54 protein-coding genes and 1 rRNA gene (1 of these 55 running past the window's edge) are annotated in these 57,671 nt (G+C 37.9%); 23 read left to right on the top strand and 32 right to left on the bottom strand.

Annotation, left to right across the window (positions count from 1 at the left end; all coding sequences use genetic code 11):
- From H4J75_RS14535 to H4J75_RS14525, 3 genes are all read right to left on the bottom strand, one after another.
- Positions 1–140, bottom strand: partial view of a hypothetical protein gene (locus H4J75_RS14535; protein WP_182222530.1) — the 5' end (the start) only. The gene continues 2,170 nt to the left of window position 1, outside the view; only the first 140 of its 2,310 coding nucleotides appear in the window; the start codon lies at positions 138–140; its stop codon lies off the left edge, out of view.
- 90 nt (positions 141–230) lie between these two features.
- Positions 231–386: a hypothetical protein gene (locus H4J75_RS14530; RefSeq protein ID WP_182214746.1), complete on the bottom strand. Its 156-nt coding sequence runs from the start codon at positions 384–386 to the stop codon at positions 231–233.
- A gap of 283 nt (positions 387–669) precedes the next feature.
- Positions 670–1,470, bottom strand: coding sequence for an enoyl-CoA hydratase-related protein (locus H4J75_RS14525; protein WP_182222529.1), 801 nt, complete (start codon positions 1,468–1,470; stop codon positions 670–672).
- A 284-nt stretch (positions 1,471–1,754) separates the two neighbouring features.
- Between H4J75_RS14525 and zur the strand changes: the two genes are divergently transcribed.
- The 4 genes from zur to H4J75_RS14505 all read left to right on the top strand — a co-directional run bounded on the left by zur (position 1,755) and on the right by H4J75_RS14505 (position 5,760).
- Positions 1,755–2,192 carry a zinc uptake transcriptional repressor Zur gene (zur, locus tag H4J75_RS14520; protein WP_070374992.1) on the top strand — a complete coding sequence of 146 codons (438 nt, stop codon included), beginning with the start codon at positions 1,755–1,757 and terminating at the stop codon, positions 2,190–2,192.
- 161 nt (positions 2,193–2,353) lie between these two features.
- Positions 2,354–4,705 carry a M1 family metallopeptidase gene (locus H4J75_RS14515; RefSeq protein WP_070374993.1) on the top strand — a complete coding sequence of 784 codons (2,352 nt, stop codon included), beginning with the start codon at positions 2,354–2,356 and terminating at the stop codon, positions 4,703–4,705.
- Complete coding sequence (locus H4J75_RS14510) at positions 4,705–5,220, top strand: DUF6702 family protein (RefSeq protein WP_182222528.1); 516 nt, start codon at positions 4,705–4,707, stop codon at positions 5,218–5,220. The genes H4J75_RS14515 and H4J75_RS14510 overlap by 1 nt, the downstream gene beginning before the upstream one ends.
- Before the next feature lie 75 nt (positions 5,221–5,295).
- Positions 5,296–5,760: a chemotaxis protein CheX gene (locus tag H4J75_RS14505; protein ID WP_070374995.1), complete on the top strand. Its 465-nt coding sequence runs from the start codon at positions 5,296–5,298 to the stop codon at positions 5,758–5,760.
- A 210-nt stretch (positions 5,761–5,970) separates the two neighbouring features.
- Here H4J75_RS14505 and alr read toward each other — a convergent pair whose 3' ends face one another.
- The 6 genes from alr to rpmE form a co-directional block, all read right to left on the bottom strand.
- A complete protein-coding gene (gene alr / locus H4J75_RS14500) occupies positions 5,971–7,149 on the bottom strand; it encodes an alanine racemase (protein WP_182222527.1) in 1,179 nt (392 codons plus the stop codon).
- Positions 7,149–8,567 carry a replicative DNA helicase gene (dnaB, locus tag H4J75_RS14495; RefSeq protein ID WP_070374997.1) on the bottom strand — a complete coding sequence of 473 codons (1,419 nt, stop codon included), beginning with the start codon at positions 8,565–8,567 and terminating at the stop codon, positions 7,149–7,151. Before dnaB ends, alr begins: the two co-directional genes overlap by 1 nt.
- Before the next feature lie 138 nt (positions 8,568–8,705).
- A complete protein-coding gene (locus tag H4J75_RS14490; RefSeq protein ID WP_182222526.1) occupies positions 8,706–9,656 on the bottom strand; it encodes a DUF4097 family beta strand repeat-containing protein in 951 nt (316 codons plus the stop codon).
- A 24-nt stretch (positions 9,657–9,680) separates the two neighbouring features.
- The gene (locus H4J75_RS14485; RefSeq protein WP_182222525.1) at positions 9,681–10,217 is read right to left on the bottom strand and encodes a hypothetical protein; all 537 of its coding nucleotides are present in this window, start codon (positions 10,215–10,217) and stop codon (positions 9,681–9,683) included.
- A complete protein-coding gene (locus tag H4J75_RS14480) occupies positions 10,214–10,750 on the bottom strand; it encodes an RNA polymerase sigma factor (protein WP_182222548.1) in 537 nt (178 codons plus the stop codon). Before H4J75_RS14480 ends, H4J75_RS14485 begins: the two co-directional genes overlap by 4 nt.
- Before the next feature lie 241 nt (positions 10,751–10,991).
- On the bottom strand, positions 10,992–11,204 hold the full coding sequence (gene rpmE, locus H4J75_RS14475; RefSeq protein ID WP_070374999.1) for a 50S ribosomal protein L31: 213 nt from the start codon (positions 11,202–11,204) through the stop codon (positions 10,992–10,994).
- A gap of 255 nt (positions 11,205–11,459) precedes the next feature.
- Here rpmE and priA point away from each other — a divergent pair, with 255 nt between their 5' ends.
- The 5 genes from priA to H4J75_RS14450 all read left to right on the top strand — a co-directional run bounded on the left by priA (position 11,460) and on the right by H4J75_RS14450 (position 16,801).
- Complete coding sequence (gene priA, locus H4J75_RS14470) at positions 11,460–13,676, top strand: primosomal protein N' (RefSeq protein ID WP_182222524.1); 2,217 nt, start codon at positions 11,460–11,462, stop codon at positions 13,674–13,676.
- Positions 13,677–13,779: 103 nt separating this feature from the next.
- Complete coding sequence (locus H4J75_RS14465; protein WP_182214758.1) at positions 13,780–14,334, top strand: SPOR domain-containing protein; 555 nt, start codon at positions 13,780–13,782, stop codon at positions 14,332–14,334.
- 133 nt (positions 14,335–14,467) lie between these two features.
- A complete protein-coding gene (gene hslV, locus H4J75_RS14460) occupies positions 14,468–14,986 on the top strand; it encodes an ATP-dependent protease subunit HslV (protein ID WP_070375002.1) in 519 nt (172 codons plus the stop codon).
- 61 nt (positions 14,987–15,047) lie between these two features.
- Entirely contained in the window at positions 15,048–16,376 is a 1,329-nt protein-coding gene (hslU, locus tag H4J75_RS14455) for an HslU--HslV peptidase ATPase subunit (RefSeq protein WP_070375003.1), read from the top strand.
- Between the two features lie 59 nt (positions 16,377–16,435).
- Positions 16,436–16,801, top strand: coding sequence for a gamma-butyrobetaine hydroxylase-like domain-containing protein (locus tag H4J75_RS14450; protein WP_182222523.1), 366 nt, complete (start codon positions 16,436–16,438; stop codon positions 16,799–16,801).
- A gap of 124 nt (positions 16,802–16,925) precedes the next feature.
- Here the strand turns inward: H4J75_RS14450 and H4J75_RS14445 are convergent, their stop codons facing one another.
- Together H4J75_RS14445 and H4J75_RS14440 are read right to left on the bottom strand one after the other, a co-directional pair.
- A complete protein-coding gene (locus H4J75_RS14445) occupies positions 16,926–18,785 on the bottom strand; it encodes a methyl-accepting chemotaxis protein (RefSeq protein WP_182222522.1) in 1,860 nt (619 codons plus the stop codon).
- A gap of 107 nt (positions 18,786–18,892) precedes the next feature.
- Positions 18,893–20,893, bottom strand: a complete 2,001-nt coding sequence (locus H4J75_RS14440) for a bifunctional diguanylate cyclase/phosphodiesterase (RefSeq protein WP_182222521.1) — start codon at positions 20,891–20,893, stop codon at positions 18,893–18,895.
- Positions 20,894–21,142: 249 nt separating this feature from the next.
- On the opposite strand from H4J75_RS14440, the gene rraA reads away from it, so the two are divergent.
- Positions 21,143–21,628 (top strand): ribonuclease E activity regulator RraA, encoded by a 486-nt coding sequence (gene rraA / locus H4J75_RS14435; RefSeq protein ID WP_070375007.1) that lies wholly within the window; start codon positions 21,143–21,145, stop codon positions 21,626–21,628.
- Positions 21,629–21,679: 51 nt separating this feature from the next.
- Here rraA and H4J75_RS14430 read toward each other — a convergent pair whose 3' ends face one another.
- Positions 21,680–23,779, bottom strand: a complete 2,100-nt coding sequence (locus H4J75_RS14430) for an EAL domain-containing protein (RefSeq protein WP_182222520.1) — start codon at positions 23,777–23,779, stop codon at positions 21,680–21,682.
- Between the two features lie 240 nt (positions 23,780–24,019).
- A complete protein-coding gene (gene hutI, locus H4J75_RS14425; RefSeq protein ID WP_182214764.1) occupies positions 24,020–25,252 on the bottom strand; it encodes an imidazolonepropionase in 1,233 nt (410 codons plus the stop codon).
- Between the two features lie 236 nt (positions 25,253–25,488).
- On the opposite strand from hutI, the gene hutC reads away from it, so the two are divergent.
- The 6 genes from hutC to H4J75_RS14395 all read left to right on the top strand — a co-directional run bounded on the left by hutC (position 25,489) and on the right by H4J75_RS14395 (position 32,344).
- Complete coding sequence (hutC, locus tag H4J75_RS14420) at positions 25,489–26,211, top strand: histidine utilization repressor (protein WP_182214766.1); 723 nt, start codon at positions 25,489–25,491, stop codon at positions 26,209–26,211.
- A 43-nt stretch (positions 26,212–26,254) separates the two neighbouring features.
- The gene (gene hutU, locus H4J75_RS14415) at positions 26,255–27,958 is read left to right on the top strand and encodes a urocanate hydratase (RefSeq protein WP_182222519.1); all 1,704 of its coding nucleotides are present in this window, start codon (positions 26,255–26,257) and stop codon (positions 27,956–27,958) included.
- Positions 27,959–28,046: 88 nt separating this feature from the next.
- Positions 28,047–29,591, top strand: a complete 1,545-nt coding sequence (gene hutH, locus H4J75_RS14410; protein WP_182214769.1) for a histidine ammonia-lyase — start codon at positions 28,047–28,049, stop codon at positions 29,589–29,591.
- Positions 29,592–29,985: 394 nt separating this feature from the next.
- Positions 29,986–30,438 (top strand): NfeD family protein, encoded by a 453-nt coding sequence (locus tag H4J75_RS14405; RefSeq protein WP_182214770.1) that lies wholly within the window; start codon positions 29,986–29,988, stop codon positions 30,436–30,438.
- A 44-nt stretch (positions 30,439–30,482) separates the two neighbouring features.
- Positions 30,483–31,400, top strand: a complete 918-nt coding sequence (locus H4J75_RS14400) for a slipin family protein (RefSeq protein ID WP_070375014.1) — start codon at positions 30,483–30,485, stop codon at positions 31,398–31,400.
- Complete coding sequence (locus H4J75_RS14395; protein WP_259366409.1) at positions 31,400–32,344, top strand: SPFH domain-containing protein; 945 nt, start codon at positions 31,400–31,402, stop codon at positions 32,342–32,344. The genes H4J75_RS14400 and H4J75_RS14395 overlap by 1 nt, the downstream gene beginning before the upstream one ends.
- Before the next feature lie 87 nt (positions 32,345–32,431).
- Here the strand turns inward: H4J75_RS14395 and H4J75_RS14390 are convergent, their stop codons facing one another.
- From H4J75_RS14390 to H4J75_RS14375, 4 genes are read right to left on the bottom strand one after another with little or no spacing between them, the layout of a single operon-like run.
- Positions 32,432–32,740 carry a hypothetical protein gene (locus H4J75_RS14390; protein ID WP_182222518.1) on the bottom strand — a complete coding sequence of 103 codons (309 nt, stop codon included), beginning with the start codon at positions 32,738–32,740 and terminating at the stop codon, positions 32,432–32,434.
- Between the two features lies 1 nt (position 32,741).
- Complete coding sequence (locus tag H4J75_RS14385; RefSeq protein WP_182222517.1) at positions 32,742–33,575, bottom strand: SDR family oxidoreductase; 834 nt, start codon at positions 33,573–33,575, stop codon at positions 32,742–32,744.
- A 17-nt stretch (positions 33,576–33,592) separates the two neighbouring features.
- Positions 33,593–34,078, bottom strand: a complete 486-nt coding sequence (locus H4J75_RS14380) for a nuclear transport factor 2 family protein (RefSeq protein WP_182222516.1) — start codon at positions 34,076–34,078, stop codon at positions 33,593–33,595.
- A gap of 22 nt (positions 34,079–34,100) precedes the next feature.
- A complete protein-coding gene (locus tag H4J75_RS14375; protein ID WP_182222515.1) occupies positions 34,101–34,991 on the bottom strand; it encodes a bifunctional GNAT family N-acetyltransferase/hotdog fold thioesterase in 891 nt (296 codons plus the stop codon).
- Positions 34,992–35,041: 50 nt separating this feature from the next.
- Here H4J75_RS14375 and H4J75_RS14370 point away from each other — a divergent pair, with 50 nt between their 5' ends.
- Positions 35,042–35,794, top strand: coding sequence for a spermidine synthase (locus tag H4J75_RS14370; protein WP_182222514.1), 753 nt, complete (start codon positions 35,042–35,044; stop codon positions 35,792–35,794).
- A 10-nt stretch (positions 35,795–35,804) separates the two neighbouring features.
- Here the strand turns inward: H4J75_RS14370 and dtd are convergent, their stop codons facing one another.
- The 3 genes from dtd to H4J75_RS14355 all read right to left on the bottom strand — a co-directional run bounded on the left by dtd (position 35,805) and on the right by H4J75_RS14355 (position 38,172).
- Positions 35,805–36,242, bottom strand: coding sequence for a D-aminoacyl-tRNA deacylase (gene dtd, locus H4J75_RS14365; protein ID WP_182222513.1), 438 nt, complete (start codon positions 36,240–36,242; stop codon positions 35,805–35,807).
- A 1-nt stretch (position 36,243) separates the two neighbouring features.
- The gene (pip, locus tag H4J75_RS14360) at positions 36,244–37,206 is read right to left on the bottom strand and encodes a prolyl aminopeptidase (RefSeq protein ID WP_182222512.1); all 963 of its coding nucleotides are present in this window, start codon (positions 37,204–37,206) and stop codon (positions 36,244–36,246) included.
- A gap of 84 nt (positions 37,207–37,290) precedes the next feature.
- Positions 37,291–38,172: a virulence factor BrkB family protein gene (locus tag H4J75_RS14355; protein ID WP_182214782.1), complete on the bottom strand. Its 882-nt coding sequence runs from the start codon at positions 38,170–38,172 to the stop codon at positions 37,291–37,293.
- A gap of 100 nt (positions 38,173–38,272) precedes the next feature.
- On the opposite strand from H4J75_RS14355, the gene H4J75_RS14350 reads away from it, so the two are divergent.
- Together H4J75_RS14350 and H4J75_RS14345 are read left to right on the top strand one after the other, a co-directional pair.
- A complete protein-coding gene (locus tag H4J75_RS14350; protein WP_182222546.1) occupies positions 38,273–38,506 on the top strand; it encodes a hypothetical protein in 234 nt (77 codons plus the stop codon).
- The gene (locus H4J75_RS14345; protein WP_182222511.1) at positions 38,506–39,156 is read left to right on the top strand and encodes a DUF2959 domain-containing protein; all 651 of its coding nucleotides are present in this window, start codon (positions 38,506–38,508) and stop codon (positions 39,154–39,156) included. The genes H4J75_RS14350 and H4J75_RS14345 overlap by 1 nt, the downstream gene beginning before the upstream one ends.
- 157 nt (positions 39,157–39,313) lie before the next feature.
- Here the strand turns inward: H4J75_RS14345 and H4J75_RS14340 are convergent, their stop codons facing one another.
- The 3 genes from H4J75_RS14340 to typA form a co-directional block, all read right to left on the bottom strand.
- Complete coding sequence (locus tag H4J75_RS14340) at positions 39,314–39,499, bottom strand: hypothetical protein (RefSeq protein WP_182222510.1); 186 nt, start codon at positions 39,497–39,499, stop codon at positions 39,314–39,316.
- 49 nt (positions 39,500–39,548) lie between these two features.
- The gene (locus tag H4J75_RS14335; RefSeq protein ID WP_182214783.1) at positions 39,549–39,728 is read right to left on the bottom strand and encodes a hypothetical protein; all 180 of its coding nucleotides are present in this window, start codon (positions 39,726–39,728) and stop codon (positions 39,549–39,551) included.
- Positions 39,729–40,040: 312 nt separating this feature from the next.
- Positions 40,041–41,855, bottom strand: coding sequence for a translational GTPase TypA (gene typA, locus H4J75_RS14330; RefSeq protein ID WP_070375026.1), 1,815 nt, complete (start codon positions 41,853–41,855; stop codon positions 40,041–40,043).
- Between the two features lie 342 nt (positions 41,856–42,197).
- Here typA and glnA point away from each other — a divergent pair, with 342 nt between their 5' ends.
- The 4 genes from glnA to glnG all read left to right on the top strand — a co-directional run bounded on the left by glnA (position 42,198) and on the right by glnG (position 46,805).
- On the top strand, positions 42,198–43,604 hold the full coding sequence (glnA, locus tag H4J75_RS14325) for a glutamate--ammonia ligase (RefSeq protein WP_070375027.1): 1,407 nt from the start codon (positions 42,198–42,200) through the stop codon (positions 43,602–43,604).
- 112 nt (positions 43,605–43,716) lie between these two features.
- Positions 43,717–44,238, top strand: a complete 522-nt coding sequence (locus tag H4J75_RS14320; protein ID WP_182214785.1) for a DUF4124 domain-containing protein — start codon at positions 43,717–43,719, stop codon at positions 44,236–44,238.
- Between the two features lie 76 nt (positions 44,239–44,314).
- Complete coding sequence (gene glnL / locus H4J75_RS14315; RefSeq protein ID WP_182222509.1) at positions 44,315–45,409, top strand: nitrogen regulation protein NR(II); 1,095 nt, start codon at positions 44,315–44,317, stop codon at positions 45,407–45,409.
- Positions 45,399–46,805 carry a nitrogen regulation protein NR(I) gene (gene glnG / locus H4J75_RS14310; RefSeq protein ID WP_182222508.1) on the top strand — a complete coding sequence of 469 codons (1,407 nt, stop codon included), beginning with the start codon at positions 45,399–45,401 and terminating at the stop codon, positions 46,803–46,805. Before glnL ends, glnG begins: the two co-directional genes overlap by 11 nt.
- Before the next feature lie 22 nt (positions 46,806–46,827).
- Here glnG and H4J75_RS14305 read toward each other — a convergent pair whose 3' ends face one another.
- The 9 genes from H4J75_RS14305 to rrf all read right to left on the bottom strand — a co-directional run.
- Entirely contained in the window at positions 46,828–47,211 is a 384-nt protein-coding gene (locus tag H4J75_RS14305) for a MerC domain-containing protein (protein ID WP_182222507.1), read from the bottom strand.
- Positions 47,212–47,290: 79 nt separating this feature from the next.
- Entirely contained in the window at positions 47,291–48,250 is a 960-nt protein-coding gene (epmA, locus tag H4J75_RS14300) for an elongation factor P--(R)-beta-lysine ligase (protein ID WP_182222506.1), read from the bottom strand.
- A 257-nt stretch (positions 48,251–48,507) separates the two neighbouring features.
- Positions 48,508–49,209, bottom strand: coding sequence for an ABC transporter ATP-binding protein (locus H4J75_RS14295; RefSeq protein WP_182214793.1), 702 nt, complete (start codon positions 49,207–49,209; stop codon positions 48,508–48,510).
- A 273-nt stretch (positions 49,210–49,482) separates the two neighbouring features.
- Positions 49,483–51,936, bottom strand: coding sequence for an ABC transporter permease (locus H4J75_RS14290; protein WP_182222505.1), 2,454 nt, complete (start codon positions 51,934–51,936; stop codon positions 49,483–49,485).
- Positions 51,933–52,637, bottom strand: a complete 705-nt coding sequence (locus H4J75_RS14285; protein ID WP_182214797.1) for an ABC transporter ATP-binding protein — start codon at positions 52,635–52,637, stop codon at positions 51,933–51,935. The genes H4J75_RS14290 and H4J75_RS14285 overlap by 4 nt, the downstream gene beginning before the upstream one ends.
- Positions 52,638–52,706: 69 nt before the next feature.
- Positions 52,707–53,960 carry an HlyD family secretion protein gene (locus H4J75_RS14280; RefSeq protein WP_182222504.1) on the bottom strand — a complete coding sequence of 418 codons (1,254 nt, stop codon included), beginning with the start codon at positions 53,958–53,960 and terminating at the stop codon, positions 52,707–52,709.
- 250 nt (positions 53,961–54,210) lie between these two features.
- The gene (locus H4J75_RS14275; protein ID WP_182222503.1) at positions 54,211–55,536 is read right to left on the bottom strand and encodes a PAS domain-containing sensor histidine kinase; all 1,326 of its coding nucleotides are present in this window, start codon (positions 55,534–55,536) and stop codon (positions 54,211–54,213) included.
- A 56-nt stretch (positions 55,537–55,592) separates the two neighbouring features.
- The gene (locus tag H4J75_RS14270) at positions 55,593–56,945 is read right to left on the bottom strand and encodes a sigma-54 dependent transcriptional regulator (RefSeq protein ID WP_182222502.1); all 1,353 of its coding nucleotides are present in this window, start codon (positions 56,943–56,945) and stop codon (positions 55,593–55,595) included.
- A 621-nt stretch (positions 56,946–57,566) separates the two neighbouring features.
- Positions 57,567–57,671, bottom strand: a 5S ribosomal RNA gene (gene rrf, locus H4J75_RS14265); the annotation flags it as partial.

The following is a 57,671-nucleotide window of genomic DNA, read 5'->3' as shown; positions in this document are numbered from 1 at the left end:
ATCGCGTCGACAACAGGTGGTGTTGGAACAGTAGGCTGCGGTGTCGTTATTTTTTCTGAACGTTCACCACTGCCTCCACCACAAGAAGCTAAAAGAGCCAGTGATATTAAGCTCACAAAAAGAGAAGCAGTATAATTCATTCAAAAACATCCATTTGTTATAATTCATCCTAAATAGGCGAGACATTTATACCTAAAGATCAATATATTTACAATTGAAACGTCTATTCTTTATTGGGGTAAATCAATAACTAAATTGAATTTTTCAGAGCTTTTCCATAGGTTAAGTAATACAGTAAATTCTGCTATTTCATGGACAGATGCGGTTGAGCTGAGGATTTTTTCAGAGAGGGTATTCATTCGATCAAATTCATTGACATTCATCATTAACATTCCTTGTTATATGTCAATGAATTATGACTTAAATAATGAAAAAGGTATAGCTTTTAATGAGTTAGTTTATGAATCTTTGATGACAAACGTTACTGAGAATATCGCTTAATTAACGATTATTTTCCCAAAGTCTCTTCTCGGGCCTTCCTGAGCAAGTGCAGGTGCCCGACGCACACTCTTTAGTAAAATATAAAGATTAACTCTATAGCGCTAAAGCCAACAAATATTTATTGAGGAGAACGTTTAAATAATTTCACTGAAATGACTTAATTTTATATCACTTTTTCAGTTTTCGTTTGAGCTCTTCCATTGTCAACATTGCTTGTGGAGACTGCAGTAATTCTGCGTTTAAGTCGGCAACTGCACTTAAGCCATTAGCCACAATAGTATCGGTATTTACATTTAAACTGCGTTTTGTCGCTTTTACGGCATAATTAGGTAATAAAGCAATGCGTTTGGCTAAACTGAAAGCAGCTTTCATTAAACGCTTACGTGTTAAATAGGTATCATTAATCATGCCCCATTTTTTTGCCTGACGTCCTGAGAAAATAGCCGAAGTGTATGCTAATTCTCGTAATCGGCCATCGGGTAAATTAAAATGCAAGCGTTGCAATGTTCCCATATCTGCAGGTATACCTAATTGCGTTTCCAAAATGCTAAAGTAAGACCGCATCGACGCTAAACGAATATCGCATGCCGAAATTAAATCAACCGCCCCCCCGATACATACACCATGGACCGCTGCGATTGTTGGAATAGAACAATCAACAATCGCTGAAAATGCTTGTTGCATATTAATGATTTCAGCCCTCAAGTGCGCTGTTTTATCATTTTGGCAATCTTGTGTTGACGCCATAACGTCTAATAAAAAGTTGATATCGGCGCCCGATGAAAATTGTTTCCCCTTGCCACTCAATACCACGACATGAATATCGTTTTGGTTATTTATCCAACGATAAGCGTCACCAATTTCAAACCACATTTTTTTATTCATTGCGTTCGCCTTATTCGGGCGTGCAAGTTGTAAATGTAAGACATTATTTTGGAGCGTTAAATCTAAATATTCAAATTCAGGCATGTTCAGTCCATAGTAAAAAATTTATTCTTATTGATTAAAGATGACACGTAGGTATCGATGAGGGCAAGATAAAATTGCTAAACCAGTAAAGTGAATTTATCTTGGTACTTAGCTGTTAGCCAACTATCAAATATTACATTACATTTTCGTAAACGTTGAGAGTACCAACAACACGCTTTTAATTTAAAGGGTTAAGTAATTAACCTTTCAAGCATATTACATCATCAAAATCTCTGTGTTAAACTGCTAAAAAATAACCCAATAATGCAAGTACCTAACTCATAATGAATGCAGAAGAATTATTAATACAAGCAAAAGAGTCTTGCAAGAAGCGTGGTGCACGATTTACTTTGGCTCGCGAACAAGTATTTAAACTATTAACCGGACATAGCGGTGCTATTGGTGCTTATGATTTGCTTGACGAATTAAAGCTAATTGACCCAGCAGCAAAACCAGCAACCATCTATCGTGCTTTAGATTTCCTTGGTAAACAGGGCTTTGTTCATAAGATTGAGTCTATAAATGCTTTTGTGATGTGCCATCATTTCAGTGAATGTAATCATCCCGTGCAATTACTTATTTGTGACCGTTGCGGACATGTTGAAGAAATTCAATCGTCTAATTTAGATTTAGCTTTACGCTCGATGGCAGATGCAACCGGCTTTACCATTAGTCATCAAATTGTTGAAGCGCATGGTGCTTGTCAAAGCTGTAGTAAATAGCGTTATTATTCAGGAGTAATAATAACTTTAACACCCCCATTAAACTCATATTTAGAGCTATTGGTCGCATAAGAAGTACCCTCCCCCTTAACTCAGTGAACTTATTTATGCTATAAGTACACGGTTAAACATGCCCATATTATAAAATATTCAGGAAGCCTATGAAATATTCAATCAAGTCAGCGTTAATTTGCTTATTTGTTGTTGCCAGTGGTAGCGCAATAGCGAAAAACACCATTAGTAGCGATAAATTTCGTCAATTAGAAGAATCTTTACCAACACCCAACACTTACAGAACTGCATCAGGCGCACCAGGTCACCAGTATTGGCAACAACAAGTTGATTATAAAATTAATATTCAACTTGATGATAAAACGCAAACCTTAACGGGTAGCGAAACAATGAGTTATACCAATAATTCACCTGACACTTTACGCTACTTGTGGATACAGCTAGATCAAAACCGCTTAAAACGTGACTCTGATAATCGCTTAACAGCGACAGCTCCTAGTAAAAAAATAACTTATAGCGGATTGCGTGGCGCTATCGAGTCAACTGAATTTGATGGTGGTAATACAATTACTGCAGTTACAGCATCAAACGGTAGTGCTCTTGACTATGTAATTAACGGCACAATGATGCGCGTTATCTTACCTAAGGCATTAAAATCCGGCGATGATGTTGAATTAAATATTAAGTGGAACTATAAGCTTCATGAACAAAAAGTGTTAGGTGGCCGTTCGGGTTACGAATACTTTAAAGAAGACGATAACTATTTGTATGAGCTTGCTGGCTGGTTTCCTCGCGCAGCAGCATACTATGACGTTATGGGCTGGCAAAACAAGCAGTTTTTAGGTAACGGCGAATTCACTTTAGAATTTGGTGATTACGACGTTAAGATCACCGTTCCTGCTGATCATATTGTTGCCGCTACCGGTGAGTTACAAAATGAAAGCAAGGTCTTAACAAAAACACAGCGTAAACGTTTAGAACAAGCTAAAAACGCAAAGAAACCTGTGCTTATCGTTACCGTTGATGAAGCACTTGAAAACGAAAAATCTCGATCAACAAAAACGAAAACCTGGCATTTTAAAGCTAAAAATGTTCGTGATTTTGCTTTCGCATCAAGCCGTAAATTTATTTGGGACGCTCAAGGTTATAAAGAAGGCGGTACCGATACCATGGCGATGTCTTTTTACCCTAATGAAGGTAATCCATTATGGGAAAAGTACTCAACTGAAGCTATTATCCATACCATGCAACAGTATAATAAATACACCTTTGCTTACCCATACCCAGTATCAATTTCAGTCAATGGACCCGTTGGTGGCATGGAATATCCGATGATCACTTTTAATGGTCCTCGCCCAACACTTGACAAAGAAACAGGTGAAAAAACCTATTCTCGTGGTACTAAATACGGCTTAGTTGGAGTAATTATTCACGAAGTGGGTCATAACTACTTTCCAATGATCGTTAACTCTGATGAACGTCAATGGACTTGGATGGATGAAGGTTTAAACACTTTCCTACAGTTTTTAGCACAACAAGCATGGGAAGAAGGTTATCCTTCACGCCGTGGTCATGCTGCTGACATTACTAATTACATGAAAAGTACTAACCAGGTACCTATTATGACCAACTCTGAATCAATTCTTCAGTTTGGTAATAATGCCTATGGTAAGCCAGCAACAGCATTAAATATTTTACGTGAAACCGTTATGGGCCGTGAATTATTTGATTTTGCCTTTAAGGAATATGCACAACGTTGGATGTTTAAACGCCCAACACCTTCAGACTTTTTCCGCACCATGGAAGATGCATCAGCCGTTGATTTAGATTGGTTCTGGCGTGGTTGGTTCTACACAACAGATCATGTTGATATCGCTTTAGGTAATATTCATTTATATCGTCCTGATAGCCAAAACCCTGATACAGAAGCCGCTTGGAATCGTGCCTTAGAGAGTGAAAAGCCAACATTTATTAGTGACCTTCGTGATAAAGGTCAATGGCTTAGAACAACTGACAAGCCTGAATTGTTAGACTTTTACAATGAGCATGATAAATTTACGGCAACCAATAAAGCACGTAATACCTATAACAGCGCAAATAAAAAGTTAGAACAATGGCAAAAAGATCTCCTTGTTGATGAAAGAAATTTCTACATCGTTGATTTTGAAAATAAGGGTGGCTTGGTCATGCCTATTATTGTGCAATTAACTTTTGCAGATAAAACAACAGAACAAGTACATATTCCTGCAGAAATCTGGCGTAAAAACAGTAAAAATGTTTCTAAATTATTTATTACTGACAAAGAGATTACCGCTATCGCTATTGATCCAAACTGGGAAACAGCCGATGTAGATGTTAACAATAACTACTGGCCAGCACGCCCTATTAAATCAAGCTTTGAATTATACAAACGTAAGAAAAAAGACATGATGCGTGACTATAATGTTAAATTAAAGTCAGCTGATGACGAAAAAGAAGACAAGGAAGAAGAAGATAAATAATGTCAAAAACCTCATTATTTAAAAGCTTTGTTTTTTGTTTATTGTGTGGCGTTGCGCTTTCAAGCGCAGCCCACCGATACTTCTTTGGATTAACTGATTTATCAGTTAATCCAAGAACCCATAACATAGAAGTTATTCATCAATTTACGGCTCACGATATTGATAATGCTATTGCTGAGCAACAGCAAATACGCTTTTCAGCTGAGCATCCTAAATACGAAAAGTTCATTCAAAACTATGTTGAAGCACATTTCCAACTTATTGATGTTCAAGATAATAAAAAACAGCCAATCAAGCTCAATTGGATAGGTTTAGAAGTCGCTAAAGGTAATGTTTATATTTACCAAGAAGCTAATTTTGAAAACTTTTTATCCGGATTAGTGGTAAAAAATGATTTACTCATCGATACTTACCCTAAGCAAGTAAATACTGTAAATTATAAAGACGAAACAATTATTGGCAGCTTAACTTTTTCGAAATCAGTTAAAATTGCGATAATAAAAAACAATAACTAGTAGGAACGATTTACATTTGCTAAATTAACATGCAAAATAAAATGACTAGTATAACTAAGCCCTTGGGAAACATTCATGAATGTAGAGTTTATTAACCCTTTTTTATCTTCAATGCTCAATGTAATGTCTACTATGGCACAAATGGAATTAGTACCTGAAAAACCTCGTTTGAAAAAAAATGAAGTTGCTATGGGCGATGTTTCTGGTTTAATTGGTATGGTGAGCGCTCAAACAAAAGGCTCACTATCAATTACTTTTGAAGGAAAGTTAGCACTGGCCACCATGAAAAAAATGGTTGGCGAAGGTCCTGACGAAATCAATGAAGAAATTACCGATTTAGTCGGTGAAATTACTAATATGGTCACCGGTGGCGCTAAGCGTATGCTGAGCGAAAAAGGCTTTGAATTTGACATGGCAACGCCTATGGTTGTTTCTGGTCAAAACCATACTATTCACCACAAAGCTGATGGCCCTATCATTATTATTCCGTTAAATTCTGAATTTGGTAAAGCTTTTATTGAGTTCAGTTTCGATAAATAGTGAATTAAGTAATTTGTAGTCATAGACCAAAACCTCGTTTAGCAATAAACGAGGTTTTTTATTTTTTACGCTATATTTAGTTTATTGACTCAATAACAACTGACAATTAATGACATTATAATAAACAGTGGCGGTTAAGTGCGCTGTAAATGAATTTTTGGCGACTTTACCAAGAAGATGAGTAGTTTACTTAGTATTTAAAAAAGACCTTTACTGCGCTGACAAGGTGATTTGTACCCGGCGAGTAATATTACATAAGAGCTCATAGGGAATGGTAGTTGCACATAGCGCTATTTCGGCAACAGATAATTGCTCTCCCCACAAAGTCACAACATCGCCAACCTGTTCTTGTGCATTTATCCCTAAATCAACAGTGATCATATCCATTGATACTCTTCCTACCAAAGGAACCCTTCGTCCATTGACCAAAACAGGTGTGCCATTTTTAGCATGCCGAGGGTAACCATCACCGTAACCAATGGCAACAACACCAATAATAGTCTTTTGCTCACTTGTCCAAGCATTACCGTAACCGACTGATTCGCCAGCGGCTAATTCACGTACGGCGATCAAACTTGACTTCAGCGTCATTACTGGCAGAACATCCAAGGTTATATCTTTATTGTGCAAAGCACTCTCTGGCGCACAAGTTGATAAATTTGCTGCGCTAGTTTCAAAGGGTAAAGGAGAAATCCCGTATAATAATAAACCGGGGCGAAGCCATTGGTAATGGCTTGCTGGCCATGCACAAATACCGGCAGAGTTTGCCAATGTTCGTTCTTCGTTACAGCCTAACGTTACTTTTTCAAAGAGTGATATTTGTTGGCGAGTCGCCTGATTGCTTTTATCATCAGCACAACCTAAGTGACTCATTAGCACAATATTTTTTTGAACGTTTACTGAGTCCGTTAATTGCTGATAAAAATGGCTAAACTCCTCTGGATTTATACCTAAACGGTGCATACCGGTATCGATTTTTAGCCAAACCTTTAACGGAGAAGGAAGCGTTGCCGATAAAAGAGCATCAAGTTGTTGATGGTTATGAATAACCGTTTGTAAATTATTGACCGCAAGTATCGCTAAGTCTTTTGCATTAAAAAAACCTTCGAGCAAGACAATCGGTTGAGTAATACCTGAAGACCGTAATGCCAGCGCTTCATCAATTCTTGCCACGGCAATAGCATCAGCGGTGATCGATGAATGACCGTGTTCATTTATTTTAGCTTGCTCAGAAAACAATGCGTGCGCAATGCGTTCAAGGCCATGGCCATAGGCATTAGCTTTTAAAACGGCTAGCACCTTTGCTGTCGGTGCAAGTGATTTTATCTGCGCTAAGTTGTGCTTGAGCGCAGATAAATTAATAATTGCCGTTGCGGTCGTTAATGCCATTAATCTTCATCTAATACATGCGGGCCGGCATAATTATCAAAACGAGAAAACTGTCCTTGGAAAGTCAACGGAACACGACCAATAGGGCCGTTACGTTGTTTACCAATAATAATTTCTGCCATACCTTTAAACTCTGAATCATCGTGATAAACCTCATCACGATAGATAAACATGATCAAATCGGCATCTTGCTCAATAGAGCCTGATTCACGAAGATCCGAGTTAATCGGCCGTTTATCTGAACGTTGCTCCAAACTACGGTTTAGCTGAGACAGTGCCACAACCGGTACTTGTAATTCTTTAGCTAATGCTTTTAATGACCGTGATATTTCGGCAATCTCTAAGGTGCGGTTATCAGCAAATTGTGGCGCGCGCATCAACTGTAAGTAATCGATCATGATCATACTTATACCACCGTGATCACGGGCAATGCGGCGCGCACGAGAGCGAACATCGGTTGGCGTTAAACCAGCGGCATCATCAATAAACATCTTACCTTTATCAATAAGTAACCCCATGGTTGATGATAAACGCGCCCAATCTTCGTCACCTAATTGCCCCGTACGAATTTTGGTTTGGTCAATACGGCCTAATGAGGCTAGCATTCTCATCATCAGTTGTTCTGCAGGCATTTCTAAACTAAAAATCAATGCGGGTTTATCTTCAGTCATCGCCGCGTTTTCTGCGATGTTCATCGCAAAGGTAGTTTTACCCATTGATGGACGTGCAGCAACGATAATAAGATCTGACTTTTGAAAACCAGCGGTCATCTTATCTAAATCAGAAAAGCCACTAGAAACACCGGTAACACCATTATTTGGCGATGAACAAAGTTGTTCAATACGATCGACTGTTTTTTCTAGTACTGAGGTAATGTTTTCTGGCCCTTCGGACTTGTTAGCCCGTTGTTCCGCGATAGCAAATATTTTAGTTTCAGCAAAATCGAGAAGCTCTGCACTAGCACGGCCTTGAGGATCATAACCCGCTTCAGCAATTTCATTTGCCACACTGATCATTTCACGAGTAACCGCACGTTCACGAACGATGTCGGCATAAGCGGTGATATTGGCCGCACTGGGTGTATTCCTCATCATTTCGGCAAGGTAAGCAAAGCCACCAGCATCTTCAAGTCGTTGCTCGTTTTCTAAAGCTTCAGATAAGGTAATTAAATCAACAGGGTTGCCTAGTTCAATTAACGCAGCTATGGTTTCAAAAGTAATACGATGTGAACGACTATAAAAATCCTGAGCGACAACACGTTCGCCAACACGATCCCACGTCTCGTTATCGAGCAATAAACCGCCCAATACAGATTGCTCTGCCTCAAGCGAATGAGGTGGAACTTTTAAAGCATTCATTTGACTATCTTGAGAATACTTTTTATCTTTGAAAAATTTATTTGGCTTGCGCTCTGCCATTTATATACCCTAAAACTCTATCGCAAATGCGAGATTAAAACTTTTGGTAGGTTAGCAGAATTTACTTTGAAACAGAATATAAATACGAGCCAGAAAGCGCCCTAACTCGTTCTATTTTCAATGCCAGAGTCATAAAAATTAATTGCTGACGCTAATATTGCCATTTACCGTATTTACACGTACGTTCGCGTTGGCACTACCGGTTTCAAAGTCTAATTTTGAGCTTGGTCCATACTTAGCTTTATTTGATTTTTGCGTGGTAATTTTATTAGTGATCTGACCACCAGCACTGGCTGATAAACGGAAGCTTGCTTGAACATTTTTCTGTAGCTTTAATGCTAAACCGCCACTAACACTCGACATCTTAACGACACCACCATCATTTAACGATAACGTTGCTGACAGATCGCCACTGACATTTGCAACGGTAAGTTCGTCAATCTCATTTAATCCTATGTTAATATCACCACTGACATTTTCGATCGTCACTTCTTTTGCTGTTGATTGCGCGTCAATTTCACCACTGACCACGCGCAAACTTAAACGTCCACGTGACTGACGATCTTTAATATTACCGCTAACACTCGACAAACTCACTTTCCCTGATAATTTGCTACTGTTAATATCACCACTAACTGAAATTAATTCAATGCGTTCACTCAAATTTACCGCTTTGATGTTACCACTTACTGTTTTTGCTTCGGCGCTGGCATGCAAGTTCTCAAAATTAATATCACTGGCAATCCCCTCAAAACTGACACGAATGTTTTTAGGCATATGAATCGTTAATACTGAGCCTTTAGCATTGTTACCCCAGAAGTTGTTGTTATGATTTTCAAGCTCAACCTTAATTTTTACACGCGATCCTTGTTGCTTAAAGAGTAAACCTTCGGCGTCGTCTTCCAATTCTCCCTTTATCGAAATAGTGTTTTTATCCCAACCAATAACCGTAATATTACCGCGTAAATTTTCAATATTTACACTACTGACATCACTGACCAGTAATGACTTGTCTATCTGCTCACCCGCAAAGCTTGAACAAGCGGCTGAAAATAGCATCATCGGAATAACTTTTTGTAAAACTCTCATAACTACCTCTTTATAGTGTTATCTTTAAATACTCTGCCATTTAGGGCTGTATAGTTGGCTTAATAGATCTAATTCTTGTTTTTGGGTCCAACGTAATAAATTAAGTAAATCATTATTACTTGGGTCTTCATTTAGAGCCTTTTCAATCGTAGCTTGGGCTGAGCTTAGGTTTATTAACTCTTGTTGAATTTCTTTTGGCAGGGCCGATATTTTAGGCTGGCCAAAGCTAATCAACATCGATTGCTTGGTGTGCATAAAATTTTCTTGCATTGCAGTTACTAAGGTCAGGGGTGAGTTATTGTGTTGCGCTAAATCCAGCGGCTGTTCTGAAAATTGAGGCGAAAAAGAAAACCAAGTAGCCAATACTGCGAGCACTAAAGATGCCGCCCATGCTGTAGGCATAAACACTTTTTTCACCGGTGATACAAAGACAGGTTTGTCTTGTGTTTTAACTTCAATCGCCCGTTCAATACCAGCCCATAAATCACGTTGTGGTGTCATTTCATCAGGTAATTTTGCCAGTGCTTTTTGTAAAGCTTGCTCTGATAATAATTTATTCATATCTCGATCCACTCCATTAACAAATTTCTAGCTCTATGGTATTGCGCTTTACTAGTACCTACTGCCATGTCGAGCATATTTGCAATTTCTTCATGGCGGTAACCTTCAACCGCGAACAACACAAAAACTAAGCGAGCTCTTTCAGGTAAACGAGCGATATGTTTATCTAATTCGGTTAGACCCGCACTATCTGGCATTTCTACGGCAATATCTGCCATGGTTTGATCTTCGATACTAAAGATACGTTGCAACCAGTTTTTATGTTTGCGTAAGTGTCCAAGTACAATATTGTTGGTGACACTGTGTAACCAAGTAGAAAATTTACTTTCACCACGAAAATTAGCTATCTTTTGCCATAGTTGTACAAAAACCTCTTGGCAAACATCCTCTGCACTATCTTTATCTGCAAGCATGCGCCAGCAAATAGCATAAACTTTACGATGATACTGCTGATAAAGTTGATAAAAAGCCTGCTGATCACCCTGCTGTGCTCGACTAATAATCGCACGTTCTTTTGCAAGGTTTTCAGCAATAGTGGTCGGCGGTTCAGCACAGTTTTTAATGTAAATAACTTTCGGGTTATCCAAAGGTTAACTCTCAATAATGGTGTCGTTATAAAGTAAGATACAGTATTTATGAAAAGGGTTTAAAGAAAAGCGAAAAATATTATATTTTTTGAGATCACGTCAAAGCTGAATGGTATTTCAATGGATTTTTAGGCATAAAAAAAGCGTCTTACGACGCTTTTTTTTACATTTTGATTTTAGCGCAAAATTACTTGCTGCTAAGTGCACCAAAACGTTTGTTGAATTTATCAACACGACCACCGGTCTCAGCAGCTTTTTGTTTGCCCGTGTAAAATGGGTGACAAGCTGAACATACGTCTAAGTGAATATCTTTTTTCGCTGTAGAACGAGTTACGATGATGTTACCGCAAGAACAAGTTGCCTTGAACTCAACATAATTAGGATGAATACCGTCTTTCATAGAAACCTCTGTATAAGGCCGTATCGCCACTTAGTCAGTCATTATTGCTGCTAAGCACCATACGAGTTAAAAATAATGGAGGCGAATTTTAAATCATCGACACATGCTTGGCAATAGCCTAATGACACTAATTGCTAAAAAATGAACAATTAATCCGTTAAGGTGATTAAAGTTAAACTTTCTATAAAATCGTACTTGGCATATTAACAACAAGTCGGCAGAATAAGCTTAATTATTGTCAAAAAAGTACTCGTTATGCAGGTTAGTTATATTCAAGTCGCTATTCCTGTACCTATGCGTCAGTTATTTACTTATATCGTGCCAAAAAGCATCAGTAATGACGAGATTCAAATAGGCGCACGAGTGATCGTGCCTTTTAGTCATAGAGAAGTTATTGGTATTATTATAAGTACCAGTGAAGTCTGTGATATTGACGACAAAAAACTTAAGCCGATTATTGGCTTAGTCAATGACAACTTTCGTTTTCCTCCCGCGCTGTTAAAGTTTTTACTGCGCTGTGCTGATTATTATCATCACCCGATTGGAGACGTACTACAACTGGCTCTTCCCGTGTTGCTTCGTCAAATTGAGCAACCTACTATTGATTTAGCGACCACTTGGCATTGTTTCTTGCTTGAGCCAGACAGTGAAAAAAAGCTGGTATTAGAAAAAATAGTTAAGCGAGCCCCAAAACAAGCCGAACTGTATAATGTCATTAAAACCCACCTGGGGTTAACTTGGGCAGAAATTAGAACACTAGGCTATACAAAAGCACAATTAAATACGCTTGAAAAGAAAAAGTTAATTGAAGAAAGGCAACAAAAAGCTGAAACCTTTGTCTATCACCAAGACGCTTTAGCTGAGAATGAAAAGCTAACCTTAACCGTTGAACAAGCGGTTATTGTCTCAGCGGTTAAAGCGTCCTTTGAGCAGTTTTCTTGTCATTTAGTAGACGGTGTCACCGGTAGTGGTAAAACCGAAGTTTATTTACAAGCGATGGAAAAAACTCTCGCCGCCAATAAACAAGTACTGGTATTAGTGCCTGAAATTGGTCTAACACCACAAATGCTCAGTCGGTTTGAACAACGCTTTAATTTACCTATTTGTTTGCACCACTCAGGATTAAACGACAAAGAACGTTTACAAACTTGGCTGGCTGCACAACGGGGCACCGCCGCAATAATTATTGGCACGCGTTCAGCTGTTTTTGCGCCGCTACATCATTTAGGTTTAATTATTGTTGATGAAGAGCACGATGGCTCTTTTAAACAACAAGACAGTTTTCGTTATCACGCGCGCGACATTGCTATTTTACGCGCGGGTCAGTTAAATATTCCCATTGTACTCGGTAGTGCCACGCCTAGTTTAGAAACGCTACAAAATGCATTGTCGGGTAAATATCAATATCATCAATTAACTAAAAGACCCGGTCAAAGTACTCAAGCCAAAATCAGTCTTATTAATGTTGCCCAACAGCAAATGGAACATGGCTTATCAGGTACGTTAAAAAAGGCGATTGAAACAACACTTAAACGCGGTGAACAAGCCTTAATATTTTTAAATCGCCGTGGTTATGCGCCAGCGATTAATTGTCAAGAGTGTCACTGGGTAGCCGATTGTCAGCGTTGTAATAAACCTTATACTTTGCACCAAGGAAAAAAATTATTAATTTGTCACCACTGTAGTAGTCAAAAGCGTATCCCATACCAGTGTCCTAGTTGCGGAAGTGTCCGTATTAAACCTATGGGACAAGGTACAGAACAATTAGAAGAGCGCATCGGCGAACTTTTTGCTGACTATAGTACCGTAAGAATCGATCGCGACAGTACTCGTAAAAAAGGCGAATTAGCAAAATTATTACAAGAAGTCAGTGATAAAAAACATCAGTTACTGATTGGTACACAAATGTTGGCGAAGGGGCATCACTTCCCTGATGTAACACTGGTTGCAGTGTTAGACGTTGATGGTGCACTCTTTAGTTTTGACTTTCGTGCCGCCGAGCACATGGCACAATTATTAGTGCAAGTTGCTGGCCGTGCAGGTCGAGAAAGTAAGCCCGGAAAAGTATTAGTACAAACCAACTTCCCTGAACATCCATTACTGCAAGATTTAGTCAACAACGGTTACCCACACTTTGCTAAATATGCGTTAACTGAGCGCAAACAGGCCTTATTACCACCGTTTAGTTATCAAGCACTTTTTCGGGCAGAAGCTAACTATCCTTCTTATCCTGAAAAATTTCTCAGTGCATTAACCGAATTTACTTTTGATGGCTGCCAATTTGCCGGTCCGGTGCCAGCTGCGATGGAAAAAAAAGCAGGTAAATATCGCTATCATTTAATTGTACAAGCTAAATCACGCAAGCAACTTCATCTTGCTATTTATCAGCTGATTAACGCTATTTCTCAGAATGAATGGCAGAAAAAAGTACGCTGGACAGTAGATGTTGATCCACTTGATTTAAGTTGGTAACTTTAAGTAATAAGCCTTCTGTTACAATTTTCTTTTTAAACTAGTGTCATTTCCTTACCAGTTGGTTAGAATTACCCGACGTTTACCGGTATATTATTATTTCATGGCTCATCAAGATTACGTTTCCCGCGCACAAAACAAAAAGAAAAGTCCCTATAAAGGCAAGGTAGCGCCTAAACCAACCTTCACCTTAAAATTTAAGTTTTTACTCTTTTTAGTCATGTTATTGATCGGTGGTTTTATTTATGGATTATGGTCAATAAAAGACAATAAACCGCAAGTCTCTCCCGTGAAAATAGTCAAAGAAGCCCCACAAGCGGTGAAAGAAAAAGCATTACCCGCTCCACCAAAAGAGATATGGGCATATGTTGACAACCTAAAGAGTAAAGAAGTTGAAGTGGGTAAATATGAAGTTAAGGATAAAGGACCGTATAAGATGCAGTGCGCGTCGTTTAGAACGATGAGACAAGCCGAAGTATTAAAAGCCAATATTGCCTTTACTGGCTTAACGGCTCAAATAAGTGAATCTAAAGGTAAAAACGGTATTTATTACAAAGTGTTTTTAGGTCCTTATGAGCGTAAACGTGAAGCAGAAAAAGACAAACATAAGCTAAAAAGTAATAATGTTAATGGCTGCCAAATTTGGCTTTGGAAATAAAATCCAACGGATTAGTGAACAATAAGTTAGTCCGATTGACATAATAGACACATTTATCTAGCTCCCTCCTTGAAAAAGTCATAATTAGCCTTATCTATTCTTCATAGATATAAATAAATATTTGAGGTTAATTGTGACAACTATCGTATCCGTAAGACGTAATGGCAAAGTAGCAATTGGTGGTGATGGCCAAGTATCGCTTGGAAATACCGTAATGAAAGGTAATGCTCGCAAAGTTCGTCGTTTATATAACGGCAAGGTCCTTGCTGGTTTTGCTGGCGGCACTGCTGATGCTTTTACTTTATTTGAGCGCTTTGAAAGTAAACTTGAACAACACCAAGGCCATTTAACTAAAGCCGCTGTTGAGCTTGCTAAAGATTGGCGAAGTGACCGCGCCTTAAGAAAATTAGAGGCTTTACTTGCTGTTGCAGACGAAACAGCTTCATTAATCATCACCGGCAATGGCGATGTTATACAACCAGAGAATGACTTAATTGCTATCGGTAGTGGTGGTAACTTTGCACAGTCGGCAGCAACTGCACTGTTAGAGAATACCGAACTTTCTGCGATTGAAATTGTTGAAAAGTCGTTAAAAATCGCTGGCGACATTTGTGTATTCACCAATCATCAACATACGATTGACGAGCTATAAAGCTCAACTTTCGTCTCGCTTAGTAAGTGTATCAAATAAGTAAAATGCATAAGGAATTATCATGTCGAATATGACACCACGTGAAATAGTCAGTGAATTAGACAGCCACATTATTGGTCAAAGTGATGCCAAACGTGCTGTAGCCATCGCCTTAAGAAATCGCTGGCGCAGAATGCAGTTAAACGAAGAGTTACGCACCGAAGTTACCCCTAAAAACATTCTAATGATTGGTCCAACGGGGGTTGGTAAAACAGAAATAGCAAGGCGTCTAGCCAAACTTGCCAACGCTCCTTTTATTAAAGTTGAAGCAACTAAATTTACCGAAGTCGGTTATGTTGGTAAAGAAGTCGAAACGATCATTCGTGACTTGGCTGATATGGCAATAAAAATGACCAAAGAGCAAGAAATGGCTCGGGTAAAACATATCGCCGAAGAAGCCGCTGAAGAACGAATTTTAGATATATTATTGCCACCACCACGAGACGGTTTTGGCGCTGATGGAGCTACGGATAATAGCAGTACTCGTCAAGCTTTTCGCAAAAAGTTTCGTGAAGGTCAACTTGATGATAAAGAAATAGAATTAGATTTAGCTGCCCCACAAATGGGGGTTGAAATAATGGCTCCTCCTGGTATGGAAGAGATGACTTCGCAGCTGCAAAATATGTTTCAGGGCATGTCTAATGAAAAAACCAGCAAGCGTAAATTAAAAATTAAAGATGCTTTTAAAGCGTTGCAAGAAGAAGAAGCCGCCAAAATTGTTAACAATGACGATATCAAAGAAAAGGCTATTTATGCAGTAGAGCAAAATGGCATCGTTTTTATCGATGAAATTGACAAGATTTGTAAGCGTGGTGATAGCTCAGGTCCTGATGTTTCTCGCGAAGGGGTACAAAGAGACTTACTCCCTCTGATTGAGGGCTCAACAGTAAGCACTAAGCATGGCATGATTAAAACAGACCATATTTTATTTATTGCTTCAGGCGCATTCCAGATGGCAAAACCATCTGATTTGATCCCTGAATTGCAAGGTCGATTACCAATTCGTGTCGAGTTACAAGCGCTAACTACCCATGATTTTGTTAGAATTTTGACTGAACCAAACGCATCATTAACTGAACAGTATATTGCTTTGTTGGCAACAGAAGGTGTACATGTTTCTTTTAGTGAAGATGGTATTCAGGCAATCGCTAATGCCGCATGGCAAGTTAATGAAAGTACAGAAAACATTGGCGCAAGACGCTTACATACTATGATGGAACGTTTAATCGAAGACCTATCATTTAATGCTGATAAGCGTGCTGGGGAAGTCATTATAATTGATCAAAAATACGTAGATGACACTATTTCTGAATTAGTTAAAAATGAAGATTTAAGCCGTTTTATTCTATAGAAAGAAAAGAGTAGGAAGTTAACTTCCTACTCTTTTAGCCAATATAAGCGCAGGAATTAATGAAAATCATTCAGTTTACGCTTGATAGCAAGCAAAAAAAATTAACCCTTAATTTTGATAGTAACCTTCAACTTAGTTTCTCCTTTGAATACCTAAGAGTATTTTCTCCCGTAGAAACGAAAGCTAAAAATGGCGTTAAAATACCAGAAGTGTTTCATAAAAAAGACGTGCTATTAACTGATATTGAACCGCTAGGTAAGCATGGCCACCGCTTAGTATTTGATGACAAGCACGGCGCTATTTTCACTGACCAAACATTCAAAAATCTCTTTGATAATTACGACATTAATTGGCAAAGCTATTGTTCAAGTTTAACCACAAGCCAAAATAGAGAAGCGTCGATTAGTTTTGTTGAAGTGAAATAAAATAAGTTAACACGAACATTCAAGATGGCTTTTATTTAGCGAACTTTGCCTAGTAATAACTAGACAGAGATAACGTTTTCTCTTGAAAACACCTGTTCGGTATCTTCAAGAGAAAAGTATATTTCTAAACTTTAAACTGACTCACTTCATTATTCAACACTGCCGCTTGCTGAGATAACTCTTCACTCATTTGTGCATTTTGATGAGATATTAGCCCGGCTTGTTCGGCGACGTCTCTTATCTCAACCACATGTTGATTAACTTCAGAAGCGACCGTACTTTGCTCTTGAATGGCTGATGCTATAGCTGTATTCATTTCCATGATGGTTGAAACATCATAGGTTATTTCTTCTAGCATTTTACCCGCTGAGCTTGCTTGGTCAGCGCTGTCTTGGCCTTGTGTTCGACAAATAGCCATATGAGAAACAATTTCTTTGGTTCGTCCTTGCAATGAACTAATAATCGTTTCAATTTCTTGTGTCGAATCTTGAGTCCGACTGGCTAATGTTCTAACTTCATCAGCAACCACAGCAAAGCCACGCCCTTGTTCTCCCGCCCTGGCTGCTTCGATAGCCGCATTTAACGCCAGTAAGTTTGTTTGCTCTGCTATGCCTCGAATAACATCTAATACTGAACCAATAGTATCGCTATCTTTAGCAAGTTCGTGCACTATATTTTCTGACTCCCTTAACTTTTCAGAAAGCTCATCAATTTTCGCAATAGTTTGCTCAACCCCTTCTTTACCACTAATCGCATTATTATTGGTTGCTTCAGCTTTACTCGCAGCGGCATTGGTATTATTAGCAATTTCATCAACGGTCGCAACCATTTGAGTCACCGCGGTAGCGACCATATCCGTTTGTTGAATTTGTGAGTCGACTCCGGCATTAGCAAGGTGAATATTTTTTGATAAACTATCTGTTGCTTCGTGCACAGTATCAACAGAAAGGTTAACGGCCGTAATTAAGTTTCTAAACTTACCCAGCATATTATTAAAAATAGTGGCCATTTCGCCGAGTTCATCATCACTGTGAGTAGATACGGTCAACGATAAATCCTGAGTATCAGCCACTTTTTTCATGGTCTCGTTTAGCTGATTTATGCTTAATAAAATACTTCTACTGACAAAAAAGGCAAAACTGATGGCAATAAGTAATATGCTAAAAAAGACACTGTAGGCAACCAAGTCAACAAATTTGGTGTGCTCAACAACCTCATTTTTACTCAGTAAAACAAGTTTATCTAAAATTTCATCCACTTGATGAACAGCGTTGCGCATATCACCTTTTAAACCTTCTTTAGCGGTGAAACCAAGCCGTTTTTGTCCGGCAACAAAGTCTGTAAATGCTTGTTCATAGAGAGAGATATTATCAATGGCTTGTGATTTAGCATCACTGGATAAATCGCTTACGTTTATGTCTTGAACAAAAGAACTGGCATTATTATTCCAACGGTCGACGTATTTCGCATCAAGACGTAACATAAAGTCTTTCTCATTGCGTCTAAGTTGTAGCATATTGCTCAGCAATTTATAGTCACTATTACCAATCGACTCTTCAACTACATGAACAGCAGATCTTAATGAGCCGTATAGACCGTCGGTTGAAGATAAACCAAGATCTTTTTGTGCATCAACTAAGTCTTTAAAGAACTGTTGATAATCATTTAGCACAGCGCGAAGCTTATTTAATTCAGGAAGGTCTTTGCCTATCGTTTCGTAAGCTTGCTCAAGTGAACCAATATTTCTTATAAGCTCAGCATAATTTTCACTAAACGCCTCAAAATACTTGATATCTTTTCTAGCTAAAAAATCCTTTTCATTACGACGCAACTGTAAAATTTCGGTTTCGATATTGCCAATTTCTCGAGCAATTTTTATATCAGTTTCCAAAGACGACATAGTAAAATTAAGTAAGCCCAACATAAAGACCATTGATAAAACCAAAATACCGGTGTTAGCAATAAGCTTGTGCTTGATTAGCATAAAGGAGATCCTAAAAATATTAATAGATTGATATTTTTAGTATAGGTAGAAAATTAAAATTTGAAACAAATTTATATGTTTTTTTATATGAAATAATAAGATGATAATTATCGGGCAAAGTATTTTTTCAATGCTTCTTCGGGTATAGGTTTACTGATGTAATATCCTTGAACAGCATCACAGCCAATGTTGCGTAATACCCTTAGTTGTTCTTCGGTTTCAACTCCCTCGGCTAAAACACGCTTACCTAAACCATGAGAAAGCTCAACCATAGATTTAACAATCGTTAAATCTGAATCATTACTTGCGACTTCTTCAATAAAACTTCGATCAATTTTAATTTTGTCGATCGGCAGTTTACGCAGGTATGCCAATGAGGAATACCCTGTACCAAAATCATCAATTGAAACTTTTATGCCCATATTTTGCAAAATAACAATGGTATTCATTGCTGTTGCGATTTCAGTCATCACAACATTTTCGGTAATTTCTAAATCTAAACATCTTGGTGTAATTTGATATTTAAAAAGTAAGGCTTGGATATTTTCAATCAATTTTGGATCTTGAAATTCAACGGCGGTAATATTAACCGCTATGGTCACTCGTCGATGATATTCTTTTTGCAAACGTGCAATAGTTTGGCATGCTCGTTCAAGCACATAACTGTCTAGCTCACTAAGCAGGTTAAGCGATTCAATATCAGGTAAAAAACTTGCGGGTTGTAATAAACCACGTTCTGGGTGTTGCCAGCGAACAAGCGCTTCGAAGCCTTCTATACGATTATTTAATAAGTTAAGCTGTGGTTGAAAATAGAGTACAAATTCATTGTTTTCAAAACCATCGCGAATTTCTTTTTCCATGGCAAGTAATCTTCGACCATGCGATTGCATTCCCGTTTTATATTTGACCGTCGCCACATTTTGACTTTCAGCTTGCGCTAAGGCTAAATTAGCTTTCTGCAATAAATCTTCAGCTAATAGCCCATCCCCAGGATATAAACAATAACCAACAGAGCATTGTAATAATACTTTATGTTGTTTGATGTGGTACGCCCGACTTATTAAGCCGTGTAAATGTTCTATTGCAGCCGCTTGTTGCTTTTCGTCAACACCATCAATAATAAAAGTAAAAGAATCACCACTTAATCGTCCAACCACCTGGGGTAAAAATATACTTTCATCAAGTCTACGCGCTATTTCACCCAAAATAGCATCCCCAACCTTAAGCCCGTATGTATCATTGACAAATTTAAAGCCTTTAATATCTAGTAAAAAAACCGCTAAATTTTGTTGATTACAGGCGGTTTTTTCGATGATTAAAGGCAGTTTTTCCATGACTTGTTGTCGGTTTAACGCCCCGGTTAATGAATCGTGCTTACCTAAATATTGAGCCTTATTCATCGCAGAGGTCGCAATACTTCGCTCTGCCCCTTGCATCCAAATAAGCATAGTAAATGCTAATAAAGTAAAGGCACCCAAATCAAAATAAATCAGTACTTCTGCTAATGGCCTAAACCAATACTCATTGATAAGTACAATAGAAAGAAAAGAAAATAAAACGTACCTGCCCCCCATAATAAGACTATAAATAATAAAAACATATGCAGAAAAATATTTTTTTGGCAAGTTATATAGATAAAAGGCCGTTAGCAATAAACTGCAGCCCATCACAAATGCAGGTAAACTCTCTCGCAGGTAAAAGCGGTTATAAACCTCGTTAACCTCAAATCCATAGAGTAACGTTGCCGTTAGTGCGAACAAAGCACTGAGTATAAAGCTGCTATTGGTGATTTTTTTAGAAATACTTTTTTTTGAAACTGCGCTATATATTCCGAGTAAAAGTGCGCAGAGATGAAAATAAAAACTAACTTGAATACCTACTGTAAGAAGAACTTTCTCTAAGGCGATAACACTGAGGTCGGTAAGTTGGGTTTCAATGGCAAGGCAAAGTTGATGGGCACTTAAAGAAAATAGGCTCACCGTCCAGTAGCTAACATACTGCCGACCTATCCCCCGATAATACAGCAAAAAAAATGTAGCAAGTAAGCCAAAAACTACGGCTTCAACAGAAAATAATAGACCGTGATAAAAGTCTTTCTCACCTACCATGTTATATTCTCTATTAAGTTGCGGGCGACCATTAAATATTCTTTTGCTTAGCAATACAAGACAGTCGCTATTATTATTTGCTGATTATACGGTTATTTACCATTGAATATATTTCACACAACGTTTGTACATCGAGCTATACTAACAGCCAATCGATTAAATTTTTTCACACTTTATGTTTACTGTTGCTGTGAGCAAAAATTTAGTAGCATAGGTATAAGCATTCAATCATAGCATTAAGGAAAAATCATGGAATACAACACCTCAGAGCTTTGTAATATTTATGCCGACCTAATTGATGTTGTTGATCCTATCTTTTGTAATTATGGCGGGCGCAGCTCTTTTGGTGGTCAAGTTGTTACCATTAAGTGCTTTGAAAATAATGGTTTAATAGCACAAATTGTAGCGACAGATGGACGAGGAAAAGTACTTGTTATTGATGGTGGTGGCTCAACACGTAGGGCACTGATTGATTTTAACATTGCTGAACAGGCCGCTAACAATGCTTGGGAAGGAATTGTTTGCTATGGAAGTGTCCGCGACGTAGATGCAATAGAAGAACTCGACTTAGGCATTCAAGGCTTAGTCTCTATTCCTGTCGGTGCTAGTGACCAAGATATTGGCGAAAGTGATTTAGCAATAAACTTTGCTGGGGTAACATTTCTCCCTGAAGACCACATTTATGCTGACAATACTGGTATTATTTTGTCACCAGAGCCGTTAGACATTGAATAAATCATCTAGACTTTATATTCAGTAAGTTACGCCCACTGACTTAAATTGTGCTCAATTAGCTGGCTCACTATGTGGATATTGTTCGAGCCAACGTCGCGTCCAAATTTCAATTTCATCAAAAACTACCCCACGACTTAAATATCTACCCTGAGCATATTCCCCGCCCATTGATATAAATGCTTGTTCAATATTACTGTTATTAATTGAGGTGCCAATAAGAGGGAGTTTCATTGCTCGAGTTAAATTGATGAGCGCATTAATAATGGCATTATCTGAGCTACCACTCTCAATGTCATTCTCACTATTACCCAACAAGCCACAATTAATTTTTACTTGATGGATACTCAGCTTTCGTAAGTATCGTAATGATTCATAGCTGCCTGAAAAATCCCCTATCGCGATCTTTATATTTAAAGATTTCAGCTGATCAATGATCGCTTTTGCTCTTTGGCTAGCAGATAAAATTAGCGCTTCTTTAAACTCGATAATTAAAGAATTTGTATTAATACTATATTCTTTAGCTTGCAAAGCAATGTAGTCAATTAATGCCGGTTCAAGTAACTCTTTACTAGCAAAGGTAATGGTTACTGGCTTTTCAAAACCTACCTTTTGTAATTGAGCAATGGCCTTACATGCTTCAACAATCATCTGCTTTGTTAATAGATAGATATCGCCACTATGCTCAGCAATATCGACAAATTGGTTGAGTACACGCGGTGTTTGATCATCGCAATACCAATGCACCTCCATGTGAAAGCCTACTACTTTTTTATTTGCTAGACCTATTTGTGGTTGTAAATACCAATGTAATTTTTCATCGGCTATATCTTGTTTTAATTGTTCCATACGCTGTAATTGTTGTTCGGTATAGAGTGCACTATTGTGGTCAAAGTAACTGACAACTTGTTGAGTTTGTTCTGAAACGAGTAAGGCATCTTCAGCAAATGAAATAACCTCACTGACACTATGACTGTATTCACCCATATAAGCAGCACCAAAAGCCAATTCGAAATTGAGAGAAAAACTTTTAAAACTCATTGCACTGGGCACAGCAGCCATAAGCTCACGGCAAAGCTGATCAACTTTCGTATGGTCAGGATAGTTGTCAGTACTCAAATCTAGCACGACTAAAAAGTGTAACCCTTGTAGCCGAGCGATTTTTATCGGTGATTGTTCATCTGAAAAGTTAACTAATAAAATATTTTCAGCGACTTTTTTCTGTAAACAATACGCTAATTGTAATAATAAAATATCAGAATTATGGTGACCTAAAACGGTGTTAACCGCTTGAAAGTTTACCGGCTTAAAAACAATACTCACAAAGCGACTTTTAGGCTGCTGCTTTATAACATTGTCTAGTTTTTCTAAGGCTTGCTGATAACAGGATAAATTTGTTGCTGGGTCTAACAAATATGCTGTTGATATTTGTTGACGAATATCATCGCTATTATTAAGTTCGACGCGAATGGCTTGCACTAAATACCAACAACCATTGACCAAAGCGGCTAGATAAGAAATAACGATTGCCGACACAAACCAAACAACACTGATAAAAGCATTTAACCACGCGAAAAGAATAACTACGAAACAAAGATGTATAAACCACTGTGCCGTTAATCTCACACTACTAGGCTCTTTAATTTTTTTTGATGAAAGCACCGTAACGCCAGCACATGCAAGCACCAGTAAACTTGCCGCCAGCCAGGCTAAATAACCATCAATATCGGGTAAAAACCATAAACTAAAAACAAAAGATACCGCTGTTGCGACAACAATAAAATTGATTAAATAATTTACTTTTTCTGCCGGTTGAGAATAAGTGCTTCGTAGCCAAAAAAATAACACCGAAGAAAAAATCATGGCTGATGAAAGTATCAATTCACTTTGATAGCTTTTTGGATAAGCCAAGGCATAAAGCATCAATAAAACACTCAGAGAAATCAGTAAGGGGTAACGAAGACGAATGTTTTTTAAGGGCTTAACTAAGGCGATAATTAATATAACAGGAAACATTAACCCCAAAACAAAGGCAATATTAAATTCAGTAAAAGAAAAAGAGGCGGCTTGTGCCGTACTCGAAAATAAAAACAAGCTTAACACTACCATCAAAAAACCAGTGAGTGATAAGCGCGTCGAGCGAAAGTGTTTCATATAAAGCCTTTTACCTAATGACAACAAACCTATACGATTGATGAGTTTAACTAGGAAATTAGATCAATTATTGCAATGCCAAACGGGGTTTATAGCTAAACACCATTAGACGAACCTGCGTATTGAAGTAGAACGGGTATATATTAAGACTAAGCAATATAGTGAAGTTTGTATAGGGTGTTTTTAACTAGGCTTATCGCAGAAAAAATTATCCCCTGAATATAAGCCCATTTAATGAAATTAAATGGCTTTATTACCCGCTACAAATAATTCACTCAGTGGGTTTACGCCAAATTGATAACAAAGTTCCGCTGGTTGCTCTATATTCCACAAGGCAATATCTGCATCAAAGCCAAGCGCAAGCTGACCTTTATTAGCTAAACCGAGTGCTTTAGCACCATAACAAGTAACACCAGCTAGTGCTTCTGCCGGTGTTAATCGAAAGAATGTGCATGCCATATTAAGCATCAGTTGAATATTATGAATGGGTGAGGAACCGGGGTTTGCATCGGTAGCAATCGCCATTGGCACTTGATACTTGCGTAATAATTCCATTGGCGGTAATTGTGTTTCACGAAGAAAATAAAAGGCTCCGGGTAACAGTACTGCAGTCATGTCTGCATCTTTCATGGCTTTAATACCGGTTTCATCTAAAAATTCGATATGATCAGATGAAAGCGCATTATATTTTGCCGCTAATGCGGTAGCGCCTAAATTTGATAATTGCTCAGCGTGAACTTTTATTGGTAGATGATGCTTTTGAGCCGCAGCAAAGACACGTTCTGTTTGTACTAAACTAAAACCAATACTTTCGCAAAAAACATCAACCGCATCGGCTAATTTACCTTCGGCAATAATGGGTATCATTTCATCACAGACTAAGTCGACATATTCATCGGGATTATCTTTGTATTCAACAGGTAAAGCATGAGCGCCAAGGAAAGTCCGCTTAATAGTAACCGGCAGTTTTTCAGCTAACTGCCCTGCTACTTTAAGCATTTTAATTTCGTTTTCTGTATCAAGACCATAACCCGATTTAATTTCAATACTGGTCACACCTTGTTGATGTAATGCAGTTAACCTGGGTAAGGCACTGGCTAATAATTCACTTTCACTGGCTTTGCGTGTGGCAGATACTGTTGAGACTATGCCTCCGCCGGCATTAGCAATTTCTTGATAACTTTTCCCGAGTAAGCGCATTTCAAATTCATTGGCTCGGTTACCGCCATAAACGATATGAGTATGACAATCAACGAGTCCGGGCGTTAACCATTTGCCTTTTCCATCAATAACCCGTACTGATTTTTCATCATATGGGGGTAAAGAAGTTTCAGCGCCTAACCAAGCAATTTTACTTCCACTTATTGCTAAAGCACCATTTTCAATCGCACCATAGCTGTTAGCGCCATCAGTCATAGTCGCTAGATTTACATTAATGAAGAGAGTGTGCCAAGCAGAAGAATTAATCGTCATAATAGATCCAAAAGGTGATTTTAACGCTAAACTTTTAACCAGCGTTTATATCAAAAGATGGCGGCATTATAAGCGTAGTGTTTGATTGCTAATAACGCTACTTTACGCGATAGAGAATAGACAAGCAAGCTTGTATATACAACTATTGACATCAGCACTAATAAATGAGATTGTATATACAAGTTATAGCGTTAAGACGACAACAGTCTTATAAACAATAAACCTAGCGAATTAACATGACTAAAGTAAAAACAGCAAAATTTACCGTAATAAAGCAGCATATTTGCCAAAAAATTGAATCTGGCGAATGGCAACAACATGCAAAAGTCCCTTCTGAAAATGAACTCGCGGATCAATTTTCAGTAAGTCGTATGACAGCAAGACGTGCTTTACAAGAACTTACCGAACAAGGACTATTGATTCGTTCGCAAGGCTCAGGCACTTTTGTTGCAACGTTTAAGTCACAGTCTTCGTTATTAGAAATTCGTAATATCGCTGATGAAATTCAAGAGCGAGGTCATCGACATCACGCTAAACAGCTGACCTTGAAAGCGGTTGCTGTTAACGAAGAAATCGCTATTTTACTTAACTTAAAAACTAATTCAATTAATAGCGTGTCAGTTTTTTATTCTGAAGTACTGCATTTTGAAAATGATCAACCGATTCAACTCGAACAACGTTTTGTTAATAGCGACTTAGTAAAAAATTATTTACAGCAAGACTTCACGCAAATAACGCCTCACGAATACTTATCAAGTGAAGCACCATTAACAGAAGCAACACACGAAATAGAAGCTGTATTAGCAGAAGCCTATATTTGCCAATTACTTCATATAGAAGAATCAATGCCTTGTTTACAAGTGAAACGTCGTACTTGGTCAAGTAAAGGGGTGGTCAGTTTAGCGACCTTAACCTCTCCGGGTAATAAGTATCGTTTAGGCAGTCACTTAAAATTCTAAAGAAATAATCATCCTTTTTACAACCCATAGTTAGGAAAATATCATGACTATCGAAAATACCTCAACAGACCCAAGATTAGATACAAGCCGAGTGATCAGAGCAGATCGTGGTAATAAAATCACCGCAAAAAGTTGGTTAACCGAAGCAGCTAAACGCATGTTAATGAATAACCTTGACCCTGAAGTTGCTGAACACCCACAATCATTAGTGGTCTACGGCGGGATCGGCCGTGCCGCACGCAACTGGGCTTGCTATGACAAAATTATTGAAGTATTAAATCGTTTAGAAGATGACGAAACCTTAATGGTGCAATCAGGCAAGCCGGTTGGTGTATTTAAAACCCACTCAAATGCGCCACGTGTTTTAATTGCTAACTCAAACCTAGTGCCAAACTGGGGTAATTGGGAACACTTCAACGAGCTCGATAAAAAAGGCTTGATGATGTATGGCCAAATGACTGCGGGCTCGTGGATTTACATTGGTTCACAAGGTATTGTGCAAGGTACTTATGAAACCTTTGTCGCGATGGCTAAGCAACACTTTGGCGGAAGCGCTAAAGGTAAGTGGGTACTTACTGGTGGGTTAGGCGGTATGGGCGGTGCACAACCTCTCGCAGCAACTATGGCTGGTTTCTCAGCATTAGTGGTTGAATGTGATGAAACCCGAATCGACTTTCGTATCAAAACTCGTTATGTAGACAAAAAAGCAAAAACGCTAGATGAAGCTTTAGTCATGATCAACGAAGCATGTGCTAGAGGTGAAGCGATATCTGTTGGTTTATTAGGTAACGCCGCTGACGTTTTTCCTGAATTAGTAAAGCGTGGTATCACACCCGATGTAACCACAGATCAAACATCAGCACATGATCCATTAAATGGCTACCTTCCACAAGGTTGGACCATGGAATACGCAGCAGAGATGCGCTTAAAAGACGAAGCTTTTGTAGTAAAAGCGGCGAAAAAATCAATGGCGATACAAGTACAAGCCATGCTCGACTTACAAGCGGCAGGTTCTGCAACAACAGATTATGGCAACAACATTCGTCAAATGGCTTTAGATGAAGGGGTTACAAATGCTTTTGACTTCCCCGGTTTTGTACCTGCATATGTTCGTCCCTTATTTTGTGAGGGCATAGGTCCTTTCCGCTGGGTAGCATTGTCTGGCGATCCAGAAGATATCTATAAAACCGATGCAAAAGTTAAAGAATTGATCCCCAATAATCCTCATTTACACAATTGGTTGGATATGGCTCGTGAGCGTATCGACTTTCAAGGTCTACCAGCACGTATTTGTTGGGTTGGTTTAAAAGACCGTGCGCGTTTAGCGTTAGCCTTTAACGAAATGGTTAAAACTGGCGAATTATCTGCCCCCGTTGTTATCGGTCGAGATCACTTAGATTCAGGTTCAGTTGCTTCACCAAATCGAGAAACTGAAAGTATGTTAGATGGCTCAGATGCTGTTTCTGATTGGCCATTACTTAATGCCCTACTTTCAACGTCTGGTGGTGCTACTTGGGTAAGCATACATCACGGAGGTGGTGTTGGTATGGGCTTTAGCCAACATTCAGGTGTGGTTATTGTTGCTGACGGAACTGACGAAGCAGCACAGCGTATTGGCCGCGTTTTATGGAACGACCCTGCGACAGGTGTTATGCGTCATGCCGATGCGGGTTACGATATAGCCGTTGATTGTGCAATAGAGCAAGGCCTTGATTTACCTATGATTGAAGGCGCTAACGGTAAGTAACTTTTTCTTCGTGGCTGACGTAATGACTTAATGCAGCCACATTAAAGAAAACTCATTTAACGAATTAATTAGAATTAACGAGAAATACATGTCAGATATAAGCACATTAAACATTATTCCAGGGCAATTAACCCTAGCGCAATTACGCAACGTCGTTAAATACGAAGGTATTCAATATAGCCTTGACGAGAGTGCCTTTGATGCGATTCATCAAAGTGCTGAAGCGGTACAACAAGTTATCCGTGAAAACCGTGTCGTTTATGGTATTAATACCGGCTTTGGCTTATTAGCCAGCACACGCATAAAGACAGAAGAGCTAGAATTATTACAACGCTCTATCGTACTTTCTCACTCAGCGGGTTTTGGCGAATATATGGAAGATGCCACGGTACGCTTAATGATGGTGTTAAAAATCAATTCATTGTCACGTGGCTTTTCAGGTATACGTTTAAAAGTCATCCAAGCCTTAATCACTCTGCTTAATGCTGAAGTCTATCCTTGTGTACCCAAAAAAGGTTCAGTTGGCGCATCTGGCGATTTAGCGCCACTTTCACATATGGTTTTACCTTTACTAGGTGAAGGTGAAATGTCGCATGACGGTGAAGTCATTACCGCCCTTGAAGGTTTAAAAATTGCAGGTCTTGAACCGGTAACACTTGCCGCGAAAGAAGGTTTAGCGCTACTTAACGGTACACAAGCATCTACGGCTTTTTCTTTGGAAGGTTTATTTCACGCTGAAGATTTATTTGCTGCTGCTGTGGTTATTGGCTCAATGTCTGTTGAAGCCGCATTAGGTTCACGTGCCCCTTTTGACGATCGCGTTCACCAAGTACGTGGGCAAATAGGCCAAATAGATGCAGCAACCGCTTACCGTTATGTTTTAGATACAAACTCTGAAATTGGTGGCTCTCATGTTGATTGTGAAAAAGTACAAGACCCTTATTCATTACGTTGTCAGCCACAAGTGATGGGTGCATGTTTAACACAAATTCGTCAGGCTGCTGAAGTGCTTCATATCGAAGCCAATGGAGTAACGGATAATCCACTGGTTTTTGCAAATGAAGGTGATTTTATCTCGGCAGGTAATTTCCACGCTGAACCTGTCGCTATGGCTGCTGATAATTTAGCCCTCGCCATTGCCGAAATAGGTTCGTTGTCTGAACGTAGAATGGCACTATTGATTGATGCAAACTTAAGTAAACTCCCTCCATTTCTTGTAGATAACGGCGGTGTTAACTCAGGTTTTATGATAGCTCAGGTGACCTCAGCAGCTTTAGCATCAGAAAATAAATCGTTAGCTCACCCTGCTTCGGTTGACAGTTTACCAACATCGGCTAACCAAGAAGATCATGTATCGATGGCTTGCTTTGCTGGTCGTCGTTTAGCTGATATGGCAGAAAATACCAATGGTGTCTTGGCCGTAGAGTATTTAGCCGCCGCGCAAGGTTTAGACTTTAGAGCTCCTCTTAAAGGTGCTGAAAAAGTTGAATTAGCCAAAGCTATTTTACGTCAAGAAGTAAGCTTTTATGATAAAGATAGATACTTTGCACCCGATATTGCAGAAGCCTCAGATATTATTGCTGATGGTGAATTAAATCAATTAATACCCGCTGGTATACTACCAAGCTTCTAGTATTTAATAACAATATAAAAAATAAAGCCCGTTAATGAAAGTTAACGGGCTTTATATGTTCAGGATGAACGGTATGCTGTGATCACATGGATGTAAAAAGTAAAGCAACGTATATTTCTGCTAGGTACGCGCATTCACCTTATTAATACTTTCCTGTATATCAATCTTTGAGACAAGGATATCAGAGCCAGACTAACGTAAGGAAGTTACCTGATAACCTAGACTTAACTAGGAAATATAATTCAACAACAAACTTGACATAATATGTCATACTTGCTAACTTTATTTTTACAGAAGTGATCATAAATTTTACCTCTTCATAATAATATAACAACAGTATCTATATTTTTTTAACCTGTTAATCTATTAAAGCATTAATGACAAGGAGTTAGCGGTGGAGTACATACTTTTATTTGAAACGTGGATTGTTCTAGCCATATTATTTGCTTGCGCAGAAATTTTTGTTCCCGGTGGTATCCTCTTAAATTTAGGTATTGCCTCATTATTAGTCGCTATTGGTGTACAACAACAATTACTCGATACTTGGACTCTGACTTTAACGACTTGGTTTATTCTTGCTTCATTTCTACTATTTGTACTTTATTTTGTCACTGAACGGTTTTTCAGTGGTGAATATACCGTTGAAAATATTTATGAAGAACTAGACATTTATGGCAAAGAAGTAACGGTTATAGAAAAAATTGGACCAGGGACTCATGCTGGTCGCGTAGAATTTCAAGGCACTACTTGGACCGCGCTGAGCGACGGTTCAGAGTTACCCAAAGGTAGTCACGCCACTATTGTTTGTAAAGAAAATATCTCTCTGGTTGTTGAACCGATAAAGTAACAACAACAAAACTATCATTCTAACTAAAAATATGGGAGCAACCTATGCTAGCCACACTCACCTTTGTCTTTCTTGGATTACTGTTTATTGTTGTCAAACTGGTCCTTATTGTGCCAATGAAAGAAGTTTGTATTATCGAACGTTTAGGTAAATTTCGCGCAATAATGCAACCTGGATTACATTTTCTTATTCCTTTTATTGACCGCGTCGCTTACCGTCATGAAACAAGAGAACAAGTCTTAGACATCCCTTCTCAAAGCTGTATATCTCGCGATAATATTCAAATTGAAGTCGACGGCTTAGTTTATATTCAAGTTATGGACGGTGCCAAAGCCAGCTATGGTATAGAAGATTACCGCCGGGCTTGTGTGAATTTAGCGCAAACCACTATGCGTAGTGAAATTGGCAAGTTAAAACTCGGACAAACGTTTTCAGAACGAGACACCCTTAACGAAACGATTGTCCGTGAAATAGACAAAGCATCAGATCCTTGGGGCATCAAAATGTTGCGTTACGAAGTTAGGAATATCACCCCTTCTGCTAATGTCATTCATACCCTTGAAAAACAGATGGAAGCCGAACGAAAAAAACGTGCTGAAATTACTTTAGCTGAAGCTGACAAAGAATCGACAATAAATTTATCAGAAGGTGAGCGCCAAGAAGCCATTAATATTTCAGAGGGTGATAAACAACGACAAATTAATGAAGCACATGGTTTTGCAAAAGAAATTGAAATACTAACGCAAGCCACCGCAGAGGGCATGAACATGATTGCCAAAGCGTCAATGACTCCGGGTGGCGACAAAGCGATAAAAATGCGTTTACTAGAGCAATTCATTAAACAAACTGGGTCTATTTTAAAAACTGCAGATGTCTCAATTATGCCCGCTGAAATGGCGAAATTAGAAGGCTTTTTCGAAGGCATGGACAAAGTAACGCAAACCGTTCAAGGAGCAAAATAATGATCCAGCAAACTATAAGTAATATGAGTGGCAGTAACCTTGATATCGTGGTGCTGGCTATCTGGGGCGCTATATTTCTCTTTCTAGCCTACAAATTCGTACAAGCTATTTGCTTAGTACCAACAAAGTCTGCCTATGTCGTTGAACGTTTAGGCAAGTACCGCTGTACCTTAGAAGCAGGCTTTCATCTTTTATTGCCATTTATTGACCGTGTGGCTTTTATTCAAGATTTAAAAGAAGAAACAATCGACGTACCACCACAAGAATGTTTTTCAAAAGACGAAGTAAATGTTGAAGTTGATGGCGTTATTTACATCGAAGTCATTGATTCATTAAAAGCAAGCTACGGTATCACTGACTATCGTTTTGCCGCGATGCAATTAGCACAAACCACCACGCGTTCTGTTATTGGTACCTTAGACTTGGACAGAACTTTTGAAGAGCGTGATGTTATCAGTGCTAAAGTGGTAGAAGTATTAGATAAAGCAGGCGAAAGTTGGGGAATACGTGTTCATCGCTATGAGATAAAAAATATAACGCCACCTGATACTGTTAAAAATGCCATGGAGTTAGAAGTTAATGCGGAACGTGAACGCCGGGCAATTCTAGCAAAAAGTTTAGGAGATAAGGCGAGTCGAATTAACCGTTCAGAAGGCTTAATGACTGAAATGATCAATATTTCAGAAGGTGAAAAACAACGTCGTATAAATTCTGCAGAAGGTAAAGCGGCACAAATAATTGCTATTGCGCAAGCAACGGGGGATTCAATCACTAAAATAGCGATTGCCATTGAGCAACCGGGTGGGCAACAAGCACTTGATTTACAATTAACCGAGCAGTACCTTCAGCAAATGCAAGGCTTAAGCCAGGCAAACAGAAAAGTTATTTTACCGGCAAACTTGCTTGATTTTAACCAGTGGTTAGCCGTATCAGGTATTAAATAACAGCCAAGCTTAAAAATAGTAGAATAAATAAAGCACGTAGTTGACTCGCTTTTTAACTACGTGCTTTGATAGATAAATGGCATTATGTTACTCACTTGAAAATAAAAAAAAGCCAATGAGTAACACCATAACCACTGAGCCCACCACAAAAACATTATTACCCATCGTGAGTTTTTTTTCCGCTAAACCTATTCGTATCTTAGTGATGGCAATATAAATAAGGGCCGCAATTAAAGCAGTAATAAAATGAGTCAGTAAGGTGTTCAGTTCGCTATTTTGTTGCCACAAAAACACAACGCCTCGTTTGTTAACAAAAAATAAGTTTAATAACGAAATATGCAACCATAAAACAAAAAACAACTGAGTGGCTTTGTTGGTTAACCAAGCTTTAAGCATCTTATAACCCTGCAACCGATTTATATAACCAAACAATTAAATCATCATGAGTAAATTGATAAGCAAAACTATTACGCAGTTTTTCATCATTAATACGTTTACCAAAACGCATTGATGTTTCAAACGAGAACTCTGGCAGCGGCAAATTTAAAGCTTTAGCAGCCGCATGGTAATAATGTTGTTTAGACGTTTCCGTAGCGCTGACCGCGTTATAAATACCCCTAATGTTTTCATCTTTAATGATCTCCATTAAAACACCAACCGCATCGTCCTGATGGATTAGATTGATAAAGGCTTGTGGGTCAGAAAGTAATTTTCTTCCTTGTAAAAACCTACCGGGGTGGCGCTCAGGCCCAACTAATCCAGCCAAGCGCAATATAACTGTTTCGCCTGAAAAGGCCTCTGCTGCTTTTTCGGCGCGAATAAGAGTAGCCACTTTATCAGCGTTCATATCTAGCACTGATTGTTCATCAACTAAACCTGACAAACCATTATAGACAGCAGTACTACTTAACAAGACAATTTTTTTTACACGCCCTAGTTCAGCCATTTCAATTAACTGGGCAACTTTTTCAGGGTAATCGCTTCGCCCTTGACGGATCTGTGGTGTTATAGAAATAATAAGCGTATCGTGACCAAAAACACTTAACACTGTTGATTTAGGATCTTCAACAGGTAAAATCAAAAGCTCTGTATCTATTTGCTCTTTAGCTAGTCTTTGCTTTTTCTCTTCACTTTGTACCGTTACAGTGACGCGATATTCTTCTCTCAACAATTGCTTTGCTAAAGCGTGGCCAAGCCAACCACAACCTATAATCGCAACATTTTTTACCATCGTATTCCCTTAATTTATTAACGATTCTTTTGATGATATTCTTTAATTTTACTGACAACGTCTGTTGAAATAGTATTAGGAACTGGTATAGAAAGATTATACTGTAATATTTTCCAACCATCAGACGTCAACTTAAGCACACCAGATCCCCGACATTCGCCATAGTGACTATTGTCGAGTAACTCGTCAAAAAACGCCAATTGTTCGCTATTATTTACTGATGCAATAAGCGTAATATTTCTTTGACGAGATTTATAGCGCCAACCTTGTCCTTGACTGAAATAAGGAGTAACAAACTCAGTAAATTGTTTTTTTGTCCAGCGCTCTTGACCATCAGTGCCTAAAAATACGGCTTGTTCATCAAGTAAATCAAGATAAATTTTTTGGTCAGCATCGCCAGCAGCTTGATGAAAAGTATCTAGCACTTTATCTATGTCGCTGTTTGCAAATACACTGGCGTTAAAAAGACAGAGGCCTATAAGACAAACTATAATTTTTATCATGGTATCAAATCCTAAATTTGGCTCATTTTGGTAGAACAAAATATAAGCCATTAAAAGTTGCGGCTACCTTTTCTCCACTCATTACCTGAACTTCAACGCAGAGTTTTATTTTCTGCTTGGTCACTAAGTTATCAATACTGCCAGAGCTTAACGAGCGTCCTGTTTTTGCAAAAGCTATTCCTGCTATTGGGCTATGATATCTAATCTTGGCATCAGCTAACACTATATTACCCATAAGATTTTTCTGTTCCATTAACAAATAAACCCAGCCCCATCCCGTTAATGTTGCTAATGTGTAGATACTGCCCGCAAACATAGTATTGTGTAAATTTTTATTAAAAAGCTCATCACAAGTCGTGACTAAATTTTGTTGATCATAATAACCAACCGTCACTTTCATCGCTTTGCTCATTGGTATAGTGCTATGCCAAGTATTTTGCAGTGCTGTTGATAGTTCATTATAATGAAAATCATCGCTTACCAGCGTTTTTTCCATATTGAAATGCTTAATTTTATTAAATAATAAGTGCGAAAAGCCAATGTTTTTATAAGATTGTTTTTCATAGAAGCTGATCGCTTGTTCTCGCGCTTTCAAAGAGAGCTTAGTGACACCTAAACGGCTCGCAAACTGTTCAAGGGCGAGTATTAACTGCTGCCCTAACCCTTTGCCCTGAAAATCATCAGCAACCGCCATATAACGAATTTGCCCTGCTAACAAGCTACAAAAGTGAAGACGTGCAACAGCGATAATATTACCTTTATCATCAAAAATGGCTCGATGAATCGCTTGTTTTTCAAAGTCATCTTTTTCACTTCCTTGTTTTTGTTGTGATGGTTTACGTAATATTGTCCAGCGTAAGTGGTAGTATTGGTCAAATTCTTGCTGGCTTATGGGTGCTCGACACTCAAACATTGGTTATGCTTACCTATAACAATTAAAAAGATTCGTTCGTATACGCTATTATGAAATTAGTTAAAAATATCCAACAGGGTCAATTAAGTTACTACACGCAAAATGATGACTCCATTTCGGTGAGTGAAAACCAACACTATCGTTGGTTAGCTTTTGATAATGTCGTACAAAGCATGATGCTAAAGCGCAAGCCCTCACAGCTCACATTTCCTCATCAAATCAGCTTATTATCACCTTTACTTTTTTTTCGCCCTAAAAAAGTTGTGGAATTTGGCTTAGGTGGTGGTAATTTAGCACGATTTTTATTGCATTATTTACCTGATTTAACCTTACACACCATTGAATATTCACAAGAAGTTATTGAATGTTTCGAACGCTTTTTTAATCCACAAGCTACCAAGGTTAATTTGCATCATTGCTCGGCACTAGATTGGCTTCATCACCATAAAAAAATGAAACCTGATTGGTTTATTTGTGATATTTACCATAAAAATCAGTCTATTAACGACTCATTAATTTTAACCAAAAATATCTTAAAAAAAGTGGACGAGCAAGCTGTTTTATCACTTAACTTGCCAAGCCCATCAAACGAAGAAATTAATTATTTTCTCGCCGAGTTAAAAGTACTCGCTCCAACTAAACAGCTAGTGTACTTTCATATTCCTCATTACTTAAATGTTATTATTCATTTACTGCCCTACGATATGTTAAGTCAAGCTGAAGAGAGCTTACTTGCTGACACCGTGCTACCCGCGAGAACATTTAAACGCTGGCGTAAATATTGGCGACATGGCATGCAATAGTTCATTGCGCTTAGCAAGTGAGTGTAAAGGTAACGGGACCATCATTCACTAGTGCTACTTTCATATCAGCACCAAACTCGCCTGTAGGCACGGCAAAACCATGACCACGCAATTGTAAACAGAAATAATTATATAGTGGGATGCTGACTTCTGGTTTAGCTGCAGAAGTAAAGCTTGGACGCATACCTGAATGCGTATCGGCGGCTAGTGTAAATTGTGAAATAACTAAAATTTCTCCGTCAATATCGCTAACATTTAGGTTCATTTTTCCTGCTTCGTCTTCAAAGATACGATAACCTGCAATCCGTTGCGCTAATCGTTTCGCTTTAGTTTCGTTGTCGTCAGGCTCAATGGCAAGTAATACTAAAATCCCTCGATCAATTTTTCCTATCACTTGTTGATTAACCGTAACGCTTGCTTGTGAAACTCTTTGAATAACTGCGATCATTTTATTGCTCGGCTAGAAAATTTGCCATAGTATCGCTCGCTCGACAAAATGCATCAATAGTTTGTCGCTCAAAACCACTATGTCCTGCACAAGGCAAAATTTGTAATTGCGCGTTATCCCAAAATTTAGTCAGTGAAAAAGCATTATCAAGCTGACAAACCATGTCGTAACGGCCATGAAGAATAATCGCAGGGATCGCGGTTAGTTTATCAATATTTTCTAAAATGTAATTCTCATTGATAAAACAATCTTGAGTAAAGTAATGACTTGATACCTTTGCCATGCATAGAGCTTGATGGGCGTCATCAACATGCGCCAGACCTATATGGTGATGCTCAAGGGTTGATAACCTTAATTCCCATAATGTCCAAGCTTTACTGGCCGAGATCACCGCGACCTCATTACTTGAATTGAGTACTTGGTGGTAACCTGACAGTGGAGAATGTTGTAGCTCGGCTGGTAAGTGTTCAACAAATTCTTGATAGTACTCTGGGAAAAAGTTTTTTGCCCCCTTCTGACTGTAAAGCCATTGGTATTCAGATCGAGTCCCGAGGAATACACCACGTAAGATAAAAGCTAAGATTTTATCTGAATGAGCGATACCATAGGTTAGTGCTAAAGTTGTTCCCCATGAGCCACCACAAATTAACCACTGTTCAATATTTAGGTGTTGACGAATAACTTCGATATCGTCAATTAAATGAACGGTGGTATTATCTAGTACGGACGGAGAGGGCTTTGAGCGACCACAACCTCGCTGATCAAATAAAATAATACGATACAGTTCAGGATCAAAATAACGCCGATGGTTCTCGCTTGAACCGCTACCAGGACCACCATGAAGGTATAACACAGGTATTCCTGTTGGGTTACCCGACTGCTCAAGATATATTTGATGCTGCCCCCCAACAGGTAACAACTCTTCAGAATATGTTGCTATTTTAGGATATAAAGACCGTGACATGTATTTACTCTGTTTATTGAGACCATAAATAATATTATGGCGCAAAATATTAAAAACTGTCAGTTTCAAACAAGCCTTTATAAATTAACTTATCTGATGCTTATCTAAGTGTTCTCTTTGGTGATCTTCTGGTTTAAAATTTTCTAAGCTGACCGTAAACAATGCACCGAAAAGCACGACTAGCCAAGATAAATACACCCATAAAAAAAGAATCGGAATACCCGCTAGAGCACCGTAAATAGCCTCATAAGAAGGGAGTTGCGTGATATAAAAAGCAAAGCCTTTTTTTGCAACTTCAAATAAAAGTGCCGCTAATGTTGCACCAAACAAGGCATGTTTAAGCGGTACCACTTTATTAGGCACCACCATATATAAAATAAGGAATGCGCCAATCGAAGCAAAAATAGGCAAAGCTCTTAACGCTATATTGGTAAGGCCGAAAACGTCATAATTCCCTATCGATATCAAAGAAACAATATATGAAGTTGCCGCTATACTACTACCCATTAAGACAGGTCCAAGAGTCAGTACCATCCAGTACATAGAAAAAGCGGTAACAATGCGTCTTTTGGTTGTGACCCGCCAAATTTTATTTAAGCTGGTGTCAATGGCAGAAATTAGCAATAGGGCAAATAAGAATAAAAAACTAATGGCGATAGCTGACATCTCTGAAGCATTCGTGACAAAACCGGTAATATGTTCTTTAACCACATCACCCGCAGCAGGCATAAAATTTTGATAAACAAAATTTTCAATAATTTCTTTAATATCAGTAAAGATAGGAAAAGCGGTCATAACTGACAACATGACTACAATCAAAGGCACCAGCGACATCAAGGTTACATAAGATAAGTAACCGGCAGTAATGTGTATTTGCTCTTTTAATATTCTATTTATAAAAAACAAACAAAAGTGCCAAATAGTCTGACTTTGCTGGTTGTTTTTAATGCTTTTAATCCAGTTCATTACAAATTAGTTATTATCTTATGGTGTACAATATATTATGATAATTGCTAAGCAAGTGATAGTGATAATAATCGTAATAAAATTTAACGTAGGAGTAATGATGTCTAATCAAGGTTCAGGTGGTAATGTTTTAGCGGCAATATGTAGTTTTTTTATTGCAGGTTTAGGTCAATTAGTTCAAGGGAGGATCCTCGCAGCAATCCTGTTTTTCCTGTTAACCTGGGTTAACTACACATTAGCAGCGACAGGAGTCTTATTCTTTATGGCGGTTCCTGGCCTTATTTTTCATCTGTGGGCAATCATCGATGCTGCTCGCTATAAAGGTAGGAACTAATGAATAAGATTGCAATTAAGGTCTCGTTATTTTTTCTTTTACTGTCAATAGTCGGCTGTCAATCTGCTTACTATTCGGCCATGGAAAAAGTAGGTAAACATAAACGTGATATATTAATCGATCGTGTTGAAACTGCCACTGAGTCACAAGAGGAAGCAAAAGAAGAATTTAAAAATGCCTTAGAACAGTTCTCTGCATTAGTAAATTTTGATGGTGGTGAACTGCAACAACAATATGAAATAAGTAATGATCACTATCATACAAGTAAAGTTGCTGCTGAGGATGTAACTGCTCGTATTAATTCAATTGAAGCTGTCGCTGAAGCTTTGTTTAATGAATGGAATAGTGAATTAGAACAATTTACTAATCAATCATTAAAACGCCAAAGTCAATCGCGTTATAACGAAACCCAAAATCGTTATACTTCAGTGATTGAATCAATGCGTAATGCGGAGAAGAGAATGCAACCTATTCTTGATGCGCTTAAAGATAATATGCTTTATTTAAAACATAATCTTAATGCGCGAGCTATCGGTGAGCTTAAAACGGAATATAAATTAATTGAACAAGATGTTGAACGCTTAATTAACGAAATGAACAATTCAATTAACAAATCACAAACATTCATAAAATCACTTAAGAACCCTTAGTACAAAAGGAGCACTTTTATGAGTGTCTGCTTAGTACCATAAAATTAATGGTGAGTGATGATAGATGGTAGCTTGTTTATGTTAAATGAGCCGCCATCAACTTAATGACAGAGACTTACTCTTTATTGGTAGGATTTTATGTTGCTGAGATTATAAGTTATAACGTGTCATTATTTGATCTTGCGTGTGACAAGGGGGGATTAGCAAAAACATCACTTCGATCTTGGTTTTGGTTAATAGCAGTAAGTAAGCTTGACAGCTCTCTTATTTGACTCGGACCCGCTCGGCCTTCTTCAAAAAGTTGACTTAATCGTTGTAACACTTTGAGTTGCTCTGGAGACATTTCGAAATTCCCTTTCTTAATAATATTCTTTAAAGATACCGCTTGGTCGTTATGAAGCCGTGGCATGTTGGTGGTAAATAGCGACTTGTACCGGCAAAACTATTTCCCTGCCATCATCGATGTACTCTTGATAAAGGACTTTTAACTCTCTGCGTTCGATAACGTTAGCTTTATCAGCAACAGCTTTTTCAAATAGATCATTTAAACGAGTTAATTTTCTCTGCTCCATAATAAGTTTGCTCCCTGCACCGTTACTTTCAAAGTTCACATGCAACTAATCGTATCAGTAAAACTAATATTCACCAGTGAGGTGTAATGATTAGCGTCAACTCAACATTTAGACATAACTGACTCACTTAATTAATTTTCATTAAAAAACAATAGATTAAAATACAGCCATCCACTTTATTAACCGTGTATTGTGTTACTTCCTATATATTTTTCAGACATGTCTTACGCAATATTACGTTTAGGCTTACTCAAATTTACTGACAAAAAAACCAGCCGAAGCTGGTTTTTATCAATCGTCTAAATAAGAGGCTTATTTAGGACGAGTATCACGCTTACGTTCATTTTCTTTTAAAAGCTTTTTACGAATACGAATGCTCAGTGGTGTAACTTCAACTAGCTCATCGTTATCAATAAACTCAAGCGCTTGTTCAAGCGACATAACGATAGGCGGTGTTAACGTTTGTGCTTCATCAGTACCTGATGAACGAACGTTAGTTAACTGCTTACCTTTAAGAGCGTTTACTGTTAAATCGTTGTCACGGCTATGAATACCAATAACTTGACCTTCATAAATATCAACACCGTGTCCGATCAACATACGACCACGTGATTGTAAGTTAAATATTGCATTCGTTAATGCTTTACCTGTTGCATTACCGATCATTACACCATTTTTACGCTGGCCAATATCGCCACCTTTATGAGGTCCGTATTCAAAAAATGTATGATAAATTAAGCCAGAACCTGACGTTAATGTCATGAATTCAGTTTGGAAACCGATCAAACCACGACTTGGCATGATGAAGTCCATACGAATACGACCCGTTCCATCAGGTGCCATATCTGTTAATTCAGCTTTACGAACACCCATTCTTTCCATGATAGGTCCTTGATGCTGCTCTTCAACATCAATAGTCACGTTTTCATAAGGTTCTTGTATTTGACCATCAATTTCACGAATAATAACTTCAGGACGTGATACCGCTAACTCAAAACCTTCGCGACGCATGTTTTCGATTAAAATGCCTAAGTGAAGCTCACCACGACCTGATACTTTAAATTTATCAGCATCAGGAAGTTGCTCAACACGTAAAGCAACGTTGTGAATTAATTCTTTGTCTAAACGGTCTTTGATGTTACGTGAAGTAACATACTTACCTTCTTTACCACAAAATGGTGAAGTGTTTACTTGGAAAGTCATATTGATAGTAGGTTCATCAACAGATAATGCTGGTAAGCCTTCAACTTCTGTAGGACAACAAACCGTATCTGATATTTTTAACTCGCCTAAACCAGTAATAGCAATAATATCGCCAGCAAAACCTTCTTCGATATCAAGTCTTTCTAGACCTAAGTAACCAAATACTTTACCAACTTTAGCGTTATGGATCTTGCCAGTTGCTAATTTAATCGTTACTTGTTGGTTTGGTTTAACAGAACCACGAGTAATACGGCCAACGCCAATTACACCTAAGTAAGAGCTGTAATCAAGTTGAGATATTTGCATTTGGAATGGACCATCTGGATCCGCTGTTGGTGCAGGCACTTCTTTAAGAATAGTATCAAATAAAGGAGTCATGTCTGTGCCGGTTACGCCTTCTTCAAGCGAAGCCCAACCATTGATTGCTGAAGCGTAAACAACTTTAAAATCAAGCTGTTCATCTGTAGCGCCAAGGTTGTCAAACAATTCAAAAACTTGGTCCATAACCCAATCAGGACGAGAACCAGGCTTATCAACTTTATTAATAACAAGGATTGGCTTTAAACCTTGAGCAAACGCTTTTTTCGTTACGAAACGCGTTTGTGGCATAGGGCCTTCTTGTGCATCAACAATAAGTAAAACCGAATCTACCATTGACATAACACGCTCAACTTCACCACCGAAATCAGCATGGCCAGGAGTATCTACGATGTTTACACGGTAACCGTTCCAGTTAATAGCCGTATTTTTAGCTAAGATTGTGATACCACGTTCTTTTTCGATATCATTCGAATCCATCGTACGCTCTTCAAGACCGCCACGGGCATCAAGGGTACCTGATTGTTCTAATAATTTATCAACCAAAGTTGTTTTACCATGATCAACGTGGGCTATGATGGCAACATTACGTAATTTATCTAACACGGGTTTTACTCACTTCTTGCAAGACTTTTTCATCAAAAGAATATAGGGCTATAATTGGGCGCGAATTATACAGCAACGAAGTCAACAAAGACAGCAACAAATATTTCAGCTCATATTAAATTCTCCATACACGAATCGTAATGCCCTGTTATACTCTTAAGCACCAACAATCAGCAGGCGCACCAATTTAGCGCAGCTCACGCACAGTAGTGGTGCAAGTAGGCTTTAGTAAATAAGTTAACACCTTATATATAAAGGCTTTATCTATTGGCATGAATTTCGCTTTATGCCCATCATGCGAAATGCAAACGTATTTTATTTTAATGACACTGGAGACTTTACATGTCACAAGCCGTATTAGATTTAATCAAAGACAACGATGTTAAATTTGTAGACCTACGTTTTACTGATTCAAAAGGTAAAGAGCAACACGTTTCAATTCCTTATCACCAAGTAAATGAAGACTTTTTTGAAGACGGTAAAATGTTCGATGGTTCTTCTATTGAAGGTTGGAAAGGTATTAATGAATCTGACATGGTAATGATGCCTGATGCTGATTCAGCGGTATTAGATCCTTTTACAGATGCAGTAACATTAAATATTCGTTGTGATATTTTAGAACCAAGTACAATGCAAGGTTACAGCCGTGATCCTCGTTCAGTTGCTAAACGCGCTGAAGAGTACTTACGTAGCACAGGTATCGCTGATACTGTATTAATTGGTCCTGAGCCAGAATTCTTCTTATTTGATGATGTACGCTTTAGTACTGATATGAGTGGTTCTTTCTATAAAATTGATGATAAAGAAGCCGCTTGGAATTCAGGTACTGAATACGAAGAAGGCAATATGGGTCACCGTCCAGGCGTTAAAGGCGGTTACTTCCCAACATCTCCTGTAGATTCATCACAAGATATTCGCTCAGCCATGTGTTTAGTTATGGAAGAAATGGGCTTAGTTGTTGAAGCGCATCACCATGAAGTAGCAACGGCTGGTCAAAACGAAATTGCATGTCGCTTCAATACCTTAGTTAAAAAAGCTGATGAAGTTCAAATATACAAGTATGTTGTTCATAACGTTGCTCACGCTTACGGTAAAACAGCGACTTTTATGCCTAAGCCATTAGTTGGCGACAACGGCTCTGGTATGCATGTTCATCAATCACTTGCTAAAGACGGTGTTAACTTATTCGCTGGTGATAAATACGGCGGCTTATCTGAAATGGCGCTTTATTATATTGGCGGTATTATTAAGCATGCTAAAGCATTGAATGCTTTTACTAACCCAGCTACTAACTCTTACAAACGTTTAGTTCCACATTTTGAAGCGCCGGTAATGCTTGCATATTCTGCACGTAACCGCTCTGCATCAATTCGTATACCGATTGTTCCATCACCAAAAGCAATGCGTATTGAAGCTCGCTTCCCTGATCCAGCAGCAAACCCATATTTAGCTTTTACTGCTTTATTAATGGCTGGTCTTGATGGTATTAAAAACAAAATTCATCCTGGTGATGCGATGGATAAAGATTTATACGATTTACCAGCAGAAGAAGCTGCAGCTATTCCACAAGTAGCAACATCACTTGAAGATGCTTTACAAAGCTTAGAAGCTGATTATGAGTTCTTAATCGCTGGTGGTGTTATGGATAAAGATATGATTGATGCATACATTGCTATTAAACGTGCTGAATCACAACGCGTAAACATGACAACTCATCCATTAGAGTTTGAATTATATTACAGCGTATAATCTCGACTATATGATTAAATGAAAAAAAAGCTCACTTCGGTGAGCTTTTTTGTGGCAAATAGACGATTAATTATATAAGTTTAAGGTAAGTATCTTAAGTTGAGCTAAATTTTTGCGTTATTCTTTATTGTTATTAACTTTAATTATCACATTACTTAGTTGTAATACCTTTGCGACGGCAACCAAAATTTATGTTTGGAGAAGTGATGATGGTATCTTAGTTTTTTCTGACAGCCCTCAAACTGGTGCGGAAGAAGTTGAAATAAGAGAACCCAATACTGCCTCTTCTGTTGATACCTCAATGCTAGATTTAACACCAAAAATTATCAAAGATGATTACCAAGTTGAAATCAACCAACCTAAACAAAATGCCACGGTTAGAGACAACACTGGCTCTGTTTACATAGCAGGTAGTATCAAACCTATCTTTAAACAAGGCTTAGCTATTCAACTTTTTTTAGATGGTAAACCCCATCAACCTCCGCAATCTCACTCGATGTTTGTGCTACGAAATATAGATCGCGGCGAACATATCATAAAAATGCAATTACTTAATGAAAAAGGCAAGATAATTGCATCGTCAAAACCTATAACCTTTTATATGCATAGAGCATCGGTTAATAACGCAAATTAAGTAGCATTTGCTGCAACTTGCACCAAATGTAACTACATTACTATTTTGTCGCACTACATCAGTGCAAAAGGTTTTTATGTCTAGCAACAGCAGTAGAGATCAACAATTAAAGTTTAGCTACCAACAAAAGCTGCCAAATCAGATGGTTACAGCACTTGTAGTGCTAGATAATAAATTAACGATTAAATATGTTAACCCTGCAGCAGAAGCGCTATTAGTTAAGAGTTTTAACAAGCTGTGCAACTTACCAATAACAACAGTCTTCTACAATTCTCCGATTAAAAAGGAACGTTTAGAACAGCTGCTGACTTCAGGCCAAGAATTTAGTGACAGTGATGTCACCATTGAATTTTTTGATCACAGCCGTATTACCGTGGAAATAACAGCCTCGTCTGTTGAGTTCAGCAAACAGCCACATATTATCTTAGAATTCAAACAGATTGATCAGCAAAAACAAATGAGTATCGAAGCATTTCAGCACCAGCAATGGGAGTCGTCTCGAGATTTGATACGCGGGCTTGCTCATGAAATTAAGAATCCATTGGGCGGTCTTCGTGGCGCTGCACAATTATTAAGTAAAGAATTGACGCAAGAGCAACAAGAATATACTGAAATGATTATTGAACAAGCCGACCGTTTAACTAATTTGGTTGATAAGCTTTTAGGCCCTAATCAATTACCTCAGATGGCAGAACAAAATATTCATATTGTCTTAGAAAAAGTTTTTAAGCTGATTAATTTTAACAACCCTAAAAATATTAAATTTATTAGAGACTATGACCCCTCTATTCCTGAAATAAGTTTTGATCAAGATAAGCTTCAACAAGCTGTTTTGAATATTGTTAACAACGCCGTTCAAATTATTGATGAGGGTTGTAGCATAACCCTAAAAACAAGAGCCGCTAGTAATAAAACCATTAATGGTAGACGGGTAAAACTCTGTGTTCAAATCAGTGTTATTGATAATGGCCCTGGTATTCCAAAAAAGATTCAAGACACTCTATTTTACCCTATGGTATCTGCACGCGATAACGGTACAGGTTTAGGCTTGTCTATTTCACAAACCTTAGTGCAACAGCACAAGGGTAAATTATCTTGCTATAGCCGACCAGGTCATACTGAGTTTTTAATTTTACTGCCTTTACAAGAAGAGAATAATAATGAATGTTGAGCAAGTTTGGATTGTAGATGATGACAGCTCTATTCGCTGGGTGTTGGAAAAAGCCTTATCAGGAGCAAATATATCTGTAGCCTCTTTTGAGAAACCAGAAGACTTACTCATCGCGCTAGAGCATCAACAACCAGAAATAATAATTTCTGATATAAAGATGCCAAATATTGATGGTATGACTTTACTTAGCCGTGTTAGTGAGAATTTTCCTAACCTACCGGTGATCATAATGACTGCACATTCTGATCTCGATAGTGCTGTAAATGCCTATCAAGGTGGGGCATTTGAATACTTACCTAAACCTTTTGATACTGACGAAGCTATCTCTCTAACAAAACGGGCGCTAACACATGCTCGAGAACAAAGTGCTAAACGTAAGCATTCTATAGTAGCACCTGATCCTGTTGGAATAATTGGCGCGGCTCCAGCTATGCAAGAAGTTTTCAGGGCAATTGGACGACTATCACGTTCGAGTATCAGTGTACTCATTAATGGCGAGTCTGGTACAGGTAAAGAGCTTGTTGCACATGCACTTCACACGCATAGTCCACGATCGAATGATCCCTTTATTCCTTTAAATATGGCTGCAATACCAAAAGATTTAATTGAATCAGAGTTATTTGGCCATGAGAAAGGTGCGTTTACTGGCGCGAATGCCGTAAGACAGGGTCGCTTTGAACAAGCGCATAAAGGAACCTTGTTTCTTGATGAAATTGGCGATATGCCTTTAGATATTCAAACACGTTTGTTACGTGTGCTCGCCGATGGACAATTTTATCGCGTCGGTGGTCATTCACCGATTAAAGTTGACGTAAGGATCATTGCGGCTACACATCAGAACCTAGAAGTTCAAGTCAGTAATGGTGATTTTCGTGAAGATCTATTTCACCGTTTAAATGTCATTAGAATACAGTTACCCAGTTTACGTGAACGCAAGGAAGATATTGAACAGCTCATTAATCATTTTTTACATTTAGCTGCAAAAGAATTAGAGGTTGAACAAAAAACCCTACATAAAGCCACTCTTAGTTATTTACAGCAATGTGCGTGGCCAGGAAATGTTCGTCAGCTTGAAAATATTTGTCGTTACTTAACGGTAATGGCAAGTGGTAAAGAAATTATATTAGATGATTTACCAAGCGAACTTTCTGATAACACATCATTAACAAAACCTACTGCAGAAGCTTCATCATGGCCAGTTGCGCTGCAAGAGTGGGTTGATGAGCAATTGGCCAAAGGTAATAACAATATTATTGATACCGCTTTGCCTGAATTTGAGAAAATACTATTAGAACGTGCGCTTCATTATACACAAGGAAGAAAGCAAGAGGCCGCTAAAAAATTAGGTTGGGGAAGGAATACCCTAACAAGAAAGTTAAAAGAGCTTAATATGTAATCACGTATGTGAAGGTAGTTGCTTAGCTACTTTCACATGTATCACTGATACACTGTTTACAACTGTTACATAATTTCAAGTTAATGACGTGGGCAGCTACAATCAAACTTGCGCCAATCAAAATAAAGAATGGCTGAATATCTTCTGAAAAATCATGCTTTATCCAGTAAATACCAACGCCTAAAAAAAGTAAGTAGAAAGGGTAATATTTTCTATGGTATTTTTTAAAACCGGAAAATAAGGCTAAAGTACCTAGTGCAGCAGTCATTAATAAAAATACATGTTCCCATGCATGGTCAGCTAAAAAGCTTAATCCTAGTAAAGGCAGTGCCGGTAACAATACCGGTAATAAGATACAATGAAGCGCACAAAGTGATGTTGCGGTTATTCCAATACGATCAAGCACTTTATACTCCCCTTACAATTAGATAATAATTACTGTTAAAAGTGGATAATATCACAATTGATATAGTATCACAAAACTTTTAAGCGCGTTCTATTGGAAAAGAAATTACATCCTCAATAGCACTTTTTTCTAGCGCGATCATCATTAAGCGGTCGATACCTAAAGCTACTCCTGCACATTGTGGTAGGCCTGATTGTAGGGCTTTAATAAAGTTCTCATCTATATTTTTAGTAACAAGTCCTAGTTGTTGACGTTTACTGTTATCTTGTTCAAATCTCGTTATTTGAATATCAGCATCTGTTAATTCATTAAAGCCATTTGCCAACTCAACGCCCTTAAAATAGCATTCAAATCTTTGGGCAACACGGTTATCTTCTGCACACTCTTTAGCTAATGAAGCTTGCGCAATTGGAAAATTATAGACAAAGCATGGTCGAGATAAGCCAATATTCTTTTCTATAATTTCTGAAAAGATAAACTGTAGTAATAAGTCACAATCATCTGATTCATACAACCAATCTGCGGCTTTACCGTGTAACTCGATAACCTCATATAATTGATTAAAAGTTGCTGTTAAGGGATCTATACTGACGAATTTAATGAATAAATTTTGATAGGATATTTTTTCAGATTTTGGCGTTTTTACGACTGTAGATAATAGTTCATCAACTTCAGCCATTAAGTCGTGTTGATCAAAACCTATACGGTACCATTCTAATAGGGTGAACTCGGGATTGTGATAACGGCCTGAATCTTCATGACGAAATGCTTTACAGATTTGGAAGATACAGCCATAACCTGAAGCAAGTAGTCGTTTCATATGAAACTCAGGTGAAGTTTGTAAATATAGCTGTTGAGATTGATTTATATCGCTGTTATCTAAATAGTTGTATTGGGTGCTAAAGGCATCAAGGTAAGGGTCTGTTACTGTTCCCATAGAGAGTGATGGTGTTTCAACTTCGATAACATTTTTATTTTTAAAAAAACCTCTGATCTCATTAATAACATGTCCTCTAGACTTAGCTACTTCCCACTTCATTTACGTACACTACTTAGAATAAAAAATTATAATTCTATAGAGTATATACGAAAAGCTAATCATCTGAGAAGTAGACAGATAACTATAAGAAAGATCTAAAGCGCTATATTGAAAAAGAGGGGAATAACTTTTCAACGCTATCGTATAATTGTTAGCGATGTACGTTCACTGAGTAAGTTACTTGGTGAGTCTCAATGCTTAAAAAATTCACAAATAGCCTATAAAATGGTCGTATATTCTGATTGTACTTAAAATATTCACTGGTGGTTTAAGCGAGTTTGACCTAATACCTGACCGTCAAGCAGATAGATCTTACGTTTTGCCATTTCAGCATAATCTATGTCATGAGTAACAACACAAAGTGTAGTCCCTTGATTATTTAAAGCCTCTAGTATTGCCATAACGTGGTCACTGCTTTTAGAATCCAGATTCCCCGTCGGCTCGTCCACTAATAAAATAGCAGGGTCAGCGACTAGAGCGCGAGCAATAGCAACACACTGCTGTTGGCCGCCAGAAAGTTGGGTGGGCCTACGCCTGGCCAGTGGGGCTATACCAACTACATCCAAGCAGTAATCAACTTTTTTATTTATATCTTCTTCACTAATAGGTTGCTTTGCATAACGTAATGGCAGGGCTATATTGTCGTATACGCTTAATTCATCTATCAGGTTAAATTGCTGGAAGATAAAGCCAATTTTCTTATTCCTGATTGCAGCAGTTTGTTCTAAAGTGAGGTTGCTGACATCAACACCTTCGAAAAAAAGCTTACCTGTAGTAGCAAAATCTAGCAGCCCCATAATAGATAGTAAAGTCGATTTCCCACAACCTGAAGGGCCAGAAATTGAAATATACTCACCTTGTTGGATTTCAAGGTCTATGCCTTGCAGTGCATGGGTTAGCATGTCATCGTTGCTAAACACCTTGTCTAATTTTTGCACTTTAATTATGGGTATTGTCATTGAAACGCTTAGTCTCCCTGTAATTTCGAAATAAAGAGATAGTCATAGGTGTCTATAAATCATAGTTTAAGCTAAAAATGTGCTTTTGTATTTACCAGCTTATTCTATAATTTAAGGTAAACGAATTAAGTTTACCTAAACGACTAACAATAAAAAAGGTGGGCCATGCCCACCTTTATTTTATAAAATCGCGTCACGTCCACGTGTATTATTAATTCATAGAGTTACGCTAAAATTTTAATTTTAAACATGACATTATTCGAAGTCATGAACTTAATCACTACCACGCAAACTAAATATTGCTGGCTTGTTAATGTATTGCCTTAAAGGCCAGTAACAGGCGAATAAAGTAACCATTATAATCAAGACTAAACTAGCCACTACCATAGGTAATGCTTGCCAAGTAATAAATGGTTGAATGTATTCACTCATTCCAATGTAAGCGATAGCAAACAATACGACACTACCGACAAAACCAATCAATACAGCTTTCGTATTATCGTTAATTATCATTGAAAGCAAGTGTTTACGTGTTGCACCTATGGCCATGCGAGCGCCAAGTTCAAAGCGTCTAAGTTGAGTGCCATAGCTCAAAATTCCATATAAACCTATGCCTGCCAGTAAAAATACCAAACTCGCTAAAACTGCAGTAGTAACGGCTGTAGTAATTTCAGCAAACAATCTTTGAGTTAGAATGTCATCAGCAGATTTATAACTAAAAACAGAATATCTAGAATCAACCGAGGACAATAATTTACCGAGTTGTTCACGACTAACAGTCTGACCAGGTTTAACCTTAAGCATAAAGCTTTGGTTGCCTAGGTTATTGGGTATATAAGCTCTTGGAACTCCTATATCAGCATTGTCGCTTCCTATAGGTGTATCGTTAGGAATAGAAATGTCTTTTACAATACCCACGATTTTAAATGGCTCAGGGCGACCTGTCGATATTTGCAAACCAATGACATCACTATCAGCTTTCAACTGCTTAGCAAAGGCTTGGTTAACAATCATAATATTATTACCATCTTTACGGTCTATTTCAGTAAAGTTGTCACCCTGTAATATCTGCTGCTCAATCATATTAAAATAAGTATGATCAATCCCATTGAAATAAGGAGTATACCTTTCATTATTACTAACATTGGTTAGTGCTCTAACATTAAAGCCATCAAGTGGTGATCGTGTCTGACTAATCGATTCTACTTGAGGAAGTGCTTCAAGTTTATCCATTATTTCAGCCATGATTGGAATCGCTTCTTCCTCAGTTGGAAATTCTGTCGATGAAAAGTTTAAAATTAAAGTAGAAATGTTATTTGTTGTAAAACCAATGGGTGCATTAATGGTTTTAACCGCATCTTTAAGTAAGCTAATATTAGCAAATACTAACACTGTTGCTAATGCTACCTGACTGGCAATTAACACCTGACGAATTTTTTTAGATACCTGTAAACCACTGCCCTTACCACTGCTTTGCAATGTGGTATTTAGTGCGCGGTAATTGATCATACTGGTACTTAATTTTGCGAAAAACAATGCAAATACAACGGTAATTAACACTGCACTACCAAAGGTTACCGGGTTAATAGATAACTCGCTAACCCTAGGTAATATAGCACCCAAATATTGTTGCATTACACTAAATCCGACTTTAGCAAGCACCAAGGCAATGATTATAGACATAAACATCAACAAACTTGTTTCAGCAAGCATGCCTTTAAATAAATGTTTTTTAGTCGCCCCAATCGCCGCTTGAATAGCCATTTGTCGTTGCTTTTCGGCCGTACGTGCCATAAACAGATTTGTGATGTTAAGACAAGCGATCAAAACTAAACCAATCACACCCGCTAACAGCTTTATCGCAATAGATTCACTGTCACCGAGAATAATTTCTTTAACTGGGGTTACAATCATAACAATTGACCAACCCTTGAAAAAACCTATCTCAGCAACACCTTCTTGCCAACGATCACTTACTAAGGGAGTTAACAGTTGTTCTGCTTGGCTTTTACTCACATCATTTTTTAATTGACCAATAAACTTAAGACCACCGTTTATATTGCCAAAGCTTTGTCTCTGACCATTACCTGTCTGATTATAGTCCCATGGCATCCAAACTTGTGTTTCTCGTCCAATTCCGTTCAGTTCAGGTTCAACAAAATTTTCAGATAAAACGCCAACAATTCGGTAACTGATACCACTAAGGTTAATTTTTTGATTAAGAATATCAGCACTACTTTTATACTCTTTCTTCCAAGTATTATAGCTAAGCATTGCAACAGGATTATTAGTATCCATTGCTTCACTTGCTTCAAACATTCGACCCATTGCCATTGGAGATGCTAAGATCTGGTGCAATTCAGGTGTTACATATGCTGTATTAACAAGCGGTTGACTGCTGTGAGAAATAATAACATCTTGCCCATAAATCATGATGGCAGCTTGTTCAAATGCTTCTTTACTCTTGTATAAGTGCACTAATCCAGGATAGGTATAAGCAACACCTTTGGTTTCTTTTTCAGCGCCAATAAGTTTATGTTGAGCGACAAAAAGTCTGTCTTGCTCTGGGTAAGGTAATGGCTCAACTAATAACAAATAGTTTAATGTTACAGCACATAGCAAAGCGCCTAAAGTAATACCCATGGTCATTAATACGGTTAATACAAAGCCAGGTTTCTTTTTCAGACTGGCCCAAGCTTGTTTATGTCGAAGAATTAATTTCCTCATACTGCCACCTTTAATGCTTCATCTTTGACAATTTGCCCATCAAGCAATCTAAGTTGAATATTAGCCATGTCAGCGTAACGCGCATCATGTGTAACCATACAAATAGTCGTGCCGTTTTTATTGAGTTCAGCTAATACTGCCATTACAGTGTCACCACTTTGTGAATCAAGGTTACCTGTTGGCTCATCAACGAGTAATATTGCAGGATCGGCAACCAATGCACGAGCAATAGCAATACGCTGTTGCTGTCCACCCGACAACTGGTTAGGTTTATGGTCAGCTCTATGGCTCATTTCTACCATTTTTAAACAGGCTTCAACTCTTGCTTTAATAAATTCGTCTGTTGGAAGTTCTTTTTTATATTGTAAGGGTAACGCCACGTTATCAAACACAGAGAGTTCATCAATGAGATTAAATGATTGAAAAACAAAACCTATTTTTTCATTACGAATAGCAGCAGCTTCATCAAGAGTGAGTGAGCTGACGTCGAGCCCTTCTATTGTATAAGAACCTGAACTAGACATATCTAATAAACCCAATAGAGAAAGTAGCGTAGACTTACCACACCCTGACGGGCCTGCAATAGAAACATATTCTCCTGCACGAATAACAATATCAACGTCTTTTAATGCATGGGTTTCAACATCATCAGTTTCAAATACTTTACTAATACTCTTCATTTCAATTTTTATTTCAGACATATTCATTTTCCTTAAATGTGTGGGAATTTTTTAAATTATTTGTAATTAACGTTATTGACTAAATAGCATTTAAAAGCTGTCTATAGTCAGCTCTGAATTTTTCACAAGCGACAAATCAGACACAATAAAAATGTCATTAACTTTGCCTCCTTTAATTATTTGGATGTAACGACCGGCTTCTTTACCGAATTCTACTTTGGTTCTTATTGCTGCGTTATTTGAATCATCAAGTAGGAATAAACTTGAATTTGAATTAGCTAGACCGTTGACCGGACGTTCCATATAGGTAATGTTAGCTAAGGTCTCTGTAATGATAACGGCATCAACACTTAGTTGCGGGCGAGCACTCGCTGGCAGTTGGTCAGGTAACGCTATTTCAACTTCAACGGTATTGTCTACTACGACGGGATCAATGCGTGAAACGGTGCCTACAATTTTGTCTCGACGTGTATCAACAATAGCCTTTTGACCAATAAATATTTGTTGCGCTTTACTTTGAGGCACTCTAACTAAAGCAATAAGATTTTCGACGCTTCCTATAAGAGCAATTTCTTGTCCCGCTGCGAGGCTTTGACCCAACTCAACTGATAGGCGTTGTAATACACCATCAAAACCCGCTTTAACGGTAAGGCGTTCGAGTCGGTTTTGCGCGATATCTAACTGCCCTTGTTGTTGCATTATTTGTTCGTTCTGTATATTTATAGCTTCTTGATTAACTAATTTTAGAGCCGTAGTACGTTGTTTATGGATTTTGATACGCTTATTAAGCTGCGCTTCTTGAACAAAGCTTTCTTTATAATCAAGTACTGAAACTATGCCCGATTTAACCAAACCAGACTGTGCTTCTAGTTTAACTTTCGCTGTTTCGTAACGCGCCTCCAATTCTGCAAAATTGCCACTTTCGTTAAGAATCTCACGTTTTTGATTTAACTTTAGTTGTCGTAAGTTTGCTTTTTGTTGAGATAGCTCTCTAACTGCACTATCTACCTGTTGTTGTAATTCAGGATTAGCCAGTTGAATAATAATACTATCCGCTGTTACTAGAGCGCCAGGTTTAAGAACAATTTCCTGAACTGTGGCACTTGTTAGTGAAGTAATGAGTACCTGTTTATCACTGCGTAATGCACCATATCCTTCGATTTCCACCTGTAAATCACCATGTTTTACTGTGCCAAAAAGCATGTCGTCACGCTTAACCGAAGTACCGCCAGTTTGAGTACTCACATACCAAGTCAGGGCAGCGAGCAAAAAAATCGCAACACCACTGTACACTGGCATTGATTTGAGTTTGCTTTGCTTGGTTTTTACTTTTTTCACATCCATTTAGGAGACACCTTGAATAAATATTTTCTAATAATTAATACTTATAGCGAAATTTGTGCCAACAAATATTAAACATCAATATCAATGAGATACATTTGTTTTAACATTATTTTATTATAAAGTAGACCGCTATCGAACTAAACGAACCGAATATGAACCAGTTATAGTGAAAGGTACAAAAAAAATTACTCTATCAGTAAAATATAAAACAATTGAAAAATTAATAAGAAGTGACGTAAAGATTCAGTGATTAAAATAACTGATAAATATTTGTAGTAGAGTTAGTAGATGTAATTGAAGGCAATGGGAGGGATATTGAAACCGTAACACCGGGCGCATTAGTGTTATTTATAAGTTCAATGGTGCCCTTGTGATGTTCTATAATATTTCGGCAAAAACTCAATCCTATACCCTGACCATTTTGCTTAGTTGAATACAATGGAACAAAAAGGTTATCTAAATTAGCAAATCCGTGACCGTTATCAACGACTTCAATTAAAGATGTGTTTCCTTTTTCCCTAAAGACCAGTTTTATTTTCTCTCCAGGTTCAGAAGCCTCGTCGGCATTTTTAATCACATTTAACAAAACCTGTTCGATAAAAGCAGGATCAGCCCAAAAATTTTCTGCTTTTATTTCAATTTCAAAATCAATATCTTTAAGTAGTCTCTGAATACGTTGAGCGATATTAGTGACCGAAATCATTTGGCAATTTAAATGAAATGGTTTGGTGATAGAAGCATATCTACTGACAAAATCTTCCAAGTGCTGGCATCGTTCGGTGATAACATCTAGGGCTTTTTTTTCTCTTTCACCCTCTGCTTTTAAACTTAATCCTTGAGCTAATGCAGATACTGGCGTTAATGAATTACGAATTTCATGTCCGAGTACTCGAATAAGCTGTTGCCAAGCACTAAGCTGGCTTTGCCTCAATGCGGATTCAATATTAACAAAAACCATTAAATGATGAGTTTTACCTTGATCAATAAACTCGCTGTGGCGTATTTGCCATTTATTGTCACGTGGTTTTTCTTTGAAACGCCAATTATTATCTACATATTCAAGACCTAATAACCCTGGAGAGGAATTTCTAAAAATCTGCCACGGTTGGGGGAATAATTCATTAAAGGCTGTATTGGCATAAGTAAGTTGAGGTCGTTCATCAAAGACCATAATAGGGCTGTCAAGTTGTTCGATAAGTCGATAAACAAGGAAAATATGTTGATCGTAGCGTGACTTGAGTAATTGTAAATGAGAACTCAAATTTTTGAGATCTTGATGAAACTCTATGACCTTACCTTTAGTGAAAGCAGGTTTCGAATACTGACAATAATCATTATTACGAACAGCGTCAAGATGCATACTTGCACGTTTAAAAGCAATAATGGTTCTACTATATATATAAGAGAATAATAAGAAAAAAATTGCAGCAACTCCAGTACTGGTTAAAACAATGTTTAACGCTGTCCAGTCCTGAATTATTCCGATAACCATCCACAAGCTTACTATAATAAAACTCGTAGCAATAAAACAAACTTGTAAGAGCTGCTCTAAGGATTTAAAGATAAATAATTTCATAAGATCGGACTCGTATTTTAAGACGGTATAACATTTTGATTTTAACTTTAATGCTACTACTGAATGTTTATACCGTGTTTTTCTAGTCGGCGGTACATAGATGATTTAGTTAACCCAAGCATTATCGATGCTTTAGGCACATTATTATGATTTTGTTCGAGGGCTTGTTCGATTAAAGTTTTTTCAGCCTGCTCTAGTGTCATCATAGGCAACCTGTTGTTCTGTTTAATCATAGAAAGATGTAGATCTTCTGGTTCCAAGTTATCCCCCTGAGCTAACAAAACCGCACGCTCCATTAAATGACTCATTTCTCGGACATTACCAGGCCAATGATAAGCTTCCAATGCTTTTATTGCTGAAAGTGAGAGGTTTAATTCTTCACGTTTATACTTTTTACCATGTTGAGTCATAAAGTGCTTTGCAAGAGGAGCTATATCTTGAAACCTTTCTTGCAACGACGGCACTCTCAACTCAATAGTATTAAGACGAAAATAGAGATCTTCACGAAAATCTCCATCTCTTATTAATTTGGAGATATCACCATTTGTAGCGCAAATAACTCTACTATCAGCAATCTGTGTTTGGCTAGAACCTAATACTTCATATTCCCCAGATTCCAATACTCTAAGTAATTTAGCTTGTTGCGAGTGGGGGATATTAGCAATCTCATCTAAAAAAAGAGTACCGTGTTTGGCAAGTTCAAAACGACCAATACGATTTTCTTTAGCATCTGTAAATGCGCCTTTTTTGTGTCCGAAGATTTCACTTTCAAATAAAGATTCTGAAATAGCGCCCATATTTACCGAAATAAATGCATCCAAAGCACGATTAGATTGTTGATGAATACGTTTAGCTAAATGACTTTTACCGGTACCGTTGTCACCCGTTAGTAAAATACTGGCATCAGTTGCAGCAACAGAATCTATTTGGTGCAACAATTTCTCCATTGATTCAGACCGCCACGTAAAATCTTGTTCCGTAACAGACTCTAACTGCTGCTTAAGCTTTTGATTCTGAACTTGCAGACCAGACATTTTTAGCTGTTGGCGAATAATTTGGATTAATCGTTGATTATTCCATGGCTTTTCAACAAAGTCACAAGCTCCAAGTCTCATAGCACTTACAGCAAGGTCAACATTAGACCAACCAGTCATGGCTATTACAGGGATAGCAAAATCTGATTTACTTAACCAAGTTAAGAAACGTAAACCTTCCTCGCCAGAGGTAGTATCAAGTGAAAAATTCATGTCCAGTAAAATTAGATCGACACTGTTGTCAGCTAATATTGCTTGGGCATAGTGGTGATTTTCTGCTTCAAGTATCGAAAAACCTTGGTCTTCTAGAATAAAGGCTGCACTTAAACGGATTTCAGGGCTGTCATCGACAACCAGTATTTGAGGCTTAGACATCACTATTTATAATAACTCACTGACAATATGAATTATTATAATAAGTTGCCAATCATTATTGAACAAGACAAATATTGTTACTTTAAGTTAATCGTATCTTACTTGGCTTATAAGAGAAAAATTTATACTTAGCAAATAATACAATTTAAATAAATTTGTCGAAGTCACCTACTAATAAAATTTATAAAGTGCTAATAGTTATGGTTAGCTCCCCAAATTGAGCAGCGAAATTGATGTATAAATATAATACTTATGTCCGTTTCCTCTAGAAATCGTGAGCATAATATTGGTAATAATTGATATGAAAAGTAGCACCGTTTTATGGCAGAAGTCTGTATTAGCAGAGTTTAATTTATCCAAAGGTGACAGCTTTAATAAAGCCGAAATATTGTGCCATAGTTAAATGTAATTGGTTGGCTTAGGTAAATGCAATTAGGCGGCAAGAATGCTAAAGATTGCCCCCTCTAATGAGAAGTGGTGAATGTCAGACTCTGACATGGGCATGTCGAAGATAAGTCACACTACTGTTGGCGCTACTGCTCTACTGTATAAATGCTGTCTTTTTTAAACGTCAGAAAGCAAAAAACCCGTAGCATCAGCTACGGGTTTTTCTAATTGGAAGCCTAGCAATGTCCTACTCTCACATGGGAACTCCCACACTACCATCGGCGCTACTGCGTTTCACTTCTGAGTTCGGAATGGGATCAGGTGGTGCCACAGTGCTAT

Origin of the sequence: Colwellia sp. BRX10-1 (assembly GCF_014077545.1) — a bacterium.
GTDB lineage: Bacteria > Pseudomonadota > Gammaproteobacteria > Enterobacterales > Alteromonadaceae > Colwellia_A.
The sequence above is the reverse complement of the archived record's forward strand: the minus strand, read 5'-3'. Positions and strand labels throughout refer to the sequence as shown.

Coding starts and splice junctions, on each gene's coding strand:
- H4J75_RS14530 (WP_182214746.1), bottom strand. CDS start 386: ATGATGAATGTCAATGAATTTGATCGAATGAATACCCTCTCTGAAAAA.
- H4J75_RS14525 (WP_182222529.1), bottom strand. CDS start 1,470: ATGCCTGAATTTGAATATTTAGATTTAACGCTCCAAAATAATGTCTTA.
- zur (WP_070374992.1), top strand. CDS start 1,755: ATGAATGCAGAAGAATTATTAATACAAGCAAAAGAGTCTTGCAAGAAG.
- H4J75_RS14515 (WP_070374993.1), top strand. CDS start 2,354: ATGAAATATTCAATCAAGTCAGCGTTAATTTGCTTATTTGTTGTTGCC.
- H4J75_RS14510 (WP_182222528.1), top strand. CDS start 4,705: ATGTCAAAAACCTCATTATTTAAAAGCTTTGTTTTTTGTTTATTGTGT.
- H4J75_RS14505 (WP_070374995.1), top strand. CDS start 5,296: ATGAATGTAGAGTTTATTAACCCTTTTTTATCTTCAATGCTCAATGTA.
- alr (WP_182222527.1), bottom strand. CDS start 7,149: ATGGCATTAACGACCGCAACGGCAATTATTAATTTATCTGCGCTCAAG.
- dnaB (WP_070374997.1), bottom strand. CDS start 8,567: ATGGCAGAGCGCAAGCCAAATAAATTTTTCAAAGATAAAAAGTATTCT.
- H4J75_RS14490 (WP_182222526.1), bottom strand. CDS start 9,656: ATGAGAGTTTTACAAAAAGTTATTCCGATGATGCTATTTTCAGCCGCT.
- H4J75_RS14485 (WP_182222525.1), bottom strand. CDS start 10,217: ATGAATAAATTATTATCAGAGCAAGCTTTACAAAAAGCACTGGCAAAA.
- rpmE (WP_070374999.1), bottom strand. CDS start 11,204: ATGAAAGACGGTATTCATCCTAATTATGTTGAGTTCAAGGCAACTTGT.
- priA (WP_182222524.1), top strand. CDS start 11,460: ATGCAGGTTAGTTATATTCAAGTCGCTATTCCTGTACCTATGCGTCAG.
- H4J75_RS14465 (WP_182214758.1), top strand. CDS start 13,780: ATGGCTCATCAAGATTACGTTTCCCGCGCACAAAACAAAAAGAAAAGT.
- hslU (WP_070375003.1), top strand. CDS start 15,048: ATGTCGAATATGACACCACGTGAAATAGTCAGTGAATTAGACAGCCAC.
- H4J75_RS14450 (WP_182222523.1), top strand. CDS start 16,436: ATGAAAATCATTCAGTTTACGCTTGATAGCAAGCAAAAAAAATTAACC.
- H4J75_RS14445 (WP_182222522.1), bottom strand. CDS start 18,785: ATGCTAATCAAGCACAAGCTTATTGCTAACACCGGTATTTTGGTTTTA.
- H4J75_RS14440 (WP_182222521.1), bottom strand. CDS start 20,893: ATGGTAGGTGAGAAAGACTTTTATCACGGTCTATTATTTTCTGTTGAA.
- rraA (WP_070375007.1), top strand. CDS start 21,143: ATGGAATACAACACCTCAGAGCTTTGTAATATTTATGCCGACCTAATT.
- H4J75_RS14430 (WP_182222520.1), bottom strand. CDS start 23,779: ATGAAACACTTTCGCTCGACGCGCTTATCACTCACTGGTTTTTTGATG.
- hutI (WP_182214764.1), bottom strand. CDS start 25,252: ATGACGATTAATTCTTCTGCTTGGCACACTCTCTTCATTAATGTAAAT.
- hutC (WP_182214766.1), top strand. CDS start 25,489: ATGACTAAAGTAAAAACAGCAAAATTTACCGTAATAAAGCAGCATATT.
- hutU (WP_182222519.1), top strand. CDS start 26,255: ATGACTATCGAAAATACCTCAACAGACCCAAGATTAGATACAAGCCGA.
- hutH (WP_182214769.1), top strand. CDS start 28,047: ATGTCAGATATAAGCACATTAAACATTATTCCAGGGCAATTAACCCTA.
- H4J75_RS14400 (WP_070375014.1), top strand. CDS start 30,483: ATGCTAGCCACACTCACCTTTGTCTTTCTTGGATTACTGTTTATTGTT.
- H4J75_RS14395 (WP_259366409.1), top strand. CDS start 31,400: ATGATCCAGCAAACTATAAGTAATATGAGTGGCAGTAACCTTGATATC.
- H4J75_RS14390 (WP_182222518.1), bottom strand. CDS start 32,740: ATGCTTAAAGCTTGGTTAACCAACAAAGCCACTCAGTTGTTTTTTGTT.
- H4J75_RS14385 (WP_182222517.1), bottom strand. CDS start 33,575: ATGGTAAAAAATGTTGCGATTATAGGTTGTGGTTGGCTTGGCCACGCT.
- H4J75_RS14380 (WP_182222516.1), bottom strand. CDS start 34,078: ATGATAAAAATTATAGTTTGTCTTATAGGCCTCTGTCTTTTTAACGCC.
- H4J75_RS14375 (WP_182222515.1), bottom strand. CDS start 34,991: ATGTTTGAGTGTCGAGCACCCATAAGCCAGCAAGAATTTGACCAATAC.
- H4J75_RS14370 (WP_182222514.1), top strand. CDS start 35,042: ATGAAATTAGTTAAAAATATCCAACAGGGTCAATTAAGTTACTACACG.
- dtd (WP_182222513.1), bottom strand. CDS start 36,242: ATGATCGCAGTTATTCAAAGAGTTTCACAAGCAAGCGTTACGGTTAAT.
- pip (WP_182222512.1), bottom strand. CDS start 37,206: ATGTCACGGTCTTTATATCCTAAAATAGCAACATATTCTGAAGAGTTG.
- H4J75_RS14355 (WP_182214782.1), bottom strand. CDS start 38,172: ATGAACTGGATTAAAAGCATTAAAAACAACCAGCAAAGTCAGACTATT.
- H4J75_RS14350 (WP_182222546.1), top strand. CDS start 38,273: ATGTCTAATCAAGGTTCAGGTGGTAATGTTTTAGCGGCAATATGTAGT.
- H4J75_RS14345 (WP_182222511.1), top strand. CDS start 38,506: ATGAATAAGATTGCAATTAAGGTCTCGTTATTTTTTCTTTTACTGTCA.
- H4J75_RS14340 (WP_182222510.1), bottom strand. CDS start 39,499: ATGTCTCCAGAGCAACTCAAAGTGTTACAACGATTAAGTCAACTTTTT.
- H4J75_RS14335 (WP_182214783.1), bottom strand. CDS start 39,728: ATGGAGCAGAGAAAATTAACTCGTTTAAATGATCTATTTGAAAAAGCT.
- glnA (WP_070375027.1), top strand. CDS start 42,198: ATGTCACAAGCCGTATTAGATTTAATCAAAGACAACGATGTTAAATTT.
- glnL (WP_182222509.1), top strand. CDS start 44,315: ATGTCTAGCAACAGCAGTAGAGATCAACAATTAAAGTTTAGCTACCAA.
- glnG (WP_182222508.1), top strand. CDS start 45,399: ATGAATGTTGAGCAAGTTTGGATTGTAGATGATGACAGCTCTATTCGC.
- epmA (WP_182222506.1), bottom strand. CDS start 48,250: ATGAAGTGGGAAGTAGCTAAGTCTAGAGGACATGTTATTAATGAGATC.
- H4J75_RS14295 (WP_182214793.1), bottom strand. CDS start 49,209: ATGACAATACCCATAATTAAAGTGCAAAAATTAGACAAGGTGTTTAGC.
- H4J75_RS14290 (WP_182222505.1), bottom strand. CDS start 51,936: ATGAGGAAATTAATTCTTCGACATAAACAAGCTTGGGCCAGTCTGAAA.
- H4J75_RS14285 (WP_182214797.1), bottom strand. CDS start 52,637: ATGTCTGAAATAAAAATTGAAATGAAGAGTATTAGTAAAGTATTTGAA.
- H4J75_RS14280 (WP_182222504.1), bottom strand. CDS start 53,960: ATGGATGTGAAAAAAGTAAAAACCAAGCAAAGCAAACTCAAATCAATG.
- H4J75_RS14275 (WP_182222503.1), bottom strand. CDS start 55,536: ATGAAATTATTTATCTTTAAATCCTTAGAGCAGCTCTTACAAGTTTGT.
- H4J75_RS14270 (WP_182222502.1), bottom strand. CDS start 56,945: ATGTCTAAGCCTCAAATACTGGTTGTCGATGACAGCCCTGAAATCCGT.